Source organism: Rhizobium sp. M10, from assembly GCF_002531955.1.
In the GTDB taxonomy this organism is placed as follows: domain Bacteria; phylum Pseudomonadota; class Alphaproteobacteria; order Rhizobiales; family Rhizobiaceae; genus Rhizobium; species Rhizobium etli_C.
The window spans coordinates 1-56,688 of the sequence record NZ_NWTA01000022.1; the positions used below are offsets into that span (position 1 = coordinate 1).

A 56,688-nucleotide genomic window follows, 5' to 3' on the forward strand; every position below is an offset into this window, starting at 1 on the left:
CTTTTGCTGGCGCTGTGGCTCTATGCCAGCAGCGACGGCGTCGGCAGCGCGCGGGCGCTGGAACGGCTGTGCGGGAGCCACGACGTCTATCGCTGGCTGTGCGGCGGCGTCTCGGTGAACTATCACACGTTGGCGGATTTTCGGGTTGGTTGCGCCGATCTGCTCGACCGACTGCTTTGCGAGCATCTGGCGGCGCTTGCCGATGCCGGCCTCGTCACTCTCGACAGTCTGGCGCAGGATGGCGTGCGGGTACGGGCGAGCGCGGGGGCCGCCTCGTTCGGCCGCAAGGCGACGCTTGATCGGCATCTTTCGATTGCCGAGGCCGTTGTGGATCAGCTCAAGCACGAGGTCGATGCGCGTTCGGATGCCAGCAATCGGCGTATCAAGGCGGCCAGGGAACGAGCGGCGCGCGAGCGCGGCGAGCGGGTCAGAGCAGCCCGGGCCGCGCTTGAAGAGATCGAGCGCCGGCGTCAGGCGCGCGAAGAAAAGCGCGGCAATGGCAAAAAGCCGAAGGAGCCGCGCGCCTCCAGCACGGATGCACAGGCGCGGGTGATGAAGATGGCCGACGGCGGCTTCCGTCCGGGTTATAATGTGCAGGTTGCGAGCGTGGCCGGTGAGCAGTTCGTGGTCGGGCTCGAGGTGACCAATGTCGGCTCCGATCGCGGCCTCATGCGGCCGATGCTGGAGCGGTTGTGCGCGTTAAGCGGCCATCTGCCGCGACGCTATCTCGCCGATGGCGGCTTTGGCAGCGCTGAAGATATCGAGTGGGCGCATGGCGAAGGGGTTGAGGTCTTTTGTCCGCCCACTCAGTCCAAGCATGGAACCGATCCCTTCTTGCCGCGGCACGGCGACGGTCCGGGTGTGTCGGCATGGCGGGCTCGCATGGCAAGCGAGACGGGCAAGGCTCAGTACAAAGCCCGCTCGATCTGCGAATGCATCCATGCCCGCTGGCGCAACTGGAACCTACGACAATTGACGGTGCGCGGCATCGAAAAGGTCCGTGCCGTCGTGCTCTGTTACGCACTCACCAACAATATCTTGCAAGCCCATCGGCTTGCCAATGGCTAAACCGGTGCAATCACCCAGACGCCAACAAGCGACCATCCGAACTCACCTCGCAATCGTCTAACGCTCGATTGCATCGGCCAACCAAGGCCGGCCAGAAACGCACCAGATTTAAAAGCTTCACAAGCTCTGAGGTGCCCGAAGGGCCTCGAAGGACGAGGCCGGCCACCGCCGCTTCACCCAGCGTTATCGGCATACAGCACGCACCCGCCCTCGTGGTTCGAGACGGCCCTTCGTTCATCGCTGCAATCGATTCACTGGATCGATTGCTTTGCTCCTCACCCTCACCATGAGGGCTGATCGTTGTGTCCTACGCACACGCCCAACCTTGACACATCTCCCCACACGCCCTTAGCATCCCGCCCGCGTCTGCCCCACCACCTGGGGCATCGTATCCAGCCGTAACAACGGACAGAGGTTCCAATGCGCCGAGTCACTTCTCACGAAAATCACATCCGAATTTCTGAGAAGATGGTGGTTCATGCGCACTATGAATCTGGGCATCCTCGCCCATGTGGATGCAGGCAAGACTAGCCTTACCGAAAGACTGCTTTTTAACGCCGGCGTCATCGACAAGCCAGGCAGCGTCGATAGCGGCGATACACAGACGGATACGCTCGAACTCGAACGGCAGCGCGGCATCACGATCCGGGCCGCGGTGGTGTCGTTTGCGATCGGCGGCAGGACCGTCAATCTGATCGATACGCCCGGCCATCCGGATTTCATTGCCGAAGTGGAACGGGTGCTGGGATTGCTGGATGCGGCGGTGGTCGTGGTTTCGGCGGTCGAAGGCGTGCAGGCGCAGACGCGCGTGCTGGTGCGGGCGCTGCGGCGGCTCGGCGTTCCCTTCGTCTTCTTCATCAACAAGGTCGATCGCCTTGGCGCCCGATATGGGGAGGTGATGGAGGCGCTTGCCATGCAGTTGGCCGTCCGGCCGATCCCCATGTCTTCGGTCATAAATGCCGGCAGCAAGCTTGCCGGGGTGGAGGCCCTGGACCCGGGAAACGAGCCACTTTTTTCGGCGCTCTGCGAGGCGCTCGGGGAAAACGACGAAGTGCTGCTCGATGATTATGTGCTCGCCCCCGAGCGCCTGACGGGGGAAAGGCTCGGCCGCGCTCTGGCCGATCAGGTGGCGCGCGGCCTTGTGCATCCCGTCTTCGCGGGCGCGGCCATGACCGGCGCCGGCGTGCCGGCGCTGGCCTCGGCCATCGCCGCGATCTTGCCCGAGCGGCGCCCCAACCCGGATGGGCCGGTCGCCGGCAGGATCTTCAAGATCGAGCGCGGCTGGGGCGGCGAGAAGCTGAGTTATGTGTATCTGACATCAGGCACGGTGCGGCTGCGGCAATATCTCGATCTGCCGAATGGCCCGGAGAGAGTGACCGCAATCCAGCTCTTTCAGGCCGGGCGCAGCCATGGCGCCGAGAGCTTTGCCGCCGGACAGATCGCGCGCGTCAGCGGGCTTGCCGGCGCCCGGATCGGCGATGTGGTGGGCGGCGATCGGGGTGCGGCCGGAAGGGCTCACTTCGCGCCGCCGACGCTCGAAACCCGCGTGCTTGCCCGGCGGCCTTCGGAGAGGGCGGCGCTGTGGCTGGCGTTAAGCCAGATGGCCGAACAGGATCCGCTGATCAACCTGCACCGGAACGAAGATGCCGACGAGGTCTTCGTATCGCTCTACGGCGAGGTGCAGAAGGAGGTTATCCAATCGACCCTTCTGGCGGATTTCGGCCTCGAGGCGAGCTTCGAGGAAAGCACGGTCATCTTGGCCGAGAGGCCGGCGGCAACGGGAAGCGGCCTGCAGATCCTCTTCAAAGAGCCCAATCCGTTTCTTGCCACCGTCGGCCTGCGGGTCGAGCCGCGTCCCGCCGGGGCGGGCAACAGCTTTGCGCTCGAAGTGGATGTCGGCCAGATGCCCGTCGCTTTTTACCGGGCGGTCGAGGAAACCGTGTTCGAAACGCTGAAGCAGGGCATCTTCGGCTGGCAGGTCATCGATTGCCATGTGGCGATGACGGCGGCGCGCCATAGCTCACCGGCCAGCACTGCCGCCGACTTCCGGCAGCTGACGCCCTGGGTTCTGGCAACGGCGCTCTCGGCCGCGCAAACCGTGCTCTGCGAACCGGTCGACCGCTTTCATCTCGAAACGCCGGCCGAGAGCCTGGGCGGCGTGCTGACCCTGCTGGCGAAATCCGCCGCGATGACGACGGATTCGGTGATTGCCGATGGGGTGGCGCATCTGGAAGGCACTCTGGCGTCTCAGATGGTTCAAAGCGTCCAGCAGCAATTGCCGGGGCTGACGAGCGGGGCAGGGACGATGGAGACGGCTTTCGATCACTATGCCCCGATGTTAGGGGCCGCCGCGCCTGCGTCCGCGTTCGGGGCCTGATCCGTTCAACCCGGTGGAATATCTGCTGCGGTTGCGGGGAGGTGGGGAGCGCGTGTCGCGAGACGGTTGAAGCGGTTCTCGCACTCATGCAGGGTCATTCACCGCGCCGACGCGCGGTGGCTGGATTCCTGTGACGAGCACAGGAATGAGGGAGGGTGGGGCGGGCGCTCCCATCAAATCTGTCCTCGCGACAAGGTGTTGGATGGGCCGATGTAGTGGCGCGGAGGGGCTGATCCGCTGTCGGGGCACCACTTCTCCTCCCCTCATTCCTGTGCTCGTCACAGGAATCCAGCCACGGCGCGTCCGCGCCGTGAATGACTCTTAAGCTTCCTGTACAGAGAGAGCCTCGTGCTTCAAGGCTCCGCCTTGCGGGCTGCGCACCCCAGCATGAGGAAGCTTGGGTGTGCCACCAATAAAAAAGCGGCTCCCGAAGGAGCCGCTCTTGTTCCTTAAGCCGCCAGCGAGGCGATGTCGATGACGAAGCGGTAGCGGACGTCGCTCTTCAGGACGCGTTCATAGGCTTCGTTGACCTGCTGGATGTTGATCTTCTCGATCTCGGAGACGATGTTGTGCTTGCCGCAGAAATCCAGCATTTCCTGGGTTTCCTTGATCGAGCCGATCATCGAGCCGGAGATGCTCCTGCGGCCGGGGATGATCGCGAAGGCGTGCACCGGGATCGGATTCTCGGGCGCGCCGACCACCACGAAGGAACCGTCGACCTTCAGCAGGCCGAGATAGGCGTTCCAGTCGATCTCAGCGCTGACGGTGCAGATGATGAGATCGAAGGTGCCGGCGAGCTTCGTGAAAGTCTCCGGATCGTTGGTGGCGTAATATTCCTTGGCGCCGAGCTTCAGGCCGTCTTCCTTCTTGGAAAGGCTCTGGGAGAGAACGGTGATATCGGCGCCCATCGCCGAACCCAGCTTGACGCCCATGTGGCCGAGGCCGCCCATGCCGACGATCGCGACCTTCTTGCCGGGGCCGGCATTCCAGTGGCGCAGCGGCGAATAGAGCGTGATGCCGGCGCAGAGCAGCGGCGCGGAAGCATCGAGCGGCAGATTGTCCGGGATGGACATGACGTAGCCTTCCCTGACGACGATCGAGTCGGAATAGCCGCCCTGCGTCCGCGTCTTTCCGTCGGCTTCGAAGTCGTTGTAGGTGCCGCTGAGACCCGGCATATACTGCTCGCGGTCGAGGTCGCGCTCGGCGCAGCCGACGCAGGAATCGACGAAGCAGCCGACGCCGACGCGGTCGCCGACCTTGAACTTGGTGACGGCGGAGCCGACGGCCGAAACGATGCCGGCGATCTCATGGCCCGGCACGATCGGATAGACGGCGTTCTTCCACTCGTTGCGCACGGTGTGGATGTCCGAATGGCAGATGCCGGCAAACTTGATGTCGATGACGACGTCGTCGGCGTTCGGCTCGCGGCGTTCGAAGGTAAAAGGGGTCAGCGGCTTGGAAGCGTCGGTGGCGGCATAGCCTCTTGCAATAGGCATGGAACCTTCCTTTTTCGATTTTTGAGGTGGGGGTTGAGCGGTATGACGCACTATTGCCCCGAACGCGGCGAGGGAGGTAGAGTGATCCTCCAAGCTTCTTGCACGATCCTGCAAAAATGAGCGGACGGCCCGTTTTCGAAATGCCCGGGCGAACCTAGATAGAAGCCACTTCGGATTAGAGCCGATCAGCAGGCGTCAGACAGAAAGAGTTGCCGCATGACTTTGCCCTTCAGCCCCTACCAGGAAATCGTCGACATCGCGATGCGCTTCGCGCCTGGCGATGGCGAGTTTTCGACCGCGATCGGCAATCTCCATGTCAGCCGTCGGTCCAAGCCCAGCGATCCCTTGCACAGCAGCTACCGGCCCTGCTTTGCCTTCGTGCTGCAGGGGGCCAAAAGCCTGCAGCTCGGCACGGAGCTCATCAGCTACGGCACCGGGGATTATCTCTTGACCTCGCTCGACCTGCCGGTCGCCTGGCGCGTCACCGAGGCTAGCCCCGAGGTTCCGCATCTCTGCCTGGGGCTGGCAATCGATTCCGAGAAGCTCTTGGAATTGCTGAGCCGCATCGACATTCCGCGCCCGGCCGCCGATACCGACGGGCAGCGCGGCATGGTGGTGAACGTCGCGCCGCCGGAGCTGATGGATGCCGCCGTTCGTTTGCTGCGCTTGCTCGATCGTCCAGGCGACATTCCCGCCATGGCGCCGCTGATCGAGCAGGAGATCCTCTACCGCGTGCTGACCGGGCCGCACGGCGCGCGGCTGATCAATATCGCGACGGCTGACAGCCACAGCAACAGGATCGCCCGTGCCGTCGCCTGGCTGAAGGAGAATTTCGCCCGGCCGCTGCGCATCGAGGACCTCGCCGAGCGCGTCAATATGAGCGTGTCCTCCTTCTATCACCATTTCAAGTCGGTGACGGCGATGACGCCGGTGCAATACCAGAAGCAGCTGCGCCTGCACGAGGCGCGCCGGCTGATGCTGGTGGAGCGGCTCGATGCCGGCACCGCCGGCCACCGCGTCGGCTATCAGAGCCCGTCGCAGTTCAGCCGCGAATACAGCCGCCTCTACGGCGCTTCGCCGGCCCGCGATATCGACGGCGTGCGCGAGATGATGGCGGCCGAATAGAGCGCTGCGCCCGGCGCGATACACTTGCTTTCCGCTGTATTAAAGGATGCTTGACGTTTCCCGGCTAGGCTGGCGCCATCCATCAAGCAGGCACCGTCGTCCGCATGACGCAAGCACCGTTTCTTTCTATCGTCGCGCCTTGTCACAACGAGGAAGAGGGGCTGCGCGAATTCTGCCGCCGCGCCTCCGCTGCCGCGCAGAGCGTTGCCGGCGATGCCTTCGAGCTCATTCTCGTCGATGACGGTTCTTCCGACGGCACCTGGGAGATCATTTCGGAACTGGCTGCAAAAGTGCCGCAGGTGCTCGGGGTTCGCCTGTTGCGCAATCATGGCCACCAGCTGGCGTCGACGGCGGGCCTTTCCGCCTCGCGGGGCGAGCGCGTTCTCCTGATCGACGCCGATCTTCAGGATCCGCCCGAACTGCTTTTGATGATGATGCCGATCATGGAGCGCGGCGCAGACGTCGTCTACGGCCAGCGCACGCGCCGCGAGGGCGAAACCTGGTTCAAGCTCGCCACCGCTTCGCTGTTCTATCGCACGCTTTCCAGGCTCGCTTCCGTGACCATCCCGCGCGATACCGGCGATTTCCGGCTGATGCGCCGGCGCGTCGTCGATATTCTGCTGGCGATGCCGGAACGCGATCGCTTCATCCGCGGCATGGTCAGCTGGATCGGCGGCAGGCAGGTGGCGCTGCCCTATGAGCGCGACGCGCGTTTTGCCGGCACGACGAAATATCCGTTGCGCAAGATGATCAATTTCGCGCTCGATGCGATCACCAGCTTTTCGACGACGCCGCTACGCATCGCCACATGGCTCGGCATGATCAGCGCCGGTGTGGCGATGGCCTTGCTCGTCTATACCTTCGTGCGCTGGCTGCAGGGCGAGACGGTCACCGGCTGGTCGTCGATCATGGCCGCCGTCAGCGCCTTCAGCGCCATCCAGCTGATCTGCATCGGCATCATCGGCGAATATCTCGGCCGTCTCGTGCAGGAGAGCAAGAGGCGGCCGATGTTCATGATCGAGACGATCCTGCGTGGCAGCGAACATGCCGAGCTGCCGACCGCTTTTTCCGAGATGGGCGCCGGCGACAAGCGCGCAGCACTGGATGCGGCCTTCGTGCCAGGCGAAGCGCGCGCGAAAAAGAACAGCCGGGCCGGATGATGGATCGGATTGCTGCGCCTGTTCATGCGGCAGCCGGACTTGAGGATCTGACCGCCCGGCAAGACTCCACGGTTGCGATCATCGCTTTCGTTGCGCTCGCCGCGGCGCTGGTGGTGCTCTTTCCCTTTCCGCCGGTTCTCGATTACGCCAATCACTACGCCCGCATCTGGCTGCTTTCGGGCGGCATCGGCGATCAGCCGTTTCCCGAGATCTATGCGATCGACTGGAACCGAACCTTCACCAATGTCGGGATCGATCTTCTGGCAGCCTGGATAGGGCCGCTCGTCGGCGCCGACCGGCTGGCGCGAGCCCTGCTTTTCCTGGCGATCGTGCTGCCGCCGCTTGGCGCGATCAGTCTGCACCGGACGCTCTTCGGCGGCCGGCATTATTGGCAGATCGCCATGCTGTCGCTTGGCTGGTGCGCCACAATGATCGGCGGCTTCATCAACTTCCAGATCGGCCTCGGCATGGCTCTGTTCTTCGCCTGTGCCGACCTGCGGCTGCAGCGCCGAAATTTCGCGCTGCTGTTTGCCTGGAGGCTTGCCGCCGCGCTGCTGTTGACGGTGATGCACCTCTTCTCGCTCGGCTTCTATATGGCTGTTGTCTGCGGCCTCGAATTTTCCTGGCGTTTCGACATCCTGCGATCGAAGGCAGGGCTGGTGAGGCTCGCCGGCCGTCTGGCGCTGGCGATCGGCGCCTGTTCCTTGCCGCCGCTTGCGCTCTATCTGCGCACGACCGCCTTGCCGAATGCCGGCGGCGATGGCCTCGGGCTGGTCTGGAACGATGGCCTCGTCCCGATCGTCATGAACCTGCTTTCCGTCATCACCACCTATGTCCCGGTCGTGGATGTCCTGCTGGTTCTGCCGCTGATCCTCATCTGCACGCGCGCCGCTCGCGCAGGCGACATCCGTATTCATGCGGGCCTTGCGGTTGCCGCCTGCGGACTGCTGCTTCTCTCCTGCACCGCACCGCTCCACATGCTCGGCACCGGGTGGATCAGCTGGCGCTTTCCTGTGATGGCGGCGCTCGTCGCCATGGCGATGGTGTGCCCCTTTGCCAATCTGACGCGCCGCCACGCACTGTTTATGGCGCTCGTCGTCAATCTCGCGGTTTTCGGCCGGACCGGCTGGGTCGGCTGGAATTGGTGGCTGGCGCAGAAGGACGTCGCTGCCGTCGAGACCGTGCTCAAAAAGGTGCCGGCCGGTGCGGCCGTACTGCCTTTGGGGCATGAGGCCGAGATGGTCGGCGGCTTTGCCCATTCCAACCGGCATTTCGCCTGGGGGCTGGACACTTTCCGGCACCTGCCGACGCTCGCCGTGCCCTTTTCGCATGCTTTCGTGCCGACGCTCTTTACCGCTAAAGGCAAGCAGCCGCTCACCGTTCTGCCGCCCTGGTCGGAGATCGCGGTTCCCGAGGGCAATCTGGTATCGGTCGGCGTGCTTTCCTGCCCTGAGATGATGCAGGTATACAAAGCCTATGCGCCTTATCTCTCCGACTGGCGCGGCCGTTTCGATTTTATCCTGGTCGCCAACGCCGATATTCCCGACCGTTATGTCGGCGCCTCGATGCCGGTCGGCGTGACGCTGGTCGAGGATGCCGGTTTCGCCAAGCTCTACGCGATCGACAAGGCGGCGCCGGGAGAACCTCTTTCGGTTCCCGCCGGTTGCGTGTCGGCTCATGAACCGCTGCCAGCCCTGAGATCGAGCGCAAGCTGTCGCGCCTGGCGGGCCGTGTCTTCGTCGCAGATCAGCACGTTGCCCAGACCGGACAGCAGCACGGCGGCGATGGCCTGCGCCTTGTTCAGGCCGCCAGAGGCGAAGATGACGTTCGGAATGGCGCGCAGCGCTTCGAGCTCGGGCGCGATCGCGCATCTGTTGATCGCATGTTCGATCGGCTGCCCTGTCTTGTCGACGAACTGGCCGAGAACATCGCCGCAGGCGCCGGCTGCAACCAGTTCCTCGATATTGATGCTGCTCGGCAGGCCGTAGCGCATCAGCAGCGAGCGTTCGGTCATGTCGCCGATGCTGAGCACGATGACATCGTTGGCCTCGATCTGGCGAAAGGCCGTTTCAAAAACATCCTGCTTGATGATCGCAGTGCGCGACTCCGGGCTGCCGGCATAGATCGGCGCTGCAAGATAGGCGCATTCGGCATTGAGCTGGCGGGCGAGATCGCTCGCAATGTCGAACGTATTGATCTCGATGCCGTGCGTCAGTCCGCCCATGACCGAGTTGACGCAGAGATCGGGCCGTCTCAGCGACGGCATGTGGCGCACCATTTCGCGAAGCGTCGCTCCCCAGCCGACGCCGACGCCGCGGATGTTGCCGCCGTTCAGCAATTGCACGAGATAATCGGCTGCCGCCTGTCCGAGCAGGACGGGGATGAGTTCCGCATCCTCGGGCGTCGGAACGATGATTGCCCGATTGAGCGAGAATTCGGCCGCCAGCTGCTGCTCCAGGGCGACGCAGGAGGTGAGCCGGGAATTGAGGGTGATCGTCACGAGGCCGGAGCGGCGCGCCTCGGCGATGATCTTGTTGACGCGAAGCCGGTTGGTCGACAGCGCTTCGGCGATCTCGCCCTGCGTGCGTCCCTCCATGTAGTAGAGCCAGACGACGCGCACCTGCATCTGCTCGTCGGGGAGCGCTGCAGGCGCAAGAGAAGCACTTCTGTTCTGTGACATGCGATAAACTGCGCCTCCGCTTCGACGCCATGGATCTCAAATCCCCGGCGCTTGTCAATCGCAGGGGCCTGCCGTCAGCCGGTCAATCGGTTCGCCGCCCCGTCGTCCGGTTGAAGGGATGCAGATCATCCCTTCTCACATGACAGGAAATCCGGTCGCCCTCCTGCAGATGCTGATCGGTAGGGACGCTCGCGACGATGCGCTTATCGCTGCCGTCGATGCGCAAATGCACGTTGTTCTCATCACCAACGGTCTCGATCAATTCGACATAAGCGTCGAACCGGAGATCGTGCGCCGATCCGGCGCCGAGATCGACCGCGCCCGGCCTGATGCCGATGAGATCGGTATCCCTCGGTAGCGGGAGGTCGCAGGGGCCGAACTCGTCGAGATCGATGAGGTTCATCGGCGGAGAACCGATGAAGCCGGCAACGAACACGGTCTCGGGGCGGCGATAGACCTCGATCGGTGTGCCGATCTGCTCGATCCTGCCGCCGTTCATGACGACCAGCCGGTCGGCCAGCGTCATCGCTTCGAGCTGGTCGTGCGTGACGTAGAGGCTCGTCGTCTTCAGCTGCCGCTGCAGCCTGCGGATTTCGACGCGCATCTGCACGCGAAGCTTCGCATCGAGATTGGACAAGGGCTCGTCGAACAGGAAGGCGGCGGGATCGCGGACGATGGCGCGGCCCATGGCGACGCGCTGGCGCTGGCCGCCCGAGAGCTGGCGGGGGCGCCGCTCGAGGAACTCGCCGATCTCCAGAATGCCGGCGGCGTTGGCGATCCGCCGGTCGATCTCGCCGCGCGGCACGCGGCGGTTCTTGAGGCCGTATTCGAGATTCTGGCGAACGGTCATGTGGGGATAGAGCGCGTAATTCTGGAAGACCATGGCGATGTTGCGGTCGGCCGGATCGACATGGCCGACATCGTTTCCTGCGATCCTGAGATGGCCGGAGCTGATGGCTTCGAGGCCGGCAATCATCCGCAGCAGGGTCGATTTTCCGCATCCCGACGGGCCGACCAGCACGATCATCTCGCCATCGGCGACGCTGAGATTGATCCCTTTTACCGCGGGGACCGCTCCGTAATTCTTCTTCAGATCGATCAGTTCGATTGCTGCCATGGCATCCTCCTTCGTCGTCGTCATACATTTGTAACACGCTATTGACATTTGTAACAAGTAACCCCAACCTTGTTTTATCGCCACTCTGGGAGGGGTTGACCGGCGCAGACGCGCCGGTCGGCGAACAACGGCTATGGAGAGGAAAACGAAATGACGGCAAAGTCTTCGATGGGCGCCCGCTTGCGGCGGACGATCCGCTCGTTCGCGGCGGGCGCGGCTCTGGCGACGCTCGGATTGGCAGCTGCGGGTGACGCCAGCGCGGCCGATCGCGTCAAGATCGAATGGTGGAATGCGGCAGGCGGGCGCCTCGCCGAGATCACCAACAAGCTGATTGCCGACTTCAACGCCTCGCAGGACAAATACGAGGTCGTCGGCATCGGCAAAGGCAATTACGAGGAGACCATGGCGGCGATGGTGGCCGCCTACCGCGTCCACCAGCAGCCGGTGCTGATCCAGGCGGCCGAGCGGGGATTCCTGACCATGTACAATTCCGGCGCCATCATTCCGGTGCCGCAACTGATGGAGAAGGAAGGCTACAAGATCGACTGGAACGATTTCGTCGCGCCGGTCGCCGGTTTCTATCTGGTCGACGGCAAGCCGGCGGCGATGCCGTTCAACAGCTCGACGCCGATCTTCTGGTACAATGCCGATCACTTCAAGGCAGCCGGTTTCGACAAGCCGGGCGAGACCTGGCAGGAGCTCGACAAGCAGCTGCGTGCCATCAAGGAGAAGGGCGTTTCGAAGTGCCAGATGGCGCTGGCGAACGACTTCTACTGGAGCCTGATCGAGAACTACGCGGCGATCCAGGACCAGCCTTACGGCACCAAGGCGAATGGCTTCGGCGGCCTCGACACCGAATTCATCTTCAACAAGAGTCCGCTGGTGGTCGGCCAGGTGACGCGCCTCAAGACCTGGCTCGACGCCGGCATCCTGCAGATCGCCGGGCAGGGCCTCTCGCCCGACCAGCTCTTCACCTCGGGCACCTGCTCGACCTATGTGGCCTCCACCGCCGCGCATGCTGCCGTCGAAAGCGGTGCGAAATTCAATTGGAGCGCGACGTTCCTGCCGCATGAGGAGGGCATCGAGCCGAAGAACAGCACCATCGGCGGCGGCGCGCTCTGGGTCCTGAAAGGCAAGTCGGAGGAAGAATATGCCGGTGCCGCCGCCTTCCTGAACTTCCTCGCCTCACCGAAGACGCAGGTGTGGTGGAGCAAGCAGACCGGCTATGTGCCCGTCACCAACGCCGCCTATGAACAGGCCAAGTCCGAGGGCTATTTCAAGGATCACCCGACCCGCGAGATCGCCATTCTCCAGCTCACGCGCGGCACGCCGACCGACAATTCGCGCGGCTTCCGTTTCGGCAACCATAACCAGTCGATGGCGCTTCTGGTGGAAGAGATCCAGGGTGTGTGGACCGGCCAGAAGACCCCCCAGGAGGCGCTGGATGCGGCGGCGGCGCGCGGCAACCAGATCCTTCGCCAGTATGAGCAGCTTCATGCAGCAAAGTAGAACCTTGGGAAAGATGGAAGGCGCCTCCCGGCGCCTTCGCATCCCGGATCTTCTGTCGACGGGGCGCTCGATCGCGCAGCCTTCCGAGGCCGGGTTGAAGTCCGCCCATTTCAACAGGCCGTGGCTTGCCTTCGGCCTGGTCGCGCCGCAGCTGCTGATCCTGCTGTTCTTCTTTTTCATCCCGTCCTACAAGGCGCTGTCGCTGGCCTTCGTTCAGGTCGATCCCTTCGGCGGCACGCAGATTTTCGTCGGGCTCACGAATTTCTACAATCTCTTCGCCAGTCCGGAATATCGCGGCAGCGCGCTGTTTACGCTCTGGTTCACCGTTGCACAGAACGCTGCGACGCTTCTGCTTGCCGGCCTGTTCGCCTTTGCCACTGATTTCGTGATCAGGGGCAGGGGGATCTACAAGAGCATCATCCTGCTTCCCTATGCGATCGCGCCTGTCATTTCGGGCGTGATCTGGGCCTTCCTCTTCAATCCGGCGGTGGGGCCGGTCGCGCAGCTTCTGCATGGGTTCGGTTTCGAATGGGACCCGAACCGGCGTCCTTTCGATGCGCAGCTTCTGGTGACGATCGCCTCTGTCTGGAAGAATGTCTGCTACGATTACATCTTCCTCGTCGCCGCATTGCTGGCCGTGCCGGCCTCGCTGCTGGAGGCGGCAAAGCTCGACGGCGCAAGGCCTGTCCGGCGCTTCTTCACCATTTCGCTTCCGCTCATCTCGCCGACAATCTTCTTCCTCGTGGTGATGAACTTCGTCTACGGCCTGTTCGAAACCTTCGGCATCATCGACGCGGTCACCCGCGGCGGTCCGGCGGGGGCGACGAACAGCCTGGTCTACAAGGTTTATCAGGATGGTTTCGTGCAGCTCGACCTCGGCTCGTCGGCCGCCCAGTCGGTGCTTTTGATGCTGATCGCCATCCTCTTCACCATCGTTCAATTCCGCGCGCTCGAGCGCAAGGTCAATTACCAGGTGTAGCCATGCCCGAACGCCATCTCGGTCTATCGATCTTCTGCCACGCCATATTGTTGATCGGCGCGGTTTTCGTCTGCCTGCCGCTCTACTTCGCCTTCGTCGCCGGCTCGCTCACCTTGCAGGAGGTTCAGCAGGCGCCGTTCCCGATCTTGCCCGGCTCGCATTTCTTCGAAAACCTGGCCGCCGCCTGGCAGCAGGGCGAGTTCTCCCAGTTATTCCTGAATTCGATCATCGTCACCGCCGGCATCGTCGTCGGCAAGCTGGCGATCTCGCTGATCGCCGCATTCGGCGTCACCTATTTCCGCTTCCCGTTCCGCATGACGGCGTTCTGGCTGATCTTCGTGTCGCTGATGCTTCCGGTCGAGGTCCGCATCATTCCAACCTATGAAGCGGTCGCCGATGCTGCCGGGCCGATCCGCTGGCTTGCCGGCACGATCGGCCTTTCCGGCGTCGTCGAACGGCTGACCGGATACAGCATCGAAGCCTCGCTGAAATGGAACATGGTCAACAGCTATGCCGGGCTGATCCTGCCGCTGATCGCCTCTGCCTCGGCGACCTTCCTGTTCCGGCAGTTCTTCCTGACCGTTCCCGACGAGCTTTGCGAGGCGGCCAAGCTCGACGGCGCCGGCCCCCTGAAATTCTTCAAGGATATCCTGCTGCCGCTGTCGCGCGCCAATATCGCGGCGCTGTCGATCATTCTGTTTCTCTACGGCTGGAACCAGTATTTGTGGCCGCTGCTCTTCACCACCGACAAGGAGATGGGAACGGCCGTCCTCGGGCTGAAGCAGCTCGTTCCCGTTTCCGACTCGGCACCTGCCTGGAACATTGCGATGAGCGCTGCGCTGCTCGTTATGCTGCCGCCCGCGGCCGTCATTCTCTTCATGCAACGCTGGTTCACCAAGGGGCTGGTGGACTCCGGAAAGTAACACGAAGATTTCAAGGATATTCAGACGATGGTGCATATCATCGGCCACCGCGGTGGCCGCAATCTCTGGCCTGAAAACAGTCTTTCGGGCTTCCGAAAACTTGCGCAGATGCCGGTCGACGGCGTGGAATTCGACATCCACCTGACACGGTCTGGCGAAATGCTCGTCATTCATGACCCGACGCTCGAACGCACCACCGATACACATGGGCCGGTCGCCGATCTCGGACCCGGAAAACATCGTGAAATCCGCCTCAAGGACAGCGACGGGGAGGCGATACCGACGCTGGAAGAGGTCCTTGCCATCTTCAAGGCCACGCCGCTCGAACTTCACATCGAACTGAAGACCCTTGCCGATGGGACGCCTTACGAGGGGTTGGCGGCCAAGGCATTCGCTGCCGTCGAGCGGCTTGGTCTAAAGGAGCGCTCGATCCTGACGAGCTTTCATCCCGACGTGCTTGCCGATATTCGCAAGGCCGCGCCCGGAATTCGCACCTTGTCGTCCTTCGACGCCAAGTCGGCCGAGCGCCTCGGCCTTGCGAGCGGCCTCCGCCTGATGAAGCAGTGCTCGGATATTATCGCGATCGAGAAGTCGCTGCTTCAGGCGAAGTGGGACGAGATCACTCAGCTCGTGCCGCTTGACCGGCTCGGCGCCTGGGTTCCGAACGAAACGAGCGAACTCGAATATTGGCTCGCCAAACCGATCCGGCAGATCACCACGGACCGGCCGGATCTCGCCCTGCAGGCGCGGAGGTGAGGCATGCTCGATAGCCGCATCGATCATCCCGGCACGCGAGGCGCCATGGACAGCATCGACCTCGTGATCTTCGATTGCGACGGCGTGCTGATCGACAGCGAGCCGATCGCCAGCCGCACGCTCGCGGAAACGCTGCAAGGCGCCGGTATTGCGATCAGCGCGGCGGAGGCCCATGTCAAATTCACCGGCAATTCGGAAAGCATCATCGCCGAAATGTGCCGGCGCGAATACGGGATCAGCGATGTGCCCGCGCTGTTCGAGCAGTGGCATCGCCATCTGTTCGAGGAATTCGAACGCTCGCTGAAGCCGATTGCCGGCATTGCCGAGGTCGTCAACAACCTCGACCGTCCGAAATGCGTCGCATCGAACAGCACGATGCAGCGGCTGCGCAACAGCCTCGGCAAGCTCGATCTCTGGAGCGCCTTCGCCGAGGGCGTGTTCAGCGCCGAAGCTGTCTCGCGGCCGAAACCGGCACCCGACCTGCTGTTGCATTGCGCCGAGCGCTTCCGGGCCCGTCCGGGCAAGTCAGTCATGATCGACGACAGCGTTCACGGCGTGGCGGCGGCACTGGCCGCAGGCATGACGGCCATCGGATTCGTCGATCCGGCCGATCCGAGGCCCGGCCGCCGCGGGGTGCTCGATGCCGCCGGAGCCGCCGCCGTCGCGACAGGGGCAGGGGAGCTCACCGCCATTCTGGAAAATGTCGGAGGCAGGCTGTGACGGCGAGCTCGCCAGCGCGTGCTCGCCTTGCCATGTCGCCGCGACCGCGTAATGTCAGCGTCCCCGGCCACAGCTGCCCATCAACCCGATCCCTGGCGATCTGAAACGAGAGACCATGAGCGACACATCCCACACCCCGGAAGCCGGCGCCAAATATGTCATCGGCGTCGATGTCGGCACCGGCAGCGCCCGGGCGGGCCTGTTCGATATGGCCGGCAGCATGCTTGCCTCCGCCAAGCGCAATATCAGCCTGTTTCATGAAGCCGGTTCCATCGTCGAGCAGTCGAGCAGCGAGATCTGGCGCGCTGTTTGCGCCGCCGTGCGGGAGGCGGTTGCAGCAGCCGGCATCGATCGGGCTTCGGTGGTCGGGCTCGGCTTCGACGCCACTTGCTCGCTCGTCGTCCTCGGCGAAGGCGGCAAGCCGCTGCCCGTCGGGCCTTCGGAAGATCCGGACCGGGATATCATCGTGTGGATGGACCACCGGGCCGTCCCGCAAGCGGAGCGCATCAACGCCTTCGGGCATGACGTGCTGCGTTATGTCGGCGGCCGCATCTCGCCGGAGATGGAAACGCCGAAGCTTCTCTGGCTCCGGGAAAACCGTCCCGCCGTGTTCGATGCCGCCTGGCAATTCTTCGATCTTGCGGATTTCCTCACCTGGCGGGCGACCGGCGACCTGTCGCGCTCGACCTGCACGGTCACCTGCAAGTGGACCTATCTCGCCCATGAGAAGCGCTGGGACGGCAGCTATTTCCATCAGATCGGCCTCGGCGTGCTGGCAGACGAAGGTTTTGCCCGCATCGGCACGTCCATCGTCGAGCCGGGTTCGGCGCTTGGTCAGGGACTGACCGCTGCGGCAGCGGATGAACTCGGTCTGCTGCCGGGAACGGCGGTCGCGGCCGGGCTGATCGATGCCCATGCCGGCGGCGTCGGAACCGTCGGCGCCGATCCGCAGGCCAATCTCGCCTATGTTTTCGGGACCTCTTCCTGCACGATGACATCGACGGCGGAACCGTCTTTCGTTTCCGGCGTCTGGGGTCCTTACTATTCGGCGATGGTGCCGGGCCTCTGGTTGAACGAGGGCGGCCAGAGCGCCGCCGGCGCGGCGATCGACCAGCTCCTCTCCTTCCATCCGGCGGCCGGCGAGGCGAGGGAGCTTGCGACGAGCGCGGGCATTGCGCTGCCGGTCCTGCTTGCCGACATGGCCGCCGACAAGGCGGGCCGTGCTTCCGATGCGGTCAAGCTGGCGGCCGGGCTGCATGTCGTTCCCGAGTTCCTCGGCAACCGCGCGCCCTTTGCCGATCCGCATGCCCGGGCTGTTATCGCCGGTCTCGGCATGGAGCGGGATGTCGACAGCCTGGTTGCGCTCTACATCGCCGGGCTTTGCGGCATCGGCTACGGCCTCAGGCAGATCATCGAAACGCAGGCCGAGGCGGGCGTCAGCGTCGAAAACATCGTCATCAGCGGCGGCGCCGGCCAGCACGATTTCGTCCGCCAGGTGCTCGCCGATGCAAGCGGCAAGCCGGTGGTCGCCACGAAGGCCGAAGAGCCGGTGCTGCTCGGCGCAGCGATCCTCGGCGCCGTCGCCGGCCGCCAATTTGCCGACGTGCGCGCGGCGATGGGCGAACTCACCAGGGTGGAAACACGTTTTCAGCCGTCAGACGGCGAGGTTTCCGACCTCCACCGCAAGCGTTACGAAGCGTTCAAGGAGCTGCAGACGCTGGCGCGCAAGCTTCGCAGCTGACATGGCTGCGCGAGGCTAATTGTTGATGGCGATGATCGCCCAATGGCTCTCGTCGCAGGCGTTGTCGTCGCAGACCGCGCCCATCCAGACGGCGCCGTTTGCGAGCATGACGCCCTCGCTGCTGACGAAGAGATCCTGATATTGCTGGCGGCCGACGGCGCGGCGGGTCTCCGGCGTCACCAGATCGTCGAAATTCTCGACGAAATCCTCGGCGCTCTCGACATCGTAGGTCTCGCCATTGGCCTTCACGCTCAGCGGATATTCGGCAAGGCCGGCAATGGTCTCGGCATCGCCGGAGCGCATGGCGAGAACGAGCTGGCGCAGCGGCCGGTCGAAGCCCGCGGCATCGCCGTGCAGTTCCTCGATGCGATCATAGACCTCGCTATCCTGCGCGGCGGCGCGGCCGGTGAAGGGCGCCGCTGCCAGGAGCATCGCTCCAGCCAGGAGAAGGGCAGCAGACAGGCGCGGCATGGAAGGCTCCCGGCAAATGACGTTCGACAAGCATTATGCAATCGCCATCAGTGTCCGCCTATCCAATTCTGGTGCTGCGCCCGCCTTTCCCGTATAAAAATCTCCCGGGCCTGGCTTGACGGCCCGTTCGGTTTGCCGCATAAAGCTCACGAACCGTACCGTACGGTACGTATATGGGAGCCATGACCGTGTCCGTCGATACTGCAGAGCCGAGCGAATTTTCGCCGCGCCAGAACGCCGTTCTGGAGCAGGCGCTGCGGTTGCTCGTCGATGGCGGTGAGAAGGCGCTGACGACCTCGGGTGTCGCGCGTGCCGCCAATTGCTCCAAGGAAAGCCTCTACAAGTGGTTCGGCGACCGCGATGGCCTGCTCTCGGCGATGATCGCCTATCAGGCGAGCAAGGTGCGCACCTTCGAGCGCAACGGTGAGCGGCTGACGGCGGCGAGCCTGCACGACCATGTCGTCATCTTCGCGCGCGACCTGCTGGAGGTGCTGGCCGGCGACGTCTCGCTGGCGCTGAACCGGCTCGCTATCGGCCAGTCGCATCGCGACGGCTCGAAGCTCGGCAAGCTCCTTCTCGAGCGCGGCCGCCGCCAGATCGACCGTCGCGCCATGGCGCTGATCGATTCCGGCAAGAGGGCAGGGCTCCTGCGCTTTGCCGATGCCGACGAGGCCTATCATACGCTTTACGGCCTTGTTGTCTCCGATCTGCATGTGCGCATGCTGCTCGGCGAACCCGGCCTCAAGGATACCGCGCGCCAGGCGGAGAAGGCGGTGACCGCCTTCCTCCGGCTCTACGGCACGGAAAAGGTACTGGCGGAGATGCCGGCTCTCGGCTGATTTCGCCTTAATGACAGTCAACAGGACAAGCACAAGGGAAGGAACTTCAAATGCGCGTCTATTACGATCGTGATGCCGATCTCAACCTCATCAAGGCCAAGAAGGTCGCCGTCATCGGCTACGGTTCGCAGGGCCGTGCCCATGCGCTGAACCTCAAGGACAGCGGCGCCCAGAACCTCGTCATCGCGCTGAAGGCCGGTTCGCCCACAGTCAAGAAGGCCGAAGCCGACGGCTTCAAGGTCATGACGGTTGCCGAAGCCGCCGGCTGGGCCGACCTGATGTTGATGGCGACGCCGGACGAGCTGCAGGCCGACATTTACAAGGCCGATATCGCTCCGAACATCCGTGACGGCGCTGCCATCGCTTTCGCCCACGGCCTCAACGTGCATTTCGGCCTGATCGAGCCGAAGGCTTCGGTCGACGTCGTCATGATCGCGCCCAAGGGCCCGGGCCACACGGTTCGCGGCGAATACCAGAAGGGCGGCGGCGTTCCCTGCCTCGTGGCCGTTCACCAGAACGCTTCCGGCAATGCGCTTGAACTCGCTCTCTCCTACGCCTGCGGCGTCGGCGGCGGCCGTTCGGGCATCATCGAAACCAACTTCCGCGAAGAGTGCGAAACCGACCTCTTCGGCGAACAGGTCGTTCTCTGCGGCGGTCTCGTCGAGCTCATCCGCGCCGGTTTCGAAACGCTCACCGAGGCAGGCTACGCGCCCGAAATGGCCTATTTCGAGTGCCTGCACGAAGTGAAGCTGATCGTCGACCTGATCTATGAAGGCGGTATCGCCAACATGAACTACTCGATCTCCAACACGGCCGAGTGGGGCGAATACGTCACCGGTCCGCGCATCATCACCGAAGAAACCAAGGCCGAGATGAAGCGCGTCCTCAAGGACATCCAGACCGGCAAGTTCACCTCCGAGTGGATGCAGGAATACCGCTCCGGTGCTGCCCGCTTCAAGGGCATCCGCCGCAACAACGACAGCCACCAGATCGAGGAAGTCGGCGCCAAGCTGCGCGGCATGATGCCCTGGATCGGCAAGAACAAGCTGGTCGACAAGTCGGTCAACTAAGCGATTTCGCTGACATTGAACGGGAGGCCGGGGTGAAAGCTCCGGCCTCTTTTGCTATTGCTGGCTCCGTTATCGACGCTGTCATATTGGGATTTTGATGTGTTTGAAGCGATTATGCGGTCTGCAAGGCAGGACTTGGAAGACAGCCTCGAGACGCTTTATCCCGCATTCTTCGAATATCCTTTTCCGTCTTCGCTGGACGCTTCGCCGTTGCGCGACGCAGAGAAGATCCTCACCGCGCTCAAATCGGCGCCTTTGCGGGAAATAAATGCGGCGGAGCTTGGCCCATATGCAGCAAGTGCGATAACGACAGTCGGCTCGGTCGATGACTTCAGGCACTTTCTGCCGCGCATTCTCCACTGCGCTCTCTTCAATACTTCCGCACCAGGCTTCGAGCCGCCGACTGTCGCTTCCAAGCTTTTATTGTGTGACTGGCAGCAATGGCCGATTGCCCAGCAGACAGCCATCGCGAACTTCTTTTATTCGGCCTGGGCCTATAAGAGGCTGCAGGACCCCGATTCCGGCGCATCGGCTTGGGACTGGATCGTGGCTATAGCGATGCTCGATCTTCAGTTCCAGCCATGCCTTGATCTGTGGCTAAAGCAGCCAATGCCGAACGCCTTCTTGCAACTCGCCAGTGCCGATCTCAAAAGCCTCTACCGGGGAAATGGCTACTGGTGTGATGTCGCGCCGGAAAAGCGCCTTCGCGTCATTGAATGGCTCAAGGGCGATATCATCGAAAATGCATTCATCGGCTTGATTGATGCTATACCGCCGCAACGGGATTGGCTCATCGAGCGACTACTCGATGAAATACGAGAATTGCGGCGTCTGCCTTCTCGCGTTGGGTCGCCGGATTGACGACGTCGCTCCCGCCGATCTTAGAAGCGGTCGCCCCATCCGGCTTTGCAGAGGACAGGCTTGCCGTTCCATATCGTCCTTCATGACCAAGCACCTGAATGGGGGCGAGAGACCATTCGGTCTGGTCTTCTGATCCGATAAGATCCGCGGCAATCGCTGCGAAGCCCGCATCCAGATCCCACGGCTGGCTTCCGTCGAGCGCCGCAACGACGAGCGCTGGAAGCTCCGAGTTGCGCGGATGCGGCCGAAGGTGGAAGCGTTCGGGTTGGAGGGCGGTAACGTCGGGAAATGCGGGCGGCGCCGTGAAAATGAAGTCACGAGTCATCCATCGTTGCGGTTTAAAGACCATTCCAGCTCCTCTGCCTATCCTGCCTGTCTCTGGCACTTCGACCTCATCTTCATGACGGGGGAGTTATAGGGCGGAGGCAACGTGTCGACCACGGCAATGTCCAGCCTTGGCCTTTGATTGAGCCGTATCGTTCCCGCCTGAGAGAACAGCATCCTCAAGGCGTTCTTGTCGCAAAACCGTAATATCGCGCCTCTAGGTTTAGAATGGGTCTAAAAACAAGATAATTTGACACCAGTTTGAACCGTGGAGGCATCGGATGAACGAGCATCTTTCCCAGAAAATTTTCCCGACGACTCAGCTTGAGGACGCGGATGGTGACGGCCACAACACCAGCGCCAATCCGACGATGGGTGAAATCATCGGCAAGCGTTTTTCGCGCCGCAATTTTCTGCAGGGTTCGCTTGCCGTTTCCGCCATTGCCGCCACAGTGAGCCCGATCGCGCTGATGAGCGCGGACGAGGCGCGCGCTGCAGACAATAAAGGCTCTGCCTTCAACTTCTCCGAAGTGGAGGCCGGCGTCGACGACAAGCATCATGTCGCTGAAGGTTATGATGCCGATATTCTGCTGCGCTGGGGCGATGCCGTGCTGCCGGGGGCGCCTGCGTTCGATCCGACGAAGCAGACGGCCGATGCCCAGAGCAAGCAGTTCGGCTACAACAACGATTATGTCGGCTTCATTCCGCTCGACGGTTCGTCCGAACATGGCCTGCTCGTCGTCAATCACGAATACACGAACCCGCATCTGATGTTTGCCGGGCTGGTGCAGGTGGTCGACGGCAAGATCAAGCAGGGCGCGCTCAGCAAGGAGCAGGTGGATGTCGAGATGGCGGCCCATGGCGGCACCGTCGTCGAGATTCGGAAGACGGGTGGCAAGTGGCAGGTCGTCACCGACGGCAAATACAATCGCCGCATCACCGCCAACACGCCGATGGAAATCACCGGCCCGGCCGCCGGCAACGACCGTCTGAAGACCAGCGCCGATGCGACCGGCACCCGCGCCATCGGCACGATCAACAACTGCGCCGGCGGCGTCACGCCCTGGGGCACCTACATCATGGCCGAAGAAAACTTCCACGGCTATTTCTCCGGCGCGCTGCCGGAAGGTCACAAGGAAGCCGCGAACTACAAGCGTTACGGCGTTCCGGAAGGCGCCTACGAGTGGGCCAATTTCTACGACCGCTTCGATCTTTCCAAGGAGCCGAACGAGCCGAACCGTTTCGGCTGGATCGTCGAGGTTGACGTCATGGACCCGACGGCGGCACCTAAGAAGCGGACCGCGCTCGGCCGCACCAAGCATGAGGGCGCCGAGTCGATCGTCGCCAAGAACGGCAAGGTCGTCTTCTATCTCGGCGACGACGAGCGCTTCGATTATGTCTACAAGTTCGTGACATCAGCGGCGTTCAACCCGAATGATCGCGCCGCCAACATGAACCTGCTCGACAGCGGCACGCTCCACGTCGCCAAGTTCAACGAGGACGGTACCATGCAGTGGCTGCCGATGGTCTTCGGCCAGGGGCCGCTGACGGCGGAGAACGGCTTCACCAGCCAGGCTGACGTGCTGATCGAATGTCGCCGCGCCGGTGACGCGCTCGGCGCCACCAAGATGGACCGCCCGGAAGACGTCCAGCCGAACGGCGTCAACGGCAAGGTCTATGTCATGCTGACCAACAATACCCGCCGCAAGGCCGACCAGGTGGATGCCGCCAATCCGCGCGCGGAAAACGCCTTCGGCCACATCATCGAAATCTCGGAAAACGACGGCGACTTCACGGCCACCTCAGGCAAGTGGGAAGTGCTCCTGAAGTGCGGCGATCCCTCGGTTGCGGCCGTCGGCGCGACCTTCTCGACCGAAACGACCAAGAACGGCTGGTTCGGCATGCCCGATAACTGTGCCGTCGATGCCGCCGGCCGCCTCTGGGTGTCGACGGATGGCAATAACAACAAGGCCACCGGCCGCACCGACGGTCTGTGGGCCGTCGATACCGAAGGGGCGGCGCGCGCCACCTCGAAACTGTTCTTCCGCGTGCCGGTCGGCGCCGAAATGTGCGGCCCGCTGTTCACGCCGGACGACCAGACGGCGTTCGTCGCCGTGCAGCATCCTGGCGATGGCGGCGAGGACTGGCCGGGCCATGGCCGCCCGTCCTATTACGAGGATCTTTCCACCCGCTGGCCGGACTTCAAACCTGATATGCCGGTGCGTCCTGCGGTCGTTGCGATCACCAAGGCTGGCGGCGGCAAGATTGCGGTCTGACGACAGGAAACGCGGCGTCGAGCCTCAGGGCGAGTGGCAGTCAGGCTGCCAACTCGCTGCGAATGCCATTTAGCGGCCGGGACGAGCTCCTCTTCCGGCCGCCTTTATGAGCCTGTCGCCGCGCCGGGTATTCGCGTTATGCGGCCCTCAGCGCCATCACGGTGATCCACCGCGTCGGCTTGCCGTCATAGCCGCCGCCGTCGCTTTCGCTGATGGCGACGTTGCGCCAGCCGCTTTTGGTCAAAAGCTCTGACAGCCAGTCTGCGGAGGGATAGTTGTAGTAGCGCCCGAAGCCGTCATAGCCTTCAGCCTCGCCTGCTTTGAAACTTGCATGGAGGAGACCGCCGGTTTTCAGAGCGCGGCGGATACGGGCGAAGACGTCGGCGAGCTCGGATCTCGGAACATGGAGCAGGCTCGCATGCGCCCAGACGCCGTCGTAGGCGTTTTCGGCGTCGAGCTGCTGGAACAGCATGACCCGGACCGGCCTGCCGATCAGCACTTCCGCCTGCCTTGCAAGCTCGGCCGAGCCGTCGGTCGGTGTCACGTCGAAATCCTGCGACAGCATGTAGGCGCTGTCCTGCCCGCCGCCGCAGCCGAGTTCGAGGATTGCGGCACCCGGTGCGAGCCGCGCGAGGAAGGCATCGAGCTCTTGCTTTGGCAGGCTGCGCGCCCGATTTGCATAAATCTCGGCGTTTTCGTCGTAGAAGGCGGAGGTGCTGTCACGGTGCATGCGGAGCGGCCGATCCCCAACGTCGGTTGGAATTGAAGGTGTCTTTCCGAAAGCAGGTCGGCGCACGACCGAGTTCAGGCCGGGATGAGGCGCGTCCAGCCGTGCTCATCGTTCGTTATGCCCTTCTGCAGACTGACGAGCTGCTGGCGCAGTTCGCTGGTCAATTTGCCGGTCTGTCCGTCTCCGATCAGAAACTCGCCGCCGGCATGTCGAACCAGGCCGATACCCGCCAGGACTGCGGCGGTGCCGCAAGCGAACGCTTCGGCGAGCCTGCCACTGGCAGCGTCGTTTTGCCATTCCGTAAACGAGTAGGGGCGCTGCTCGACCCGCAAGCCTCTTTCTTCGGCGAGCACGATCACGGAAGCCCGGGTGATGCCAGGCAGGATCGTGCCGCCAAGCGGTGGGGTGACTACCGACCCATCGTTCATCACGAAGAAGACGTTCATGCCGCCGAGTTCTTCGACCCAGCGATGCTCTGCGGCATCCAGGAAGACGACCTGATCGCAACCCTTCTTCGTCGCCTCGGCTTGCGCCACGAGGCTGGCTGCGTAGTTTCCGCCGCATTTTGCGGCACCGGTGCCGCCGGCGGCTGCACGGGTGTATTCGGTCTCGACCCAGAGGGAGACGGCCTTCGCGCCGCCCTTGAAGTAAGCGCCGACCGGAGAGGCGATGATGCAGAAGACGTATTCCTGGGCCGGACGAACGCCGAGAAACGCCTCGTTGGCGAACATGAAGGGGCGAAGATAGAGGCTGGCGTCGCCGGAAGGTATCCAGGCCTTGTCGACGCGGACCAGTTCTTCGACCGCCTTCAGGAAGAGTTCTTCCGGCACCGGAGGCATCGCCATGCGGGTCGCCGACTGCGCGAAGCGGCGCGCATTCTCTTCAGGTCGAAAGAGCAGAATCCGGCCGTCGTCCGCCTTGTAGGCTTTCATGCCCTCGAAGATTTCCTGCGCGTAGTGCAGCACGGCGCTCGCCGGATCGAGTTCCAGGGGCCGCCTCGGCGTAACCTTCGCATCGTGCCAGCCCTTGTCGGCCGTCCATCGTGCCAGGACCATATGATCCGTGAAGAGCTTGCCGAAGCCGGGCGCCTCCAGTGCCTGAATACGTTCGGCGTCCGAGACGGGAGATTTGTGGAGTTCGATTTTGATTTCCGGAGAGGCCGACGTCACGGTCATTGCTGCACCTTGATAGTAAATTGAAGAGTGGCGGCGACACTACCGCCGCCGAGCCGGTCTTGGAAAGGTCTGAATCAGTCGGTTTCGGCTTTGATCGGAGGAATAATCGCTTGATGTGGCTGCTGTCGAGCAGCAAATCCGGGACCGAGCGGCTTCGATATCGGATGGCGTCAATATCAAGTGAGATCCGGAATATCCAAGGCTTTGGAATATAAAGTCTCCAACATGTCACCATGACAAGAAAATAGGTCAGTATTGTTGACATAATTTCCGCCGCATGGTTTGTCGGCCGTATTATAGAAAAATACGAGGAAACCCCATGCTGAACTGGGACACCATGTTTGCATCGCGCTCGTCGCGCATGCGCGCATCCGAAATTCGCGAGCTCCTGAAGCTTCTCGACCGGCCCGAAATCATCTCCTTTGCCGGCGGCATTCCTGATCCGGCGCTGTTTCCGGATCAGGAATTCAAGCAGGCCTACGCCGATATCTTCGCAGGTCCTGCCGTCAATTCGGCGCTGCAATATTCGGTCAGCGAAGGCTACAAGCCGCTGCGCGAATGGTTGGCCAAGCAGATGGCGGGTCTCGGCATTCCCTGCGAACTCGACAACATCTTCATCGTCTCCGGTTCGCAGCAGGGGCTCGATTATCTCGGCAAGCTGTTCCTGTCGCCGAATGACACCGCGCTGGTCACCTGGCCGACCTATCTCGGCGCGCTGCAGGCCTTCAACGCCTATGAGCCGGCCTATGACCAGCTGACGCCAGGCGGCAACCGGACACCGGAATCCTACCGCGCGGCGGCAGCCGCCGCCGGCGGCAAGGTGAAATTTGCCTATCTCTCCGCCGATTTCTCCAATCCGACCGGTGAAACGGTCGATCTCGCCGGCCGCAAGCAGGTGCTGGCGCTTGCCGAAGAACTCGACGTCGCCGTCATCGAGGACGCCGCCTATCAGTCGCTGCGCTTCGACGGCGAGCCGATCCCGCCGATCCTGGCGCTGGAGATTGCCGAAAGGGGCCATATCAACCATACCCGCACGATCTATTGCGGCAGCTTCTCCAAGACATTGGCGCCCGGTCTTCGCGTCGGTTTCATCGTCGCCAATGCGCCCGTCATCCGCAAGCTGGTGCTGATGAAGCAGGCGGCCGACCTGCATTCCTCGACCATCAACCAGATCGCGATCAGCCATGTGGCCGAACGTGGATTCGATGCGCAGGTCGCCAAGATCAAGGCCGCCTACAGCCATCGGCGCAACTGCATGCTGGCGGCGCTTGAGAAATATATGCCCAAGGGCACCAGCTGGACGAAGCCGGAAGGCGGCATGTTCATCTGGATCACGCTGCCGGAAGGCATGGATGGCGCCAAGCTCCTGGCGAAATCGCTCGAAACCGCCAAGGTCGCCTTCGTACCCGGCAAGGCCTTCTTCGCCGACGGCTCCGGCGCCAACACCTTCCGCCTCAGCTTCTCCTGCGCCAACGAGCAAATGATCGGGGATGGGATCAGCCGGTTGGGCAAGCTGATCTCGGATGAGATTGGTGGGTGATTGCTTGCGAGGGGCTGTGCCGTGCAGCCCCCTCATCCGACCCTTCGGGCCACCTTCTCCCCGCTGGGGAGAAGAGAGGGAGCAAGCCGCTTGCCCCGCCTTTCGATTGCAGAGATGAGCGCGAGACGTTGCCACAACCCCTTCGCCCCGGCGGGGAGAAGGTGGCGGCAGCCGGATGAGGGGGCCGCACGGTACGCCCTCTTCTCTCAGAGGGAAGGGGTAAGCGTTTATCCTTCCATTGCCATGTTTTTGCAAACCAGTGCACCAGCGTCTAATCAAAAAATCGTCGTCCAGCCCTCGTTCGCCGTCTCGCTCTTGCCGTAGCCGACGCGGTCGGCCACCGCTCCGTCGGTGTTGCGCAGGATGATGTCGCCGCCGCGGTTGGCGAGCTGCGGGCCGCCGGCTGCGGCGTCGAGCGCGATGGTGCGGATCTCGCCTGCGGCAAGCGTTCCCGACAGCGTCTGGGTCCGGCCGTTTTCGTCTTCCAGCTTCCAGCCGTCGAGCGACACCGACATGTCGGAGCGGTTCATCAGCGTCACCGTTTCGGCCTCGGTGCCGCCTTCGCCATTCACCGGATTGATCAGCGCGGCGATGATACGCAGCGACGAGGCGACGACTGGCTGCGGCCGGCGCGTGCCTTCGCCGCGGCCCTGGCCGCCGCGATCCTCGGCGACCGGATGACCGGTGGCCGCATCGGTGTTCCAGTTCTGCGACTGGAAGCAGAGGAAGATCGCCGCCCATTCGTCGGTATCGGTGAAGTGGACGAGCAGCGCCCCATCCTGGTTCGGGCCGTTGGTGGCCTTGAAGCCGCCATTGTCGCCCTGGTTCATGTGGATGTCGTGGATGCCGTTGCCGGGTTCGAAATCGAAATATTGGTCGGGCTTGTTGTGCTCGGGCCCCCAGGCTTCGCCGAAGGCATAGAAATGGATGTCGGGATCGGCGATGCCTTCCTCGACGATCGGCTCGATGAATTCCCTCAGATCGTTCTTCGGGCCGGAGAGCTGGAAGGGTGCGACATCCATATCCTCGCGCTCGATCAGGCCGCCGCGGACATAATCGATCGCAAGCTCCGGACGGTCTTTGCGGATGTCGGTCAGGCCCATCGGCAGGGCTTCCAGCGCCTCCGTCAGCGCCGCGTGCTTGAAATCGACGATATTGGCGTAGAGCAGGTCGTGGGGCGACATCTTCGAGCGGACGTTCAGCGCGATGCGGTAGCTCACGCCGTCCGCCTCGATGCGGATCTCGATATGGGGATCGTTGTCGTCGTCAAGGGCGAGCGCGCTCGCCGTACCCTTCAGGACCTTGTAATTCTTCAGCATGAGAACCTCGCTACAGTGGCGGGATCTCATGCTAGCACTGATAAAGTGCATCTTTTGTGACGCGTATCCTCCGCCGAGCAGGCCTCAGCTGCTATTGCTGGAGATGCGGGCCGAAGAGTTCGAGATCGGCTTCGCTCAACCTGTCGCTTGCGGTGTTCAGCTGGTGCCAATAGGGATAGAGGATCGGCGGCAGGCTGACGGCGTCGAGGCGCTTGCGCTCTTCTTCCGTCAGCTTCAGCTCGGCAGCGGCAATGTTGTCGCGGAACTGGGCCTCGGTGCGCCCGCCGATGATGACCGAGGTGACCGCCTTGCGGCCGATCAGCCAGGCGAGCGCCACCTGAGCGGCCGAGACGCCGCGCTCGTCACCGATCGCCACCAGCGTCTCGACGATGTTCCAGAGACGGTTTTCATCGCGGATCGGCGGTTCTGTCCAGCCGGCGAACTGGCGCGTGCCTTCGGGTGCAGCCTGGTTGCGGCGATGCTTGCCGGAGAGCAGGCCGCCGGCCAACGGGCTCCAGACCAGGACGCCGAGGCCCTGGTCGATCGAGATCGGCAGCAGCTCGTATTCGGCGTCGCGGGATTCGAGCGTATAGTGGATCTGCTGGCTGACGAAGCGCTGATAGCCGTGCTCGTTGGCGAGCCCAAGCGCCTTCATGATGTGCCAGCCGGAATAGTTCGAGCAGCCGACATAACGCACCTTGCCCTGCTTGATCAGGGTGTCGAGCGCTTCCATCGTCTCTTCGAGTGGCGTCTGGCCGTCCCATTCATGCACCTGGTAGAGGTCGATGACATCGGTCTTCAGGCGCTTCAGGCTCGCCTCGCATTCGCGGATCAGATGGTAGCGCGAAAGGCCGCGGTCGTTCGGGCCGTCGCCCATGCCGAAGCGGGCCTTGGTGGCGAGCAGCACGCCCTGCGGCCGCTTGCCGGCGAGCGCCTCGCCGATGATGTTTTCGCATTCGCCGGATGAATAGACGTTGGCGGTGTCGATCAGATTGATGCCGGCATCAATGCATATATCGATCATCTTCTTCGCCTCGGAGACGCCGAGATCGCCGACCATCTTCGCCCAGCCGACGCCGCCGAAGGTCATCGTGCCCATGGTCAATGTCGAAATTTTCAGGCCGGAACGGCCGAGCAGACGATATTCCATAAAACTCCTCCTTCATCAAAACAGGATTGACGTACCTCAGCACGGCCGAATGGCAATGGCGGCGTGGTTCACGCCTGCGTGAGGCTTAGGCAAGATTTGCGGGGCACCGGCGTCTCGGGCCGCGTGGCGGTGATGACCGATCGCGCGTGCCGGCAGCCGACAGATCCTACAATATGCTATCGGCTTGTCGAACGAAAACCGTCGCAGCGGCGCGGGGAGGCGGCCTCGCGTCAGGCCTCGCCCGTATCCCTGTTGTGAATGGTGTCGCGGATCGAAGCGATCGTGTCCCTGATCTTGCCGACGGTCTCGGCGTCGAGGCCGACGGCTTTGCCGATGCAGTCGTACACGTGGGTGGCGCGGCGTTTCAGGGCCTGTCCCTCTTTCGTCAGGCGCAGCAGCACCTGGCGTTCGTCGGCGGGATTTCGGTTGCGGGTGACGAGGCCGACATTTTCGAGCCGCTTCAGCAGCGGGGTGAGGGTGCTGGAATCGAGGAAAAGCGTCTCGCCGAGATCCTTCACCGTGCGGTCGTCACGCGCCCACAGAGCGGTCATGACGAGGAATTGCGGATAGGTGAGATCCAATTCGTCGAGCAGCGGGCGGTAAAGCTGGTTGAAGGCGTGGCCGGCTGAATAGATCGAAAAGCAAAGCATTTCATCGATCTTGGGCACGTCGGCGAGTTCATTCGATGTGGTGTCTTTCATCACGCTCTCCTTCGGCCTCAATATAATTTGTGCGCGATCTGTTTGCAAGCTATTGACGTCCCGGACGAGATGACCTAATTAGATCGTGTACAAAGAAATCGCCTGCAAATTAAATGACGAACGCGAGAGCCGGAAAGCGCGTCAACCCCACTTCGGCTCCTGTGACACTCAACCGACGAAAGGAAATGACCAATGTTCAAGTTTGCTGCTGCCGTCGCCCTGGCGGGCGCGCTTTTCTCCGGTGCTGCCGTTGCTCAGCCGGCCAAGCCGACCGTCGTCCTCGTCCATGGCGCCTTTGCCGATTCATCCAGCTGGAACGGCGTCGTCGAAATCCTGCGCAAGGACGGCTTCCCGGTCGTGGCCGCCGCCAATCCGTTGCGCAGCGTTGCCAATGATGCTGCCTATGTCTCTGACGTCGTCGGCAGCATCGCCGGCCCCGTTGTCCTCGTCGGCCATTCCTATGGCGGCCAGGTCATTTCGACTGCGGCGAACGGCCACGACAACGTCAAGTCGCTGGTCTATGTCGCGGCCTTCGCGCCCGATGCAGGGGAATCGGTTGCCGATCTTGCCGGCAAGTTTCCGGGCGGCACGCTGAGCGGAGCGCTGGCGGCCCCGGTAAAGCTCAGCACCGGCGGCGTTGATCTTTATATCGACCAGGCGAAGTTCCATGACCAGTTCGCCAGCGACGTGCCGGCTGAACAGGCGGCCGTGATGGCGGCTGGCCAACGCCCGGTCACCGAGGCGGCGCTCACCGACAAATCCGGCGCGCCGGCCTGGAAGAAGCTGCCGTCGTGGTTCGTCTACGGCACCGGCGACAAGAACATCCCGGCCGCAGCCCTTGGCTTCATGGCCGAGCGGGCAGGGTCCAAGCGGACCGTCGTCGTCAATGGCGCCTCCCACGTCGTGATGGTGTCGCATCCTGACAAGGTTGCCGAACTGATCGAAGAGGCTGCGAAATAACATTCGTTCCAGGGCCACGGCGCGAGAGTGCCGTGGCCCGAATGCTGCAAGCCCCATCATGGGCTTGAAAAGACCGCAGCCGTTCTCGCAGAATGCGCGGATGCTCAGAACCTCCGCCGATAAGCTCAAAGACCACATCCATGGCCGCCTTCTCTCACGAAGCGAGGGACCTGCCTGGAGGAACGTTCTCGTGCATCTCCTGTCGCATAGCGGACGGGAAGAGGGGCTGATCGTTCCCGCCGTTGCCGAGCCGCTGCTGGTCTCGATCCTTTCAGGCTCGGCCGTCATAGAAGAGCGCGAATTCTCCGGTGAATGGCAGGCCGCCCGCGCCGATGTCGGCGACTTCTACCTGACCAATTCGGCGACGCCCTATGAGATGCGCTGGACCTCCACCTCGGCCGAACCGTTCCGCGTGATGCATGTCTATCTTGGCCTGCCGCTGATCGAGGCGGCCGCCGCGGAGGTCCTGTCTATCGGCCACGACCGGCTTTGCCTGCGCGACGTATCGGCCGGACGCGATCCCTTGATAAACCATCTGCTGCAGCTGATCCTCAGCGAATTGACCGAGGCGAGCGACCCGAGCGAGATTTTCGTGCAGGGCGTTGCCCAGGCGCTGGCCGTCCATCTCGTGCGCTCCTACGCGGATGCGGATCGGCCGCCGCGGCGCCGGGTTGCCCTTCCGGCGTTCAAGCTTCGCCGGGTGACGGATCTGATGGCAAGCGGCATTGCCGAGGCCTTCAGCTTGGAAGCGCTTGCGGCCGAAGCAGGTCTCAGTCCGTTCCATTTCAGCCGGGTCTTCAAACAGTCGACGGGTTATTCGCCCTCGGAATATTTCATCCGCATGCGGATGGCCGAGGCGCGCAGGCTGCTTCGGGAAACCGACCGGGGCATCATCGAGATCGGCCTCGACGTCGGCTATTCCAGCCCCAGCCATTTCGCCACCGTCTTCCGCAAGGCCGTTGGCGTCACGCCATCGCAATATCGCGACGGCTGACGATTGCCGCAAGATCGCGACATCGACCGCAAAGGCCCGAGCGCGAAGGCCAGCCGCCTTTCCTAGATTGTCTTCCGTCAACAGCGGCCGGCTCCGTATTCGCAGCGGCCACATGAAAGGAAGCAAACATGTCTATTGATGGTAAGGTTGCTCTCGTCACCGGTGCGTCGAGCGGTATCGGCGCTGCCACCGCGCTGAAGCTTGCTAAGGCAGGCGCCAAGATCGGGCTCGCCGCCCGCCGGCTCGACCGGCTCTCTGCGCTGCAACAGCAGATCGCTGCCAATGGCGGTCAGGCCGTCGCTCTCGAAATGGACGTTGTCGATCAGGCCTCCGTCACGGCGGGCGCTGAAAAGCTCGCAGAAGCCTTCGGCTCGATCGACATTCTCTTCAACAATGCCGGCCTGATGCCGATCTCGGATCTGGAGGCGCTGAAGACCGATGAGTGGCATCGCATGGTCGATGTCAACATCAAGGGATTGTTGAACACGACTGCCGCGGTCCTGCCCATGATGATCAGGCAGAAGGGCGGACATATCGTCAACACCTCGTCGATCGCCGGAAGGAAGGTCTTCCCGGGCCTTGCCGTCTATTGCGCCACCAAACACGCGGTGACGGCAATCTCGGAAGGCATGCGTCTCGAGCTTTCCAAGAAGCATAATATCCGCGTGACCTGCATCCAGCCGGGCGCGGTGGAATCCGAACTCTTCGAACATATTTCCGACGGCAATTATCGTGGCCAGATGGAAGCGCTCAAGGAGCAGATGGAATTCCTGAAGGCCGGTGACATTGCCGAGACGGTGCTCTTCGCGCTGCAGGCGCCGGCCCGCATGGATATCGCCGAGCTCTTCGTGATGCCCACGCAGCAGCCCTGGTGACATGGGCGGCGGAGCCTGCCGCCGCCTGTCACATCTCTGTCAACGACCCCTAATAAGGGAGGGTGACGCAATCCCGAGGATCCCTCCCATGAAAACGATCGTTTCCGCCACAGCCCTTCTCGCCGCGAGCCTTTTTGCCATTCCGGCTTCGGCCGCAAACCTCGTTCTCTACACCAGCCAGCCGAACGAAGATGCGCAGGCGACGGTCGATGGCTTCATGGCCGCCAATCCCGATATCAAGGTCGACTGGGTGCGCGACGGCACGCCGAAGATCATGGCCAAACTGCAGGCCGAGATCCAGGCCGGCAACCCGGTCGCCGACCTTCTCCTGATCGCCGACATGGTGACGCTGGAGCGCCTGAAGGAAGAGGGCAAGCTGCTCGCCTACAAGTCGCCGGAAGCCGCCCAGTATGACGCCACCCTTTATGACGCCGACGGCTACTATTACTCGACCAAGCTGATCACCACCGGCATCATGTACAACACCTCGGCCGGCATGAAGCCTGCGAGCTGGAAGGATCTGGCCAAGCCGGAAGCCAAGGGCCTCGTCACCATGCCGAGCCCGCTTGCTTCGGGTGCGGCCCTCATCCATGCACAGACGCTTGCCGCCGTTCCCGGCCTCGGCTGGAACTTCTACAAGTCGCTTCAGGCAAACGGCGCCATTGCCGCCGGCGGCAATGGCGCCGTGCTGAAGTCGGTCGCCTCGGGTGAGAAGGCTTACGGCATGGTCGTCGACTACCTGCCGATCCGCGAAAAGGCCAAGGGTGCTCCGGTCGAATTCGTCTTCCCGAGCGACGGCGTTTCCGCCGTCACCGAGCCGGTCGGCATCCTCGCCAGCAGCAAGAATGCCGAGGCCGCCAAGAAGTTCGTCGATTACGTGCTCTCCGAAAAGGGCCAGCAAGGCTTCCTCAAGCTCGGCTATATCCCGGCCCGCAACGGCATGAAGGTGCCGGAAGGCTTCCCGGCGCGCGACACGATCAAGGTCCTGCCGGTCAATGCGGCTGAAGCGCTGAAGAATACCGACCAGGACCTGAAGACTTTCTCGGGCATTTACGGCTCGAACTGATCTCTTCATGCCAGGCTATGTCAGAGCAGGAAACAGCCAGCCCGCCTGGCTGTTTCCTTTTATCGTCATTACCGTGCTCATCCTCAGCGTGCTGCCGCTCGCCCGCCTTGCCATAGCAGGGATCGCGGGCTTCGCCAGCGGCGGTGTCACCGATGTGCTCGCCGACCCGGCGCTCTGGCAGGCCACCTATTACACCGTCGTCACATCCGTTCTCGGCACGATCCTCTCACTTCTCATCGGCTGCCTTTTCGCCTTCCTGCTGACGCTGACCGACATCCGCTGCAAGGGGCTGCTCAGCTTCTTCTTCGTGCTGCCGATGATGATCCCGCCGCAGGTGACGGCCCTTGCCTGGGTGCAGATGTCGGGGCCGTCGAGCCCGCTGCTGAAGGCGCTCGCGATCGCTCCGCCGCTCGGCTCGCCGCAGCCGCTCTATTCGGTCGGCGGCATCGCGCTGCTCTATGGCGTCCAGCATGCGCCGCTCGTCTATCTCGCGCTCAGGGCCGGGCTGATGACGCTGCCGCGTGACGGCGTCGAGGCCGCACGGCTTTCCGGCGCCTCCAGCTTTCGAGTCTTCCGCGACATCATCCTGCCTCTGTCGCTGCCCGGCATCATCGCGGGTGCTGCGATCTCATTCGTCTCCTGCACCGGCAATTTCGGCATTCCCGCCATTCTCGGCATACCCGCCTCGATCTTCACGCTGCCGACGTTGATTTTCACCAAGTTTTCCGCCTTCACCAGCCGTACCTTCGGCGATGTCGCCGTGCTGTCGGCAATCATCGCGATGATCTCGGTCGCCGGGCTGATGATCCAGGATAGGGCGCTCAGAGGCCGCGATTACCGCGTCATCGGCCTGTCCGGGGCGAGCGCCGCCTTCGAGCTCGGCGCCTGGCGGTTCGCCTTCATGCCGCTCCTCTGGGCGATCCTGTTCTTCATGCTCGCCGCACCCTTCTTCGCGCTCGTCGCCGGCGCGCTGGTTCCCGCCTACGGCGTGCCGCTCACCTTCAAGACCATGTCGCTGCATGCCTTCCAGGAGATCCTGTTCCGGCAGGCGGTGACGCGCACGGCTTTCGTCAACTCGATCTCGCTTGCCGGCGCCACCGCCGTGTGTCTCCTGGTGGTGACCGTGCTTGCGGCCTATATGCTGACGCGGCGCAAGGATGCGGCGTCCCGCATCATCGCGAGCCTGATCGAGATACCTTATTCGCTGCCCGGCATCGTCATGGCGGTCGCTTTCATCCTGGTTTTCGCAGCGCCCATCCCCTTCCTCCACATCTCGCTCTACGGCACGATCTGGATCATTCTCATTGCCTATTTCTCCTCCTTCTTCGCCGTCAGCCTGAAGCCCGTGGTCAGCGCCTTCCACCAGCTCGATCCGGCGCTGGAGGAGGCAGCACGTTTGTCCGGCGCCGGTTTCTCTCGGCGGCTTTCCGATATCATCGTGCCGCTGATTGCGCCCGCCGCCGGCGCTTCCGTCATCCTCGTCTTCCTGATCGCCTGCAACGAGCTGACGATTTCCGCGCTGCTCTGGTCGGCCGGCACCCAGACGCTCGGCGTCGCCATCTACAATCTCGACGACAGCGGCAGCTCCGACCTTGCCTCGGCGCTGTCGGTGCTCGTCGTCCTGATGGTCGTCGTCATGATGGTGCTTTTGGAACTCCTGGCGAAACGCCTGCCGAAAGGGGTGGTCCCATGGCGAAGCTGATCCTCAACCGGGTGGCAAAGGATTTCGGCACCGGCCGCGCCGCCGTCAGCGATTTTTCGCTCGATGTGCGCGAGGGCGGCTTCCTGGCGCTGCTCGGGCCTTCCGGCTGCGGCAAGACCACGGTTCTCCGCATGATCGCCGGTTTCGAGACGCCCTCCGACGGCTCCATCCATCTCGGCGAACGGCTGCTTGCCAATGCAGCCCAGGCGCTGCCGCCCGAGAAGCGCAACATGGCGATGGTCTTCCAGTCCTATGCGCTCTGGCCGCATATGAGCGTCGCCGACAATGTCGGCTATCCCCTAAAGGTGCGCGGCGTCTCCGGCAAGGCATACCGGACGAAGGTCGGCGAGGCGCTTTCCACCGTCCGGCTTGCCGATCATGCCGGGCGGCGGCCGGCCGATCTCTCCGGCGGCCAGCGTCAGCGCGTGGCGCTCGCCCGCTGCCTGGTGACATCGCCCGACGTCGTCCTCCTCGACGAGCCGCTCGCCAATCTCGACCGGCACCTGAAGCAGGAGATGGAGGAGACGTTTAGAGAATTTCACCAACGCTCGGGCGCGACGATGATCTATGTCACCCATGACCAGAGCGAGGCGATGGCGCTGGCGACCGATGTCGCCGTCATGTCCGAAGGCCGGCTGCTGCAGGTGGCGCCGCCGGCCGAAATCTATGCCCGGCCGGAGGGCCGCATCGTCGGCAGCCTGATCGGACGCGGCGCGATCCTGACACTGCCTGTCATGGGCGGCGAACGCCATCTGGAATGGGATGAACTGCAGGATGCGCTCCAGGCGGCCAACACCGATGGCGCCGATATTCTCGTGCGGCCGGAAGATGTTGTGGTCGGCGGCGAGGGGGCTCCGGTAACCGTCGAATCCGTGCTGTTCGAGGGCGAGCGTTATGCCGTCAAGCTGACGCTCGGCAACGGCCAGACGCTGCGCGCCTTCAGCCGCGTGGCTGTCGTATCTGGTGAAGCCGTGCGCGTCGTCATCCGCGCGGGTTGGCGGCTTTGATGGAGCTGCCTAGAACAGGGGACGGTTCAAGGCCGAACACATGAATCGCCGGGAGGGGGCGTCCCTGACGAGTCCAAGGGCCGCCGACGGGAGCTGGCCCTTGAAGCGTCGTGAGGTGTCGAGCGAGGGCGTCTATCAGAAGCTTGTGCAGGCGTGGGTTCGCGGCCACCGACGACACGCGGCCGATGACGGCGCTGGCGATCCCCATCGGTAAAGATTTGCAGAGCGTGTTGCAAATTATGGTTGGCAACATAGCTAAAATCTATCATGAATAGTGATCGTAAGTGCAAATGCCAGTTTGGAGGGGCGGAGTGTTTTCAGACTTATTTTTTCTATGCAGAAGTATCGTTGATTAAGGGACGTGTCGTCACTTACGCATTCGCTTGCCAAATGTGGTTGATAATCTCTCGTTGAACTTGGCAGCGAGCGTGAGTTGAACAATCCTACTTTACCCTACTATTGGGCAGGATTTGGTCTGTGCGCATGTGAACTGAATCAGGAGATTATTACCGCTGTGACGCAACCGGAAAACGCACGGGTCTGGGCCAGCCGCGCCTTCATGGACTCAACACGGATCAAGGCGTTTACCGCTGATCCGTTGCCGACGGGGATGGATCTTGGTCAGATGGCTGAGTTGAATGAAGCGGGCGAGCGGATGTCTGCCGAGCATTTTCCAAAGGAGATCTTTGCCGAATATCCGGACAAGAAGGAAAAAAAGCAGGCGGATCTCGTGCTTGCCGCGGGCGTGGTGGTGGTTTCAGCGGCCTGCGCCGATGTGCTCCGCCAATTCGATCTCGGGCACTCCTCGCTCTATCCAATCAAGCTTTTTCAGCATGACCGCAAGACGCCGGTGGAGGGAGAATACTTTTGTCTGAACATCGGCGAGCGCAAGGATGTTTTTCGCCCTGAGCACTCGCCGCTCGTAACGGTGCTCGGCAGTGGGCGATTGAAGATGCCACCCACACTTCAAGATGATGACATCGCCGTAAGCCCTGCTGCACTTGTTGGCCCTGACTTGTGGGTCAGCCCGCCTTTGATCCGCGTATTCTTTCTTAGTGATCGTCTAACACAAGCCCTGCGGGCGGCCAAAATGAGCCGGGCTTTTGGTTTCCGCGCCTGCCGCATTGTCGAGGCCGACTAATCATCCGATTGGTCGGTACGCATGAACTGAATCAGGAGATTCTCGCAACGATGGCGCATTCACAAAAGACACAGGTCTGGGCCAGCCGCGCCTTCATGGACTCAACACGGATCAAGGCGTTTACCGCTGATCCGTTGCCGACGGGGATGGATCTTGGTCAGATGGCTGAGTTGAATGAAGCGGGCGAGCGGATGTCTGCCGAGCATTTTCCAAAGGAGATCTTTGCCGAATATCCGGACAAGAAGGAAAAAAAGCAGGCGGATCTCGTGCTTGCCGCGGGCGTGGTGGTGGTTTCAGCGGCCTGCGCCGATGTGCTCCGCCAATTCGATCTCGGGCACTCCTCGCTCTATCCAATCAAGCTTTTTCAGCATGACCGCAAGACGCCGGTGGAGGGAGAATACTTTTGTCTCAATATCGGCGAGCGCAAGGACACCTTCCTGCGCGAGCACTCACAACGGGTCCTTGAATACGGTATTGGCGGTTTCAGAATGCAGTCAAGTCTTCTTGACGACGAGGTGGCTGTGAGCGCGGCCGCACTCAAAGGCCCTGACCTGTGGGTTAGCCCGCCCGTGAAACGTATTTTTTTTCTGAGTGATCGGCTAACCCAGGCCTTGCGGGCGGCGAAAATGGGCAGGGTCTTTGGCTTCCGCACCTGCCGCGTGGTCGAAGCTGCCTAAATCATCCGAGATTGGTCGGTGCGCATGTGAAGGGGTCAGGAGATAATGCAACGATGGCGCAGTCACAAGAGACACAGGTCTGGGCCAGCCGCGCCTTCATGGACTCAACACGGATCAAGGGGTTTACGGCTGATCCGTTGCCAACGGGGATGGGCCTCGGTCAGATGGCCGAACTAAATCAAGCGGGCGAGCGGATGTCTGCTGAGCATTTTCCAAAGGAGATATTTGCCAAGTACCCCGACAAGAAGGAAAAAAAGCAGGCCGATCTCGTGCTTGCCGCAGGCGCGGTGGTGGTTTCAGCGGCCTGCGCCGATGTGCTCCGCCAATTCGATCTCGGGCACTCCTCGCTCTATCCAATCAAGCTTTTTCAGCATGACCGCAAGACGCCGGTGGAGGGAGAATACTTTTGCCTGAACATCGGCGAGCGCAAGGATGTTTTCCTTCGGAAGCATTCACAAAGGGTCATGGAATTTGGCGACGGCACTCTGAGCATGTGGCCGGATCTTCATGATAACGAGGTGGCCGTCAGCCCTGCCGCACTCAAGGGCCCTGACTTGTGGGTCAGCCCTCCCTTAAATCGCATATTTTTCCTGAGCGACCGTCTTATGCAGGCGCTGCGGGCGGCCAAAATGGGTCGGGTTTTTGGTTTCCGCGCCTGCCGCATCGTCGAGGCCGACTAATCATCCGAGGGGGCCGGGGCAATGGCAGCGCCTTTTGCCAGCCGCTGCGCGCCTTTAGCCGCATGGCCGTCGTGCCGGATGACGCAGTGCGGGTCGCCATCCGCACCGGCCGGTGGCTTTGAGGGAGGTGGGCTATCGCATCCGGGGTTGGCAAAAGCCATGCCTGTCCGCAACTTTCTTGGGTCGGCCACCTTTTCCTGCGGCGATTGCCGGGTAAGGTACTGCCCGCAACCGGACCCTTGCTATGTCGCTTCGTCTCGCCACCTTCAACGTCGAAAACCTGATGACCCGGTTCGATTTCACCGGCTTCCGCAACCAGCTGCGTCAGGACCGCGTCATCAAGCTTTTCGAGGTGAACAGCGAGGGCGTCTATCAGCAGCTCGAGCAGGCGCGGGTGATCGCCGCCACCGATGACACCAGGCAGATGACGGCGCTCGCAATCGCCGATGCGGATGCCGATATTCTCTGCCTGCAGGAAATCGACAATATGGCTGCCCTGCAGGCCTTCGAATACGGCTATCTCTTCCGCATGGTCGGAAACGGCTACAGGCAGAAATTCCTGGTCGAGGGCAATGACAGCCGCGGCATCGATGTCGCCGTCTTGATGCGCGAGGAAACGCGCGACGGCCAGAAGATCGAGCTCAAGGACATCAGAAGTCATGCGATGACGACCTATCGCGACTTCGATCTCTTCGATGAGGACCTCGCGCTCAGCAACCGCATCGACGACAAGATCTTCAAGCGCGACTGCCTGGAGCTCGATCTTCTGATCGGCGGCCGACCGTTCTCGCTCTATGTCGTGCATTTCAAATCGATGGGCAATCCGCGCGACGGGCTGGATGGACGGCAATCGACACTGCCGCTCCGTCGCGCCGAGGCGCGCGCGGTGCGCCGCATCATCGAGGACAGGTTCGGCGCCGGCCGCACCGCCAAGAAGAGCTTCGCCATCTGTGGTGATATGAATGATTATCAGGAGCGCGTCGACGTGGTCGGCCGGCGCGGCGCCGGTTATCGTTTCGAGCATCAGACGGAGGCGGAAAGCGCGCTCGACGTATTCAGTCATGACGGCTTTGCCGAAAATGTCGTGGTCCGTCGCCAGCCGCTTGACCGCTGGACGCTCTATCACGCGCGCGGCCCGCAGGAGCAGCACCTTTGCCAGCTCGATTATATCTGGCTTTCGCCGGCACTTGCCGCCCATAATAGCGGCCGTCTGCCTGATATCATCCGCAACGGCCAACCCTACCGCACCGTCTTTCCGCCAGGCCAGGAGGTGGAGCGATATCCACGCACCGGCTGGGACCGGCCGAAAGCATCCGATCACTGCCCCGTCGTCATGACACTGGATCTCCCATGAAAACGAATTTGAATATGAAATTTCCGAGCAGCGATATTTCCGATGATTTTGTGGACTGGCCGCCGGAAGCGACGGTTTTCCCGATCGCCGGCGTCGACCTGCGTGTGCTGCCCGGCACCCATCCCTTCGTCACCGCCGAGGAAGCGGCGATCCGTGAAAACTGGGCGAAGGAAACCGCCGCCAACCCGGCGCTGTTCGACGGCCGCCTGGTGTTCCAACAGCGGCTGTCGTTCAGCCAAGAGGGGATTGCGGGCGAGGGCTACGTCACTCCATTTTCCGCCTTCATGTGGTGGCGCCGGCAGCCGCAGCGCCAGGGCGGCCTGCACATCTTCGCCTATCCGGTGCTCGAAAGCTCCGACGGCGCCCTCGTGGCGATCCGCATGGGGGCGCATACCGCCAATCCCGGCCAGGTCTATTTCGCGGCCGGCTCGCTGGAGCCGGAGGATATCATCGACGGGCGCTGCGACATCGAGGCCAATATGCGCCGCGAAGTTCACGAGGAGACCGGACTGGACCTGGCCGACGCGGTCGCGGGGGAAGGGCTCTTTGCCAGCCACGCCAAGCGCACGGTGACGCTGCTCAGGCTCTTTCGCTTCGACCTGACGGCGGACGAGATGGTGAAGCGGATCGAGGCCCACATGCTGGTCGCCGAGGACAAGGAAATCGCAGGTGCGGCGGCGATCCGTTCGGCCGATCCCGCGGCCCATCCCTATAACGTCGCCATGCTGCCCGTCATCGACTGGTATTTCGGAAAGGGTAACCGGCGTTAGCGCCTTGCACTCGACCGTTTGGTCGGGCAGGTTGGCGGCGCGATGATCGATTCAAGGAGGCCGATGTGGCGCGAAGCTACAGCGTCTATGACGTGTTCACCGATCGAAAACTTGCCGGTAATCCGCTGGCGGTGGTCTTCGACGGAGACGATCTCAGCGACGAGGCGATGCAGGCGATCACCCGGGAGATCAATCTCTCCGAGACGGTTTTCGTGCAGCCTTCGACCAATCCCGCCTATGCGGCGAAGCTCCGGATCTTTACGCCTGGCCGCGAACTGCCCTTTGCCGGCCATCCGACGGTCGGCACGGCGATCGCGCTGGCCGAACGGGCTCATGGCGCAGCGGCGGTCGATCTCGTTACCGTGCTCGAGGAAAATGTCGGGCCGGTGCGTTGCGCCGTGCGGCTGAGGGAGGGCGAGGCGAGTTTTGCCGAATTCGACCTGCCGCGCAAATCGCAGCAGGCCGTCATGCCGCTCGACAAGCTCGGCATCGCCGACGCTTTATCGTTGAAGGTCACCGAGATCGGCTTTGAAAATCACGTTCCTTCGCTTTGGAGCGCCGGGGTTCCGTTCCTGCTCATTCCGGTGCACGATGTCGGCACGGCGCAGCGGGTGGAATTCGATCCGCAGCTCTGGGAAAAGATCGTGCCCTTCGTCGATGGCGCGCTGGCTTCGGCTTATGTCTATTGTCGCGGCGGCGTCAACCACGTGGCGAAGTTTCATGCGCGCATGTTCGCCAGCGGCATGGGCATTGTCGAAGACCCGGCCACCGGTGCGGCGGCAGCCGCACTCTCCGGCGCCATCCGCCATTTCGACCGGCTCACGGACGGGCACCACCCGATCATGATCGAGCAGGGCGTCGAGATGGGGCGCCCCTCTTTCATCCACCTGCATATCGACGTCGAAGGCGGGGCGATTTCCAACGCGCGGATCGGCGGTCAGGCGGTGCGGCTGGCGAGCGGCACCCTCGACCTTTGATTTCATAAGAGCGCCGCTGCGTCCGGCAGGACGCGCTGGGAAGGCTTTATCACTTTGAATCTGCGCATAATCCTTTCCGAAGATCGGCGCCGGCTTTCAGGATCATGCGCTGCATTTCGGCCATGCGGAAAAATCTTTGAGATTAACCAAAGAATTTTCGCCGATGCGCTGGACAAGCCTGCCGATCCTGTTTATACGCCCCGTCACACCGCGCAGCCAAGCGCGAACGGGTGATTAGCTCAGTTGGTAGAGCAGCTGACTCTTAATCAGCGGGTCGTAGGTTCGAGCCCTACATCACCCACCAAATCTCTTGATAAGATTGACATATTAGAGGCCAGAGCGGGGTCTTGCGCCAAAGCGGCCGCATGCTTAGGACTGGCAGCGGCGGTTTATGCGCGCCCTATCTTTCTTTACCAAGCGGAGGGGTCATGAAAATCGTCGTTTTTGCCGTCGCTCTATCGTTGCCGCTGCCGGCCTTTGCCGCAGGCGCAACGGAGGTCAGAGCGGGCGATCACAGCTGCCGCGAGCTTGCGCAGATCATCCGTCAGAACAAGAAGGTCTTTGTGCGGATGGGCATCGGTGGCCGCAGCTTCCGTTATCCGCCGGCCAGGTGCAACCTCGGTGACAAGTACGACACGGCAATGGTTAGGGATGCGGACGGCAAAATGTGCCTTCTCGACTATGAGTGCGTGTACGATCCCCAATCCTTCTACAACAGGATCCCCAATTAAGATCGGATGCGGGCACCGAGAAGGTATGTTTTGCGCGCCGACCGATAGGGCAAGAAAAAAGGCCGGGCGAAACTCGCACCGACCCTTCCTCGATTTGTCTCGACAACGGCTGCCAGTACATCCGTGGTCAACCGTCAGAGACAAACTCCGTGGTCCTTAGGTAGGACTTGCGTGGCGACGTTCAAGGCCCCGCCGCGGAAAAGAAGCCGGCCTTGGGTCGGCTTCTTTCTGCGACGCTGCGCTTACTGCTGGGCAGGGGCAGCCGGCGGCGTGGCCGGGGCTGGTGCCGGTGCGGGTGCGGGCGTTGCGCTGTTGTCGGTCGGAGCGATCGGCTTGGCCGGCGCCGGCTCGGATTGGGTCGTCGAGGCTGTCGTGTCCGGGGAGGTGCCGGGGGTGCTGCTCCACTGCGAATAGGCGAATGCAGCGACAGCGATCACGGCCAATGCAGCAACCCAGACAACCCACGTATTGCTGGTGCGCGCGGTCGGAGTCGTGCGCAAATCCAGATTCGGATTCAGCGGGCGGTTCGGGTCGTTGGCATTATTGGGGTCGTACGTCATGGTACTTTCTCCTCTTGCGGTGACAAAGAAATGGAGCAAAGAGCATTTTGTTCCATTCTGGCGCCGCGAGGCGAGCAATATCAGGGATTTCCGCCTGCAGCCTGCCAGAATCGGCGCTTAAATCTGCGGCGCGGCCGGTGGGCGATGTCAGCGCACCACCGCCCTGGTGGGCCGAGCGCTTGACATGAGTGGGTCTCTTTGCGCATGATTTTGCCATGGGGTCGCGATCACCCCACGAGGCGCCATGCTGAAGAATCGCGTCCAGTAAACCGATTAACGGAGGACGCGTCATGCCGTCATTTCTTGAAATTTCTCCCGACAAACTCAGCCGGCTCATCGGAACCCCGGCTGCGCCCTGTATTATCGATGTTCGCACGGAAGAGGACTTTGCGCTCGATCCTCGGCTGGTGCCGGGCTCGATCCGGCGCAGCCATGCCGATGTCGCCTCCTGGGCAGGCAGCGTCGAGGCCGATGCCGTCGTCGTGGTCTGCCAGAGGGGCGGCAAGCTCAGCCATGGTGTGGCCGCTTATCTTCGCCATGCCGGAATCGACGCCGAGAGTCTTCAAGGCGGTTTCGAATCCTGGATCGCTGAGGGGTTGGCGGTACCGGAGGAAAAGCTGCCGCGCCGCGACCTCGAGGGACGCACGGTCTGGGTGACGCGGGCGCGGCCGAAGATCGACCGCATCGCCTGTCCATGGCTGATCCGGCGTTTCGTCGATCCGAACGCCTTGTTCCTGTTCGTGCCGACGACCGAGGTTCTGGAGGTCGGCGCGCGCTTCGGGGCAACACCCTTCGATATCGAAGAGGTGTTTTGGAGCCATCGCGGTGAGCTCTGCACCTTCGACGTGATGGTCGAGGAGTTCGGGTTGGGGTCGGAACCGCTGCTGCGCCTGGCGCGGATCATCCGGGCCGCCGATACTGCAAGGCTCGATCTTGCACCCGAGGCGCCCGGCCTGCTTGCCGCGTCGCTCGGCCTCTCCAGGATGTACGCCGACGATCTGGAGCAGCTCGAGGCCGGCATGCTTCTCTATGACGCCTTCTTCCGCTGGTGCCGCGATGCGACCGATGAGACCCACAATTGGCCCGCTTCGAAGAAGCGGGCATGAGATGGTCGAGATGACAGGAAATGCGTTGGCCGGCAAAATGGCGGAGAACGACGCGGGCGAGGAGCGTCATCACGGCGTTTCGTTCGGCGAAGCCTTCAAGGTCTGGCTCCGGGTCGCGGCCCTGAGCTTCGGCGGCCCCGCCGGTCAGATCGCCGTCATGCACCGGATCATCGTCGACGAGAAGCGATGGATCGGCGAGCACCGTTTCCTGCATGCGCTCAACTATTGCATGCTGCTTCCCGGCCCCGAGGCACAGCAGCTCGCCATCTATATCGGCTGGCTGATGCACCGGACCGTGGGCGGTCTCGTTGCCGGCATATTGTTCGTGCTGCCGGGGTTTCTGTCGATCCTCTGTCTCAGCTACATCTATGCCGCCTATGGCAACGTCGCCATCGTCGCCGGCCTGTTCTTCGGTCTGAAGGCAGCCGTGCTTGCCGTCGTCGTGCAGGCCGTCATTCGGATCGGCGGACGGGCCTTGAGGAGTAAGGTCATGGTCGCGATCGCGGCTGCAGCCTTTGTCGCCATCTTTTTCCTTCACGTGCCGTTTCCGCTGATCGTGCTCGTAGCCGGAATCATCGGTTTTTTCGGCGGCCGGGCCGGGCTTGCGGCCTTCAAGACCGGCGGGCACAAGGCCGGCAGCGGGCCGGTGCTTTCGGATGCCGATTCAGTGCTGGGCGAGGCCATACCGGCGCATGCGCGTCCGAATCTTGCCTGGTCCTTGCGCATCTCGACGGTGCTGCTTGCCCTGTGGCTCATTCCGGTCGCTGCCGTCTACACAGTCTTCGGCGCGGACAGCGTCTTCGCCGAGATCGGTCTGTTCTTCAGCAAGATGGCCGTCGTCACCTTCGGCGGGGCCTATGCCGTTCTCGCCTACGTCGCCCAGGAAGCTGTGCAGCATTTCGGCTGGCTGAAGCCGGGCGAGATGCTCGATGGCCTCGGCATGGCCGAAACGACGCCGGGACCGCTGATCATGGTGGTGCAGTTCGTCGGCTTCATGGGCGCCTATCGCAATCCAGGGTCTCTGGATCCCATGCTGGCTGCCACGTTTGCAGCGATCCTGACGACATGGGTGACCTTCGTGCCCTGTTTCCTCTGGATCTTCCTGGGTGCGCCGTTCATCGAAAAACTGCGTGGCAACGTCGCGCTGGCAGGGGCGATGTCGGCGATAACGGCGGCGGTGGTTGGGGTCATTCTCAACCTCGCCATCTGGTTTGGTCTGCATACGCTGTTTGCCGACGTTGCCGTCGTCCGCCTTGCCGGCCTGCGGCTCGACATTCCGGTGCTGCAATCGGCGGTGCCAGCGGCAATGGCGCTGTCAGTCGCCGCCGCGATCGCGATCTTCCGGTTCAAGGCTTCCGTCATCGCGACACTGCTCAGCTGCGCCGCCGCCGGCATGGTCTGGACGCTGGCGATGAACTGATTACGCCTCCGCTCCATCCGCGGCAATGCGCGTCGCGAGCATCTTGTCGATGCGCATGCCGTCCATGTCGATCACCTCGAAGCGCCAGCCGTCGAAGAGGAAGGTTTCGCCGGCTTCGGGGATGTGCTGAAGCTGGTGCAGCGCGAAGCCTGCGAGCGTATGGAAATCGGCGTCGGGGCGATCCTTGAGGCCCAACCGTTCGAAGGCGTCGAAGGCCGGCATCATCGCGTCGATCAGCAGCGAGCCGTCTTCCCGAACGATGATGTCGGGTTCCTCGTCGGCGCCCGGCAGATCGCCGGCGATGGCTTCCAGCAGGTCTGTCTGGGTGACGATGCCCTCGAGGCTGCCATATTCGTCGACGACGATGGCAAGGCGCACGGGCGACGCCTTGAAGCTGTCGATGACGCGCACGACCTTGGTGCCCTCGTGCAGCACCAGGGGCTGCTTGATCACCTCCAGCGGCCGGACCTTGCCGCCATCGAGGACCTGATCGAGAAGATCCTTCTTCAACACCATGCCGATCGGCTCGTCGATCGAGCCGCGGGCGACCAGCAGCTGTTCGTGGCTGCATTCGCGGATCGTTTTCAAAATCTCCGCCTCGCTGTCGTCGGCATCGAACCATTCGATGTCGAGACGTGGGGTCATGATGTCGGAGACCGGTCTGTCGCCGATGTTGAATACCCGCTCGACCAATTGCTGCTGCACCGGGTTCAAAAGCCCGGCCTCCTGGCTTTCGGCGACCAGCAATTTCAATTCCTGCGGCGAGTGGAACGAGGATTCTCCGGTTCCGGCGCGAAGGCCGACGGCCCGCAGCACGAGGTTGCCCATGCCGTTGAGGGTGAAGATCGCCGGCTTGAACAATACAAGGAAGAGCTCGAGCGGACGCACGACGGCCAGCGAGGTGGCCTCGCTGCGCTGCAGCGCCAGGCTTTTGGGCGCGAGCTCGCCGAGCACGATATGCAGCGCCGTGATGATCACGAAGGCGACGACGATCGCGACCGTATGGGCGCCGGTTGCTGCCCATGGCTCGGGCAGCCAGGAGAGCAGCGGCTCGATCAGATGGGCGAGCGCCGGCTCGCCGACCCAGCCGAGCGCCAGCGACGATATGGTGATGCCGAGCTGGGTGGCGGCGAGATTGGCGTCGAGATTGTCGACGGCCCGCTGGAGCGCGGAGGCATTCATGCGCCCTGCCGCGACAAGCTCGGCGACCCGGCTGCGCCTGACCGACACAAGCGCGAATTCGGCAGCCACGAAGAAGCCATTGGCGGCGACGAGGAAAAACACGGCTAGTATCCCGACATAGTCGAAGAGCCCGCCCGCGGATTCGGACATATTTTGCCTACCTCTGAATTGACGCGAATCCAAAACTACACGCTGGGGCACGGCTGACAAGGCGCAGCCACCGTTCTTGCGCTGCCGCGGCGGTCATCTCTTCGGCGCTTCGAAGAGCTCGATCGGGTTTCCCGCGGGGTCATCGAGCAGGATCTGCTTGCCGCCGATGCCCTGCACGATCTCATTGCGAAAACGCGCGCCGGCCTGGCGCAGCGCCGTGACCTCCGCCTCGAGGTCGGCGACTTCGATCTGGATGCGGTTCCATCCGCCGGGTTCCGGCTTCCGTCCGTCGGGCATCGCCTGGGTGGCTCCGCCCGGACCCGTCGCGCCGCTGACGAGCAGGCGGAAGCCGTCCCTGGTCAAGATGGCGAAGCTTGGCGCCGGGCGAAGCGCGACGGAAAAGCCGAGATGTCTGGTGTAGAATTCCACCGCGGCGTCGACGTCGTCGACGATATAACGCATGCTGATGCCGGGCATGGTTTCCTCCATGGTGTTTCCGCGTCGCGGAACGCTGCACGCGGCGGCCCGACGGGACGCGCGGCGGACGCTCCTGTTTCAAATCTGCGCCCAATCGTTCCGAAAATCGAATCCGATCTTGGGCTATGCGCCGGCCGCGGCGAGGGAGGCCGATGCTGCCGCCAGCAGCAGGACGATGATCCAGGGCGGCGCCTTCCAGACGGTGAGCAGCAGAAAGCCGGTGAGCGCCATTGCGAAATCCCGCGGCGAAAGCACAGCGCTCGTCCAGACCGGACTGTAGAGCGCCGCCCCCAGAATGCCGACGACGGCGGCGTTGGCGCCGCGCATCGCCGCCTGCATCGCTGGGCGGGTGCGCAAGCCATCCCAGAAGGGCAGCATGCCGTAGACGAGGAGCAGGCCTGGCAGAAAGATGGCGACAAGCGCGATGACAGCGCCCGCCCACCCGTTCGGCGCGGGTGTCATCACCGTACCGAGATAGGCCGCGAAGGTGAATAACGGCCCCGGCACGGCTTGCGTCAGGCCGTAACCGGCGAGGAAGGATTCGTTCGTCACCCAGCCGGGGGCGACGACTTCCGCCTGCAGCAGCGGCAGCACGACATGGCCGCCGCCGAAGACCAGCGCACCCGAGCGGTAGAAGGCATCGAAGAGCGCGATCCCCTGATGGCCGGTCGCATTGGCGAGAAACGGCGGGACGAGGAAGAAGGCGGCAAAGAGGGCAAGCGCGATCGCGCCGGCACGTGGCGATACGGGAAAGCCGAGACGGCCGGCAAGTGCGGGCGCATCGGCGCGACAGAGAACGAGCCCCGCCGCCGCTCCAAGCGCGATCGCGCCGATCTGGCCGAATGATCCGCCGACGAAGACGACGATGGCGACCGCCGCCAGCGCAATGCCGGCGCGCTCGCGGTCCGGCGTCAGGCTCTTCGCCATGCCCCAGATCGCCTGTGCGATGACGGCGACGGCAACGAGCTTCAGCCCGTGGAGCAGGCCTTCCGCGACAGGCCCGGTGAAGGCGGCGGCGCCCAGTGCAAAGGCAAAGAGCATGATTGCCGAGGGCAGCGTGAAGCCGCACCAGGCGGCCAGCCCGCCGACAAGGCCGTTACCCCTGAGGACGCCGAGGGAGAAACCGACCTGGCTGGAGGCCGGTCCGGGCAGAAACTGGCAGAGCGCCACCAGATCGGCATAGGCAGCCTCGTCGATCCATTTGCGCCGCACCACCAACTCGTCCCTGAAATAGCCGAGATGGGCTATCGGTCCGCCGAAGGACGTGAGGCCGAGCTTGAGGAAGACGCGGAAAACCTCGAACGGCGAGCCGTCGGCAGTTCCGTCAATCGGCATGGCATCCTCACGAGCACTCATCGCCGCCCCCATAGCAGGGCACGGTTGCGCCTGGATGAAAGCCGCGCGAGAGCGGAAAAGCCCTCGGAGGCTACAGGAAAAATGAACATGTCTTGCGTGCCTCTGCTTTGGTGCGAGGCCGAAACTACACGCTCGCGCGCAGCAGGCAAGCACGGGCGGCATTCCTCTGACGGCGAAACCCATGTCATCGATTTCCTGTGCAATATCCAATCCACGCCTTGTCGAAGATCCGCCGCCATGAGATTGCGGGACTGAAAAAAACACGCCTGGGACGAGCGCAGCCACACCCCAGAGAAAAGCCGGCATGCGGCGCGACCCCACCTCCCGTCCGGCAAGGGCAACGGCGAATGCTGATTGTAAGTCTTATCTAAAATACAAAGCTCGGCCCGCAGGCCACGGATTTCATTACGGAAGTTTAATTTAACTTTCAGTTTCGGTTCATCTTTTCGGGCCTAGTTTTCTCCCGTGCCCAACACGAGGAACCCCACATGAAAAAGATCTTTGCCGCTCTTCTTTCTGCTTCCTTCCTTCTCTCGCCGATGGTGGTCTCACAGGCCAGCGCGGATGATCATCGCCGTCCGCCTGTTGTCGTGCAGAAGAAGGTGGTCATCCACAAGACCGTCGTCCGGCCGCACTGGAAGAAGGGATACCGCGTCAACGCCAGCGAGCGCCGCCGCTTCTCCAACGTCAACGACTACCGCCGCTACCGGCTCGCTCCTCCGCCGCGCGGTTATCGCTGGGTTCGCGCCGACAACGACTTCCTGCTGATCGGCATCACCAACGGGGTCATTTCGAATGTCATCGTCGGTCGTTGATCAGGGGTGAGGAGGGCGGCTTCGGCCGCCCTTCGCTTGTTTGCCTTGCGCTTCGCTCCCTGTTCGGCGTCATCATCGGCCTTGTGCCGAGGATCTGCTGCCTTATCGGACTGGAGGCAGATGCTCGGGACAGGCCCGAGCATGAAGAAGGAGGGGCAGGCTTTGTGGCGAGCGGCGTCGGCCGTAGACGCGAACGAGAGGGCCTGCCGGGTGGCACCCCCTCTGCCCTGCCGGGCATCTCCCCCACAGGTGGGGAGATCGGCTAGGCGCAATGGTCTCCCCAAACAATGGCGAACTGGTGTCCCGCACGACGTTGGAGAAGGGTCGGCGGGCCAGCCTCTTGCCGATCTCCCCCCTTGTGGGGGAGATGCCCGGCAGGGCAGAGGGGGTGGCCACAGCATGCCGACGCGGGAATGAGAGAGGAACGCGGATTGCGCAAAATGAGACGCGTTTCCTGCACAGATAAATCGTCACTCCCAGCGGCGTGGCGACATCACCCGCTCGGCAATGATCCCGAGCAATCGCTTCGGCCTTTCGGCCTCAGCCTCCCGCTCATGCGTCAGCGGATGCAGCCCCTCGATCGGCGGCAAAGGCTCGCATTCCTCGCAGACGCAGCGATAACGTTTGATCGCCGCCGCCTTCATGCGGCCTGCCTGTTCCAGCTGGCGAAAGGATCAGGTAGGTTGCGCCAGCGCTCCGGCATGAAGGCATCGCCTTCGACCAGGCACGCATCGAGTTCTCTCCTGATCCAGGCCTCGTCCATCGGGTCGGCGCCGATGAAGACGATTTCCTGGCGGCGGTCGCCCCAGACGGGATCGAGATAGGGGCCAAAGGCGTTGAGGAAGCCAGGCTCCTGCGGCCATTGCTCGCGGGGGACGGCTGCCCACCACAGGCCCATCTTGCCGGTGCGCACGATCGCGCCCGCCTGGCTGATCTCGCCGACATGGTGCGGGCGCGTCGCCAGCCAGAAGAAGCCTTTGGCGCGCACCACACCCGGCCAGCTCTTGTCGAGAAAGGCCTGCAACCTGGCCGGATGGAACGGCCGCTTCTCGCGATAGACGAAGGAGCGGATGCCGTATTCCTCGGTCTCCGGCACATGGTCCTTGAAGCCGTGCAGCTCCTTGTACCACAGCGGATGGGTCTCGGCCCTGTCGATATCGAAGCGGCCGGTGCCGAGCACGTCCTTCAGCGCCACCTTGGCGAAATCCGTCTCGATCAGCTTCGCATCGGGGTTCAGGCCGATGATGATCTTGCGCGCGGCGTCGCGCTCATCCTCGCTTGCCGTGCCGATCTTGTTCAACACCACGACATCGGCGAATTCGATCTGCTCGACCAGCAGGTCGACGAGGGTCCTGTTGTCGCCGTCACCTGCGGTTTCGCCGCGATCGGCGAGGAAATCGGCGGAGGCATAGTCGGCGAGCAGATTGGCGGCGTCGACCACCGTTACCATCGTGTCGAGCCTCGCGACATCCGAAAGACTTTCTCCGTTCTCGTCGCGGAACTCGAAGGTGGTGGCGACGGGCAGCGGCTCGGCAATGCCGGTCGATTCGATCAGCAGGTAATCGAAGCGGCCCTGGTTGGCGAGGTCGCGAACCTCCTTCAGAAGGTCGTCGCGCAGCGTGCAGCAGATGCAGCCATTGGTCATCTCGACCAGCTGCTCCTCGGTGCGCGAGAGATTGGCGCCGCCGTCGCGCACGAGGGCGGCGTCGATATTCACCTCGCTCATGTCGTTGACGATGATGGCGACGCGCAGGCCCTCGCGATTGGCGAGCACGTGGTTGAGCAGCGTCGTCTTGCCGGCGCCGAGAAAGCCGGAAAGCACCGTGACCGGAAGTCTGTCGTCCATGGAAACCTCATCGATATTAATGTTATATCATTACATGCATTGAACCGAAAAAAGGCGGAACGGGGTCATCCGCCTCTTTCCGCCTCAGCTCTCTCCAGGAGATTGCACGGCAATCATGCGCTGGAGAGGCAGGCCTTCATGCTCTCGGCGATGCCGCGCATGAGGGTGAAGTAGAGATCGGGGCCGGCCTTCAGCGTCGCCGCTTCCGGGTCGAGCACGCCGGATCTGGCGCTGGTGCCCTCGATGACGACATTGACGAGGCGCGGCTCGAATTGCGGTTCGGCAAAGACGCAGGTTGCGCCGAGTTCGCCGACCTTGCGGTGGATTTCCGAGACGCGCTCGGCGCCGGGAATGGTTTCCGGGCTGACGGTGATCGAGCCGGCGACGCGGATGCCGTAGCGGCGTTCGAAATATTGGTAAGCGTCGTGGAAGACGACGAAGGGCTTGTCCTTGACGGGCGCGACAGTGGCCGCGATCTCCTTGTCCAGCGCCGTCAGCCTGTCGTCCAGCGCCTTGGCATTGGCCTGATAGGTCAGCGCATTGGCGGGGTCGGCGGCGACCAGCGTCGTCGTGATCTCGGCGGCCATCGCCTTGGCATTCATCGGGTCGAGCCATAGATGCGTGTCGAAGGCGCCATGCTCGTGGTCATGATCATGATCATGCTCGTGATGATTGTCATGCCCGGTTTCGGCGGCATGGTCGTGATCATCACCATCGTCATGCGGTTCGAAAGCGCCGCCTTCACGGAAGGGCAGCTTGACGAGGCCGGGGGCCTTGTCGAGCTCGGCGATGCTTGCCTTCGAGCCCAGTGCCTGCAACGGCTTTTCCAGGAAGGCTTCGAGCCCGGGGCCGGTCCAGAAGATCACCTTGGCTTCCTGCAGGGCGCGCGCGTTCGAAGGCTTCAGATTGTAGGTATGCGGGGAGGCGGCGCCATCGACGATCAGCTCCGGTTCGCCGACGCCCTGCATGATCGCCGCAACCAGCGAATGGATCGGCTTGATCGAGGTGACGACGACCGGCGCGTCGGCCGCCCGCATCGTGCCGGCAAAGAGCAAAGCGGGGATCGCCAAAGCCGGAATGGAGAGGACTGCGGGGATATTGAAGGCCCACGTTTTCAGAGGCCGCAGGGCGCGTTTCATCAGGTGCTCCGCTTGAATTGCAGGTGTTATGTTATTACATCAATTGCGTTATGCTATAACGTGTGCAATAGCAGGATGCAACAGCGCTGTCGGAAAATTTGATGCTCTCTCCCGCAAACAAGAAGGGCGAACCGCTGGTTTCGCTTGAGAATGTCGGCGTCCTGCGCGGCGGCCGCTGGCTGGTGCGCGGCGTCGAGTTTTCCGTGTCGCGCGGCGAGATCGTCACGCTCATCGGGCCGAACGGCTCGGGCAAATCGACGAGCGCCAAGGCGGCGATCGGCGTGTTGAAGCCGGATGAGGGCAGGGTGGAGCGGCTGGCCGGGCTCAAGGTCGGCTATGTCCCACAGAAGCTCTCGATCGACTGGACGCTGCCGCTTTCGGTGCGCCGGCTGATGACGCTGACCGGCCCGCTGCGGCAGGGCGACATGCAGGCAGCCCTCGAAGCCGCCGGCATTGCCCATATGATCGATGCCGAGGTGCAGCATCTCTCCGGCGGCGAATTCCAGCGGGCGCTGATGGCTCGCGCCATCGCCCGCAAGCCCGATCTGCTGGTGCTCGACGAGCCGGTGCAGGGGGTGGATTTCTCTGGCGAGATCGCCCTTTACGATCTCATCAAATCGATCCGCAATGCCAGCGGCTGCGGCATCCTGCTGATCTCGCACGATCTGCATGTCGTCATGGCCGAGACCGACACGGTGATCTGCCTCAACGGCCATGTCTGCTGCCGCGGCACGCCCGAGGCCGTCAGCCGCAGCCCGGAATATGTGCGCCTGTTCGGCAGCCGTGCTGCCCAGACGCTTGCCGTCTACAGCCATCACCACGATCACACGCATCTGCCGGACGGGCGCGTGCGCCATGCCGACGGCACCGTGACGGATCATTGCCATCCCGAGGACGGCCATCACGCACATGATGGGCATGGGCACGTTCATGGCAGCCATGAGCACGCGCATGACCACGGGCATGAGCACGCACATGCCGGGGATGGCCACGCCCATGCGCATGCTCGCGATGATCATCACGCACACGATCATGCGCATGAACACGCCCATTCCCGCAGCGGGGAGGGCCGCCATGCTTGACGATTTCTTCGTGCGCGCCATCCTTGCCGGTGTCGGGCTGGCGCTGACAACGGGGCCGCTCGGCTGCTTCATCATCTGGCGGCGCATGGCCTATTTCGGCGATACGATCGCCCATTCGGCGCTGCTCGGCGTGGCGCTGTCGCTGCTTTTCGAACTCAACCTGACGCTCGCCGTCTTCGCCGTCGCCGCCCTCGTCTCGGTGCTGCTGCTCTTCCTGCAGAAGCGTCAGGCGCTGTCGGCCGATGCGCTGCTCGGCATCCTCTCGCATGCCACACTGGCGATCGGCCTCGTCATGGTCGCCTTCATGAGCTGGGTCAGGATCGATCTCATCGCCTTCTTGTTCGGCGATATCCTCGCCGTCTCCAGGACCGACATCGCGCTGATCTGGGGCGGCGGCTTGTTCGTGCTCGCGGCGCTCGCCTGGCTCTGGCGGCCGCTTCTGGCGGCAACCGTCAATGCCGAGCTTGCCGAGGCCGAGGGGCTGCGGCCCGAGCGGGCGCGGCTGTTCTTCATGCTATTGATGGCCGTTGTCATCGCGATTGCCATGAAGATCGTCGGCATCATGTTGATCACGTCGCTGCTGATCATTCCGGCGGCTGCGGCGCGGCGTTTCTCGGTCACGCCGGAGATCATGGCAGTGTTTGCCTCGCTGATCGGGGCGGTGGCCGTCGTCGGCGGGCTGTTCGGATCGCTCACCTACGACACGCCGTCAGGTCCTTCGATCGTGGTCGCTGCGCTCATTCTCTTCATTCTCAGCCTGCTTCCCGTCAGGCGCCATCGCGCGGTCGCGCAAGGACAAGGCTCATGACGACACCGCAACTCACCAAGAACCAGTCGCTGGTTTTCGACGTGCTCGAAAAGGCGGAAGGCCCGCTCAGCGCCTACACCATCCTCGACAAGCTGCGCGATCATGGTTTTCGCGCGCCGCTGCAGGTCTACCGGGCGTTGGAGAAACTGCTCGAATACGGTGTCGTGCACCGGCTGGAAAGCATCAATTCCTTCGTCGCCTGCGCCCACCCGGGCGAGAACTGCCACAGCCACGGCATCGTCGCCTTCGCCATCTGCGAAAGCTGCGGCCAGGTGATGGAGTTCCACGACCATGAGGTCGACCACCGGCTGATGGCCTGGGTGCGCGGGCAGAAGTTCAAGCCTGAGAAAACGACGATCGAGATCCGCGGTCTGTGCGAGGCTTGTGCGGCGTAAGTGGTAATACTGTCGTCGGCCTATCACGCCGAGCGAATTTTGACGGGGAGTGCTCACCTCCCCACCTCATTCCTGTGCCCGTCACAGGAATCCAGCCACAGCGCGTCCGCGCGGTGAATGACTCCGTTACTTTTCAAGGGTTTCTCGCGCCCAAGGACTTGGGCGCACTGGATTCCTGTGACGAGCACAGGAATGAGGACGGGTGGGAAGCATCCTCGCCAGATCTTCTGTTGGCGAAGGAAGATAGTCCTATTGCGTACACTAAACTAGACGATCGCCTCGCGCTTACCAAAGGGCGCGGCGTCATCGAAGTTACGGGTGCCGATCCGCTCACTTTCGCCTGATAAGGTCGGTTGTTCCGCAGTTTCGCCGGCTTCTTTCTCTTCCTGCGATCTCGCACTCCATTTGCGTTGATGCATTTCGTCTTCATCAGCCAGATCCGCATGGGGGATGAGCTCGGTTGCGCTTTGCTTCCGCGCCATCTCTCGGGATGCCTGCCGATCGGCGGTGATCTGCGACTGGCGGGCGGCGACCCAGGCGTTGTCTGGTTCCGAGCTGATAGAGGTGCTTGTGCCGATCTTGGTGGGCTCGGATGCGGCGGTGGCGGAGATCGGGTTGATCGCTTCGACCATGAGAGTCTCCTGCTGGCAGGGCACCGGCACGCTGTTCCCAGGACTAAACAGGGGAGCAGGCGTCTGGCCGATTAGACTCATATCGAGCGCGGGCGGCAAAACACAAGGTCGATTGCCGGACTATGATCGGGAATCTGGCGGGGAAGCCCAGCTCGTCGAGTTCGCCGCCATGTCTCTTTCAGAACGGTAATGGCCGCCGATTGAGGTTTAAGCCGATGATCCAAGAAAGGTGAGGCCGGAGACCGGCCTCACCCTTTGCGTCTCTGCGATGACAAGTTCAGTTCTGTCCGCCCTTGCCGGAACCGCCGTTGTCGCTCTTGCCGGAATCGCCGTTGTCGCTGTTGTCGGAACCGCCATTGTCGCTCTTGCCGGAACCGCCGTTGTCGCTCTTGCCGGAGCCGCCGTTGTCGCTCTTGCCGGAGCCGCCGTCGTCGCTCTTGCCGGAGCCGCCGTCGTCGCCCTTGCCGGAGCCGCCGTTGTCGCTCTTGCCGGAGCCGCCATTGTCGCTCTTGCCGGAGCCGCCGTCGTCGCTCTTGCCGGAGCCGCCGTCGTCGCCCTTGCCGGAGCCGCCGTCGTCGCCCTTGCCGGAGCCGCCGTTATCGCTCTTGCCGGAGCCGCCATTGTCGCTCTTGCCGGAGCCGCCGTTATCGCCCTTGCCCGGACCGTCATTATCACCCTT

The 56,688-nt window shown here is 62.8% G+C and carries 52 protein-coding genes, 1 tRNA gene and 2 pseudogenes (1 of these 55 only partly in view); 36 read left to right on the plus strand and 19 right to left on the minus strand.

All coding sequences use genetic code 11. The features are described 5' to 3' along the window. Together CO671_RS26000 and CO671_RS26005 are read left to right on the plus strand one after the other, a co-directional pair. Window positions 1-1,068 (plus strand): transposase (locus CO671_RS26000; protein WP_097608348.1); only part of this gene is annotated, 1,068 nt, incomplete at its 5' end. A gap of 478 nt (window positions 1,069-1,546) precedes the next feature. Further along, a pseudogene (locus CO671_RS26005) lies at window positions 1,547-3,515 on the plus strand (translation factor GTPase family protein). Between the two features lie 379 nt (window positions 3,516-3,894). On the opposite strand, the gene CO671_RS26010 reads toward CO671_RS26005, so the two are convergent. Further along, window positions 3,895-4,941 carry an NAD(P)-dependent alcohol dehydrogenase gene (locus CO671_RS26010; protein ID WP_097608349.1) on the minus strand — a complete coding sequence of 349 codons (1,047 nt, stop codon included), beginning with the start codon at window positions 4,939-4,941 and terminating at the stop codon, window positions 3,895-3,897. A 216-nt stretch (window positions 4,942-5,157) separates the two neighbouring features. Between CO671_RS26010 and CO671_RS26015 the strand changes: the two genes are divergently transcribed. From CO671_RS26015 to CO671_RS26025, 3 genes and pseudogenes are all read left to right on the plus strand, one after another. Continuing rightward, the gene (locus CO671_RS26015) at window positions 5,158-6,066 is read left to right on the plus strand and encodes an AraC family transcriptional regulator (protein WP_097608350.1); all 909 of its coding nucleotides are present in this window, start codon (window positions 5,158-5,160) and stop codon (window positions 6,064-6,066) included. Window positions 6,067-6,170: 104 nt separating this feature from the next. Further along, window positions 6,171-7,226: a glycosyltransferase family 2 protein gene (locus CO671_RS26020; RefSeq protein ID WP_097608351.1), complete on the plus strand. Its 1,056-nt coding sequence runs from the start codon at window positions 6,171-6,173 to the stop codon at window positions 7,224-7,226. Next, a pseudogene (locus tag CO671_RS26025) lies at window positions 7,226-8,902 on the plus strand (hypothetical protein); the annotation flags it as partial. The gene CO671_RS26020 and the pseudogene CO671_RS26025, both read left to right, overlap by 1 nt. Here CO671_RS26025 and CO671_RS26030 read toward each other — a convergent pair. Continuing rightward, window positions 8,902-9,906 carry a sugar-binding transcriptional regulator gene (locus CO671_RS26030; RefSeq protein ID WP_097608352.1) on the minus strand — a complete coding sequence of 335 codons (1,005 nt, stop codon included), beginning with the start codon at window positions 9,904-9,906 and terminating at the stop codon, window positions 8,902-8,904. The pseudogene CO671_RS26025 and the gene CO671_RS26030 sit on opposite strands and share 1 nt — an antisense overlap. Window positions 9,907-9,988: 82 nt before the next feature. Then, window positions 9,989-11,023, minus strand: a complete 1,035-nt coding sequence (locus CO671_RS26035) for a sn-glycerol-3-phosphate import ATP-binding protein UgpC (protein WP_097608353.1) — start codon at window positions 11,021-11,023, stop codon at window positions 9,989-9,991. Window positions 11,024-11,173: 150 nt separating this feature from the next. Here CO671_RS26035 and CO671_RS26040 point away from each other — a divergent pair, with 150 nt between their 5' ends. From CO671_RS26040 to CO671_RS26065, 6 genes are all read left to right on the plus strand, one after another. After that, window positions 11,174-12,532, plus strand: coding sequence for an extracellular solute-binding protein (locus tag CO671_RS26040; protein ID WP_097608354.1), 1,359 nt, complete (start codon window positions 11,174-11,176; stop codon window positions 12,530-12,532). A gap of 13 nt (window positions 12,533-12,545) precedes the next feature. Then, window positions 12,546-13,511 (plus strand): ABC transporter permease subunit, encoded by a 966-nt coding sequence (locus tag CO671_RS26045; protein WP_170965056.1) that lies wholly within the window; start codon window positions 12,546-12,548, stop codon window positions 13,509-13,511. 2 nt (window positions 13,512-13,513) lie between these two features. Further along, window positions 13,514-14,434 (plus strand): ABC transporter permease subunit, encoded by a 921-nt coding sequence (locus CO671_RS26050; protein WP_010029419.1) that lies wholly within the window; start codon window positions 13,514-13,516, stop codon window positions 14,432-14,434. A gap of 27 nt (window positions 14,435-14,461) precedes the next feature. Then, the gene (locus CO671_RS26055) at window positions 14,462-15,190 is read left to right on the plus strand and encodes a glycerophosphodiester phosphodiesterase family protein (RefSeq protein ID WP_097608356.1); all 729 of its coding nucleotides are present in this window, start codon (window positions 14,462-14,464) and stop codon (window positions 15,188-15,190) included. 3 nt (window positions 15,191-15,193) lie between these two features. After that, window positions 15,194-15,910 (plus strand): HAD-IA family hydrolase, encoded by a 717-nt coding sequence (locus tag CO671_RS26060; RefSeq protein ID WP_097608357.1) that lies wholly within the window; start codon window positions 15,194-15,196, stop codon window positions 15,908-15,910. 115 nt (window positions 15,911-16,025) lie between these two features. After that, complete coding sequence (locus tag CO671_RS26065; protein ID WP_097608358.1) at window positions 16,026-17,651, plus strand: FGGY-family carbohydrate kinase; 1,626 nt, start codon at window positions 16,026-16,028, stop codon at window positions 17,649-17,651. A gap of 15 nt (window positions 17,652-17,666) precedes the next feature. Here CO671_RS26065 and CO671_RS26070 read toward each other — a convergent pair whose 3' ends face one another. Beyond that, entirely contained in the window at window positions 17,667-18,122 is a 456-nt protein-coding gene (locus CO671_RS26070) for a hypothetical protein (protein WP_097608359.1), read from the minus strand. Window positions 18,123-18,295: 173 nt separating this feature from the next. Between CO671_RS26070 and CO671_RS26075 the strand changes: the two genes are divergently transcribed. The 3 genes from CO671_RS26075 (at window position 18,296) to CO671_RS26085 (ending at window position 20,892) form a co-directional block, all read left to right on the plus strand. Continuing rightward, window positions 18,296-18,961: a TetR/AcrR family transcriptional regulator gene (locus CO671_RS26075; protein WP_010029103.1), complete on the plus strand. Its 666-nt coding sequence runs from the start codon at window positions 18,296-18,298 to the stop codon at window positions 18,959-18,961. Between the two features lie 50 nt (window positions 18,962-19,011). Then, window positions 19,012-20,031 (plus strand): ketol-acid reductoisomerase, encoded by a 1,020-nt coding sequence (gene ilvC / locus CO671_RS26080; RefSeq protein WP_097608360.1) that lies wholly within the window; start codon window positions 19,012-19,014, stop codon window positions 20,029-20,031. A 99-nt stretch (window positions 20,032-20,130) separates the two neighbouring features. Continuing rightward, a complete protein-coding gene (locus CO671_RS26085) occupies window positions 20,131-20,892 on the plus strand; it encodes a hypothetical protein (protein WP_141514351.1) in 762 nt (253 codons plus the stop codon). On the opposite strand, the gene CO671_RS33460 is transcribed toward CO671_RS26085, so the two are convergent. After that, window positions 20,822-21,241 (minus strand): hypothetical protein, encoded by a 420-nt coding sequence (locus CO671_RS33460; protein WP_141514350.1) that lies wholly within the window; start codon window positions 21,239-21,241, stop codon window positions 20,822-20,824. The genes CO671_RS26085 and CO671_RS33460 overlap by 71 nt on opposite strands. 256 nt (window positions 21,242-21,497) lie before the next feature. On the opposite strand from CO671_RS33460, the gene CO671_RS26090 reads away from it, so the two are divergent. Further along, the gene (locus CO671_RS26090) at window positions 21,498-23,492 is read left to right on the plus strand and encodes a PhoX family phosphatase (protein WP_097608362.1); all 1,995 of its coding nucleotides are present in this window, start codon (window positions 21,498-21,500) and stop codon (window positions 23,490-23,492) included. Window positions 23,493-23,628: 136 nt separating this feature from the next. Here CO671_RS26090 and CO671_RS26095 read toward each other — a convergent pair whose 3' ends face one another. After that, window positions 23,629-24,222, minus strand: a complete 594-nt coding sequence (locus CO671_RS26095; protein WP_097608363.1) for a class I SAM-dependent methyltransferase — start codon at window positions 24,220-24,222, stop codon at window positions 23,629-23,631. A 74-nt stretch (window positions 24,223-24,296) separates the two neighbouring features. Next, complete coding sequence (locus tag CO671_RS26100; protein WP_010035117.1) at window positions 24,297-25,397, minus strand: branched-chain amino acid aminotransferase; 1,101 nt, start codon at window positions 25,395-25,397, stop codon at window positions 24,297-24,299. A 319-nt stretch (window positions 25,398-25,716) separates the two neighbouring features. On the opposite strand from CO671_RS26100, the gene CO671_RS26105 reads away from it, so the two are divergent. Next, window positions 25,717-26,937, plus strand: coding sequence for a PLP-dependent aminotransferase family protein (locus tag CO671_RS26105; protein ID WP_097608364.1), 1,221 nt, complete (start codon window positions 25,717-25,719; stop codon window positions 26,935-26,937). Between the two features lie 275 nt (window positions 26,938-27,212). Here CO671_RS26105 and CO671_RS26110 read toward each other — a convergent pair whose 3' ends face one another. The 3 genes from CO671_RS26110 to CO671_RS26120 form a co-directional block, all read right to left on the minus strand. Beyond that, window positions 27,213-28,256, minus strand: coding sequence for a DUF2278 family protein (locus tag CO671_RS26110; protein WP_097608365.1), 1,044 nt, complete (start codon window positions 28,254-28,256; stop codon window positions 27,213-27,215). Between the two features lie 91 nt (window positions 28,257-28,347). After that, on the minus strand, window positions 28,348-29,406 hold the full coding sequence (locus tag CO671_RS26115) for an aldo/keto reductase (RefSeq protein WP_010034223.1): 1,059 nt from the start codon (window positions 29,404-29,406) through the stop codon (window positions 28,348-28,350). Between the two features lie 230 nt (window positions 29,407-29,636). After that, the gene (locus tag CO671_RS26120; RefSeq protein WP_010034226.1) at window positions 29,637-30,107 is read right to left on the minus strand and encodes a MarR family transcriptional regulator; all 471 of its coding nucleotides are present in this window, start codon (window positions 30,105-30,107) and stop codon (window positions 29,637-29,639) included. Window positions 30,108-30,299: 192 nt separating this feature from the next. Here CO671_RS26120 and CO671_RS26125 point away from each other — a divergent pair, with 192 nt between their 5' ends. The 14 genes from CO671_RS26125 (at window position 30,300) to CO671_RS26190 (ending at window position 43,041) form a co-directional block, all read left to right on the plus strand. Continuing rightward, entirely contained in the window at window positions 30,300-31,067 is a 768-nt protein-coding gene (locus CO671_RS26125; RefSeq protein ID WP_097608366.1) for an alpha/beta hydrolase, read from the plus strand. Between the two features lie 100 nt (window positions 31,068-31,167). After that, window positions 31,168-32,061, plus strand: a complete 894-nt coding sequence (locus CO671_RS26130; RefSeq protein ID WP_097608431.1) for an AraC family transcriptional regulator — start codon at window positions 31,168-31,170, stop codon at window positions 32,059-32,061. A gap of 128 nt (window positions 32,062-32,189) precedes the next feature. Then, complete coding sequence (locus CO671_RS26135; protein WP_097608367.1) at window positions 32,190-32,936, plus strand: SDR family oxidoreductase; 747 nt, start codon at window positions 32,190-32,192, stop codon at window positions 32,934-32,936. Window positions 32,937-33,024: 88 nt separating this feature from the next. After that, window positions 33,025-34,002, plus strand: coding sequence for an ABC transporter substrate-binding protein (locus CO671_RS26140; RefSeq protein ID WP_097608368.1), 978 nt, complete (start codon window positions 33,025-33,027; stop codon window positions 34,000-34,002). A gap of 7 nt (window positions 34,003-34,009) precedes the next feature. Continuing rightward, a complete protein-coding gene (locus tag CO671_RS26145) occupies window positions 34,010-35,704 on the plus strand; it encodes an iron ABC transporter permease (RefSeq protein WP_097608369.1) in 1,695 nt (564 codons plus the stop codon). Then, window positions 35,692-36,711, plus strand: coding sequence for an ABC transporter ATP-binding protein (locus tag CO671_RS26150; RefSeq protein ID WP_097608370.1), 1,020 nt, complete (start codon window positions 35,692-35,694; stop codon window positions 36,709-36,711). The genes CO671_RS26145 and CO671_RS26150 overlap by 13 nt, the downstream gene beginning before the upstream one ends. A 433-nt stretch (window positions 36,712-37,144) precedes the next feature. Then, window positions 37,145-37,852 carry a hypothetical protein gene (locus CO671_RS26155; RefSeq protein WP_141514494.1) on the plus strand — a complete coding sequence of 236 codons (708 nt, stop codon included), beginning with the start codon at window positions 37,145-37,147 and terminating at the stop codon, window positions 37,850-37,852. A gap of 50 nt (window positions 37,853-37,902) precedes the next feature. Next, window positions 37,903-38,529, plus strand: a complete 627-nt coding sequence (locus CO671_RS26160) for a DUF1629 domain-containing protein (protein ID WP_097608372.1) — start codon at window positions 37,903-37,905, stop codon at window positions 38,527-38,529. A gap of 53 nt (window positions 38,530-38,582) precedes the next feature. Beyond that, window positions 38,583-39,209 carry a DUF1629 domain-containing protein gene (locus CO671_RS26165; protein WP_097608373.1) on the plus strand — a complete coding sequence of 209 codons (627 nt, stop codon included), beginning with the start codon at window positions 38,583-38,585 and terminating at the stop codon, window positions 39,207-39,209. A gap of 244 nt (window positions 39,210-39,453) precedes the next feature. Next, the gene (locus CO671_RS26170) at window positions 39,454-40,563 is read left to right on the plus strand and encodes an endonuclease/exonuclease/phosphatase family protein (protein WP_097608374.1); all 1,110 of its coding nucleotides are present in this window, start codon (window positions 39,454-39,456) and stop codon (window positions 40,561-40,563) included. Then, the gene (locus CO671_RS26175; protein ID WP_097608375.1) at window positions 40,560-41,333 is read left to right on the plus strand and encodes a DNA mismatch repair protein MutT; all 774 of its coding nucleotides are present in this window, start codon (window positions 40,560-40,562) and stop codon (window positions 41,331-41,333) included. Before CO671_RS26170 ends, CO671_RS26175 begins: the two co-directional genes overlap by 4 nt. 65 nt (window positions 41,334-41,398) lie before the next feature. After that, window positions 41,399-42,310, plus strand: coding sequence for a PhzF family phenazine biosynthesis protein (locus CO671_RS26180; RefSeq protein WP_010034710.1), 912 nt, complete (start codon window positions 41,399-41,401; stop codon window positions 42,308-42,310). Between the two features lie 228 nt (window positions 42,311-42,538). Beyond that, a tRNA-Lys gene (locus CO671_RS26185) sits at window positions 42,539-42,614 on the plus strand. Window positions 42,615-42,738: 124 nt separating this feature from the next. Next, a complete protein-coding gene (locus CO671_RS26190; protein WP_010034707.1) occupies window positions 42,739-43,041 on the plus strand; it encodes a hypothetical protein in 303 nt (100 codons plus the stop codon). A gap of 242 nt (window positions 43,042-43,283) precedes the next feature. Here CO671_RS26190 and CO671_RS26195 read toward each other — a convergent pair whose 3' ends face one another. Beyond that, a complete protein-coding gene (locus CO671_RS26195) occupies window positions 43,284-43,601 on the minus strand; it encodes a hypothetical protein (RefSeq protein ID WP_097578902.1) in 318 nt (105 codons plus the stop codon). Between the two features lie 290 nt (window positions 43,602-43,891). On the opposite strand from CO671_RS26195, the gene CO671_RS26200 reads away from it, so the two are divergent. Next, window positions 43,892-44,707 carry a sulfurtransferase/chromate resistance protein gene (locus tag CO671_RS26200; RefSeq protein ID WP_010034701.1) on the plus strand — a complete coding sequence of 272 codons (816 nt, stop codon included), beginning with the start codon at window positions 43,892-43,894 and terminating at the stop codon, window positions 44,705-44,707. A gap of 1 nt (window position 44,708) precedes the next feature. Further along, a complete protein-coding gene (chrA, locus tag CO671_RS26205) occupies window positions 44,709-46,127 on the plus strand; it encodes a chromate efflux transporter (protein ID WP_010034696.1) in 1,419 nt (472 codons plus the stop codon). On the opposite strand, the gene CO671_RS26210 is transcribed toward chrA (CO671_RS26205), so the two are convergent. From CO671_RS26210 to chrA (CO671_RS26220), 3 genes are all read right to left on the minus strand, one after another. Continuing rightward, entirely contained in the window at window positions 46,128-47,459 is a 1,332-nt protein-coding gene (locus CO671_RS26210) for a hemolysin family protein (RefSeq protein ID WP_097608376.1), read from the minus strand. A 93-nt stretch (window positions 47,460-47,552) separates the two neighbouring features. Further along, a complete protein-coding gene (locus CO671_RS26215; RefSeq protein ID WP_097608432.1) occupies window positions 47,553-47,936 on the minus strand; it encodes a VOC family protein in 384 nt (127 codons plus the stop codon). Window positions 47,937-48,059: 123 nt separating this feature from the next. Continuing rightward, window positions 48,060-49,292: a chromate efflux transporter gene (chrA, locus tag CO671_RS26220; RefSeq protein ID WP_097608433.1), complete on the minus strand. Its 1,233-nt coding sequence runs from the start codon at window positions 49,290-49,292 to the stop codon at window positions 48,060-48,062. Between the two features lie 488 nt (window positions 49,293-49,780). Here chrA (CO671_RS26220) and CO671_RS26225 point away from each other — a divergent pair, with 488 nt between their 5' ends. After that, window positions 49,781-50,107: an RcnB family protein gene (locus CO671_RS26225; protein WP_010029057.1), complete on the plus strand. Its 327-nt coding sequence runs from the start codon at window positions 49,781-49,783 to the stop codon at window positions 50,105-50,107. Between the two features lie 470 nt (window positions 50,108-50,577). On the opposite strand, the gene CO671_RS33865 is transcribed toward CO671_RS26225, so the two are convergent. The 3 genes from CO671_RS33865 to znuA form a co-directional block, all read right to left on the minus strand. Further along, window positions 50,578-50,751: a hypothetical protein gene (locus CO671_RS33865; protein ID WP_170965055.1), complete on the minus strand. Its 174-nt coding sequence runs from the start codon at window positions 50,749-50,751 to the stop codon at window positions 50,578-50,580. Continuing rightward, window positions 50,748-51,953: a zinc metallochaperone GTPase ZigA gene (zigA, locus tag CO671_RS26235; protein ID WP_097608377.1), complete on the minus strand. Its 1,206-nt coding sequence runs from the start codon at window positions 51,951-51,953 to the stop codon at window positions 50,748-50,750. The genes CO671_RS33865 and zigA overlap by 4 nt, the downstream gene beginning before the upstream one ends. Window positions 51,954-52,066: 113 nt before the next feature. Then, the gene (gene znuA / locus CO671_RS26240) at window positions 52,067-53,092 is read right to left on the minus strand and encodes a zinc ABC transporter substrate-binding protein ZnuA (RefSeq protein ID WP_097608378.1); all 1,026 of its coding nucleotides are present in this window, start codon (window positions 53,090-53,092) and stop codon (window positions 52,067-52,069) included. Window positions 53,093-53,193: 101 nt separating this feature from the next. On the opposite strand from znuA, the gene CO671_RS26245 reads away from it, so the two are divergent. The 3 genes from CO671_RS26245 to CO671_RS26255 are packed head-to-tail and all read left to right on the plus strand — an operon-like array spanning window position 53,194 to window position 55,377. Beyond that, window positions 53,194-54,174: a metal ABC transporter ATP-binding protein gene (locus tag CO671_RS26245; RefSeq protein ID WP_097608379.1), complete on the plus strand. Its 981-nt coding sequence runs from the start codon at window positions 53,194-53,196 to the stop codon at window positions 54,172-54,174. Beyond that, window positions 54,167-54,982, plus strand: coding sequence for a zinc ABC transporter permease subunit ZnuB (znuB, locus tag CO671_RS26250; protein ID WP_010030612.1), 816 nt, complete (start codon window positions 54,167-54,169; stop codon window positions 54,980-54,982). The genes CO671_RS26245 and znuB overlap by 8 nt, the downstream gene beginning before the upstream one ends. Then, window positions 54,979-55,377, plus strand: a complete 399-nt coding sequence (locus CO671_RS26255; protein WP_004679676.1) for a Fur family transcriptional regulator — start codon at window positions 54,979-54,981, stop codon at window positions 55,375-55,377. The genes znuB and CO671_RS26255 overlap by 4 nt, the downstream gene beginning before the upstream one ends. A gap of 266 nt (window positions 55,378-55,643) precedes the next feature. Here CO671_RS26255 and CO671_RS26265 read toward each other — a convergent pair whose 3' ends face one another. After that, window positions 55,644-56,009, minus strand: a complete 366-nt coding sequence (locus CO671_RS26265) for a hypothetical protein (protein WP_010028760.1) — start codon at window positions 56,007-56,009, stop codon at window positions 55,644-55,646. A gap of 277 nt (window positions 56,010-56,286) precedes the next feature. Then, window positions 56,287-56,688, minus strand: the 3' end of a protein-coding gene (locus CO671_RS26270) for a hypothetical protein (protein WP_097608381.1). 540 nt of this gene lie beyond the right edge of the window; only the last 402 of its 942 coding nucleotides appear in the window; its start codon lies beyond the right edge, outside the window; its stop codon occupies window positions 56,287-56,289.

Coding starts and splice junctions, on each gene's coding strand:
- chrA (WP_097608433.1), bottom strand. CDS start 49,292: ATGAGTGCTCGTGAGGATGCCATGCCGATTGACGGAACTGCCGACGGC.
- CO671_RS26150 (WP_097608370.1), top strand. CDS start 35,692: ATGGCGAAGCTGATCCTCAACCGGGTGGCAAAGGATTTCGGCACCGGC.
- CO671_RS26035 (WP_097608353.1), bottom strand. CDS start 11,023: ATGGCAGCAATCGAACTGATCGATCTGAAGAAGAATTACGGAGCGGTC.
- CO671_RS26095 (WP_097608363.1), bottom strand. CDS start 24,222: ATGCACCGTGACAGCACCTCCGCCTTCTACGACGAAAACGCCGAGATT.
- znuA (WP_097608378.1), bottom strand. CDS start 53,092: ATGAAACGCGCCCTGCGGCCTCTGAAAACGTGGGCCTTCAATATCCCC.
- CO671_RS26030 (WP_097608352.1), bottom strand. CDS start 9,906: ATGTCACAGAACAGAAGTGCTTCTCTTGCGCCTGCAGCGCTCCCCGAC.
- CO671_RS33460 (WP_141514350.1), bottom strand. CDS start 21,241: ATGGTCTTTAAACCGCAACGATGGATGACTCGTGACTTCATTTTCACG.
- CO671_RS26115 (WP_010034223.1), bottom strand. CDS start 29,406: ATGGAATATCGTCTGCTCGGCCGTTCCGGCCTGAAAATTTCGACATTG.
- CO671_RS26045 (WP_170965056.1), top strand. CDS start 12,546: ATGGAAGGCGCCTCCCGGCGCCTTCGCATCCCGGATCTTCTGTCGACG.
- CO671_RS26010 (WP_097608349.1), bottom strand. CDS start 4,941: ATGCCTATTGCAAGAGGCTATGCCGCCACCGACGCTTCCAAGCCGCTG.
- znuB (WP_010030612.1), top strand. CDS start 54,167: ATGCTTGACGATTTCTTCGTGCGCGCCATCCTTGCCGGTGTCGGGCTG.
- CO671_RS26060 (WP_097608357.1), top strand. CDS start 15,194: ATGCTCGATAGCCGCATCGATCATCCCGGCACGCGAGGCGCCATGGAC.
- CO671_RS26075 (WP_010029103.1), top strand. CDS start 18,296: ATGGGAGCCATGACCGTGTCCGTCGATACTGCAGAGCCGAGCGAATTT.
- CO671_RS26170 (WP_097608374.1), top strand. CDS start 39,454: ATGTCGCTTCGTCTCGCCACCTTCAACGTCGAAAACCTGATGACCCGG.
- CO671_RS26200 (WP_010034701.1), top strand. CDS start 43,892: ATGCCGTCATTTCTTGAAATTTCTCCCGACAAACTCAGCCGGCTCATC.
- CO671_RS26255 (WP_004679676.1), top strand. CDS start 54,979: ATGACGACACCGCAACTCACCAAGAACCAGTCGCTGGTTTTCGACGTG.
- CO671_RS26245 (WP_097608379.1), top strand. CDS start 53,194: ATGCTCTCTCCCGCAAACAAGAAGGGCGAACCGCTGGTTTCGCTTGAG.
- CO671_RS33865 (WP_170965055.1), bottom strand. CDS start 50,751: ATGAAGGCGGCGGCGATCAAACGTTATCGCTGCGTCTGCGAGGAATGC.
- CO671_RS26020 (WP_097608351.1), top strand. CDS start 6,171: ATGACGCAAGCACCGTTTCTTTCTATCGTCGCGCCTTGTCACAACGAG.
- CO671_RS26090 (WP_097608362.1), top strand. CDS start 21,498: ATGAACGAGCATCTTTCCCAGAAAATTTTCCCGACGACTCAGCTTGAG.
- CO671_RS26160 (WP_097608372.1), top strand. CDS start 37,903: ATGGCGCATTCACAAAAGACACAGGTCTGGGCCAGCCGCGCCTTCATG.
- CO671_RS26100 (WP_010035117.1), bottom strand. CDS start 25,397: ATGACCGTGACGTCGGCCTCTCCGGAAATCAAAATCGAACTCCACAAA.
- CO671_RS26015 (WP_097608350.1), top strand. CDS start 5,158: ATGACTTTGCCCTTCAGCCCCTACCAGGAAATCGTCGACATCGCGATG.
- CO671_RS26050 (WP_010029419.1), top strand. CDS start 13,514: ATGCCCGAACGCCATCTCGGTCTATCGATCTTCTGCCACGCCATATTG.
- CO671_RS26105 (WP_097608364.1), top strand. CDS start 25,717: ATGCTGAACTGGGACACCATGTTTGCATCGCGCTCGTCGCGCATGCGC.
- CO671_RS26215 (WP_097608432.1), bottom strand. CDS start 47,936: ATGCCCGGCATCAGCATGCGTTATATCGTCGACGACGTCGACGCCGCG.
- CO671_RS26110 (WP_097608365.1), bottom strand. CDS start 28,256: ATGCTGAAGAATTACAAGGTCCTGAAGGGTACGGCGAGCGCGCTCGCC.
- CO671_RS26265 (WP_010028760.1), bottom strand. CDS start 56,009: ATGGTCGAAGCGATCAACCCGATCTCCGCCACCGCCGCATCCGAGCCC.
- zigA (WP_097608377.1), bottom strand. CDS start 51,953: ATGGACGACAGACTTCCGGTCACGGTGCTTTCCGGCTTTCTCGGCGCC.
- chrA (WP_010034696.1), top strand. CDS start 44,709: ATGGTCGAGATGACAGGAAATGCGTTGGCCGGCAAAATGGCGGAGAAC.
- CO671_RS26140 (WP_097608368.1), top strand. CDS start 33,025: ATGAAAACGATCGTTTCCGCCACAGCCCTTCTCGCCGCGAGCCTTTTT.
- CO671_RS26135 (WP_097608367.1), top strand. CDS start 32,190: ATGTCTATTGATGGTAAGGTTGCTCTCGTCACCGGTGCGTCGAGCGGT.
- CO671_RS26125 (WP_097608366.1), top strand. CDS start 30,300: ATGTTCAAGTTTGCTGCTGCCGTCGCCCTGGCGGGCGCGCTTTTCTCC.
- CO671_RS26120 (WP_010034226.1), bottom strand. CDS start 30,107: ATGAAAGACACCACATCGAATGAACTCGCCGACGTGCCCAAGATCGAT.
- ilvC (WP_097608360.1), top strand. CDS start 19,012: ATGCGCGTCTATTACGATCGTGATGCCGATCTCAACCTCATCAAGGCC.
- CO671_RS26055 (WP_097608356.1), top strand. CDS start 14,462: ATGGTGCATATCATCGGCCACCGCGGTGGCCGCAATCTCTGGCCTGAA.
- CO671_RS26070 (WP_097608359.1), bottom strand. CDS start 18,122: ATGCCGCGCCTGTCTGCTGCCCTTCTCCTGGCTGGAGCGATGCTCCTG.
- CO671_RS26145 (WP_097608369.1), top strand. CDS start 34,010: ATGCCAGGCTATGTCAGAGCAGGAAACAGCCAGCCCGCCTGGCTGTTT.
- CO671_RS26225 (WP_010029057.1), top strand. CDS start 49,781: ATGAAAAAGATCTTTGCCGCTCTTCTTTCTGCTTCCTTCCTTCTCTCG.
- CO671_RS26165 (WP_097608373.1), top strand. CDS start 38,583: ATGGCGCAGTCACAAGAGACACAGGTCTGGGCCAGCCGCGCCTTCATG.
- CO671_RS26040 (WP_097608354.1), top strand. CDS start 11,174: ATGACGGCAAAGTCTTCGATGGGCGCCCGCTTGCGGCGGACGATCCGC.
- CO671_RS26130 (WP_097608431.1), top strand. CDS start 31,168: ATGCTCAGAACCTCCGCCGATAAGCTCAAAGACCACATCCATGGCCGC.
- CO671_RS26195 (WP_097578902.1), bottom strand. CDS start 43,601: ATGACGTACGACCCCAATAATGCCAACGACCCGAACCGCCCGCTGAAT.
- CO671_RS26210 (WP_097608376.1), bottom strand. CDS start 47,459: ATGTCCGAATCCGCGGGCGGGCTCTTCGACTATGTCGGGATACTAGCC.
- CO671_RS26065 (WP_097608358.1), top strand. CDS start 16,026: ATGAGCGACACATCCCACACCCCGGAAGCCGGCGCCAAATATGTCATC.
- CO671_RS26175 (WP_097608375.1), top strand. CDS start 40,560: ATGAAAACGAATTTGAATATGAAATTTCCGAGCAGCGATATTTCCGAT.
- CO671_RS26190 (WP_010034707.1), top strand. CDS start 42,739: ATGAAAATCGTCGTTTTTGCCGTCGCTCTATCGTTGCCGCTGCCGGCC.